The organism is Halobacteriovorax sp. HLS (genome assembly GCF_004006665.1).
Classification (GTDB): domain Bacteria; phylum Bdellovibrionota; class Bacteriovoracia; order Bacteriovoracales; family Bacteriovoracaceae; genus Halobacteriovorax.
Genome location: NZ_QOCL01000001.1, coordinates 519,045 through 575,579 on the forward strand (window position 1 = coordinate 519,045; position 56,535 = coordinate 575,579).

The 56,535-nt window shown below is 34.7% G+C and carries 64 protein-coding genes (2 of these 64 running past the window's edge); 25 read left to right on the forward strand and 39 right to left on the reverse strand.

Translation table 11 applies throughout. The features are described from left to right. The 4 genes from DPQ89_RS02570 to DPQ89_RS02585 form a co-directional block, all read right to left on the reverse strand. Positions 1-276 carry the beginning of a winged helix-turn-helix domain-containing protein gene (locus tag DPQ89_RS02570; protein ID WP_127714865.1) on the reverse strand. 423 nt of this gene lie to the left of the window's left edge, so the window shows 276 of its 699 coding nt (coding positions 1-276); it begins with the start codon at positions 274-276; its stop codon lies beyond the left edge, outside the window. 68 nt (positions 277-344) lie between these two features. Next, a complete protein-coding gene (locus DPQ89_RS02575) occupies positions 345-746 on the reverse strand; it encodes a hypothetical protein (RefSeq protein ID WP_127714867.1) in 402 nt (133 codons plus the stop codon). 9 nt (positions 747-755) lie between these two features. Next, positions 756-2,513: a hypothetical protein gene (locus DPQ89_RS02580; protein WP_127714869.1), complete on the reverse strand. Its 1,758-nt coding sequence runs from the start codon at positions 2,511-2,513 to the stop codon at positions 756-758. Positions 2,514-2,645: 132 nt separating this feature from the next. Continuing rightward, the gene (locus tag DPQ89_RS02585) at positions 2,646-3,581 is read right to left on the reverse strand and encodes a hypothetical protein (RefSeq protein WP_127714871.1); all 936 of its coding nucleotides are present in this window, start codon (positions 3,579-3,581) and stop codon (positions 2,646-2,648) included. A gap of 34 nt (positions 3,582-3,615) precedes the next feature. Between DPQ89_RS02585 and DPQ89_RS02590 the strand changes: the two genes are divergently transcribed. Then, positions 3,616-4,122, forward strand: coding sequence for a hypothetical protein (locus DPQ89_RS02590; RefSeq protein ID WP_127714873.1), 507 nt, complete (start codon positions 3,616-3,618; stop codon positions 4,120-4,122). Here the strand turns inward: DPQ89_RS02590 and DPQ89_RS02595 are convergent. From DPQ89_RS02595 to DPQ89_RS02615, 5 genes are read right to left on the reverse strand one after another with little or no spacing between them, the layout of a single operon-like run. Continuing rightward, the gene (locus tag DPQ89_RS02595; RefSeq protein ID WP_127714875.1) at positions 4,111-5,085 is read right to left on the reverse strand and encodes a hypothetical protein; all 975 of its coding nucleotides are present in this window, start codon (positions 5,083-5,085) and stop codon (positions 4,111-4,113) included. The two genes, DPQ89_RS02590 and DPQ89_RS02595, sit on opposite strands and share 12 nt — an antisense overlap. Continuing rightward, positions 5,078-5,587, reverse strand: a complete 510-nt coding sequence (locus DPQ89_RS02600) for a hypothetical protein (RefSeq protein WP_127714877.1) — start codon at positions 5,585-5,587, stop codon at positions 5,078-5,080. The genes DPQ89_RS02595 and DPQ89_RS02600 overlap by 8 nt, the downstream gene beginning before the upstream one ends. Positions 5,588-5,604: 17 nt before the next feature. Continuing rightward, on the reverse strand, positions 5,605-6,195 hold the full coding sequence (locus tag DPQ89_RS02605) for a 2OG-Fe(II) oxygenase (protein WP_127714879.1): 591 nt from the start codon (positions 6,193-6,195) through the stop codon (positions 5,605-5,607). After that, positions 6,195-6,773, reverse strand: a complete 579-nt coding sequence (locus DPQ89_RS02610) for a 2OG-Fe(II) oxygenase (protein ID WP_127714881.1) — start codon at positions 6,771-6,773, stop codon at positions 6,195-6,197. The genes DPQ89_RS02605 and DPQ89_RS02610 overlap by 1 nt, the downstream gene beginning before the upstream one ends. Next, entirely contained in the window at positions 6,773-7,363 is a 591-nt protein-coding gene (locus tag DPQ89_RS02615) for a 2OG-Fe(II) oxygenase (RefSeq protein ID WP_127714883.1), read from the reverse strand. Before DPQ89_RS02615 ends, DPQ89_RS02610 begins: the two co-directional genes overlap by 1 nt. A 111-nt stretch (positions 7,364-7,474) precedes the next feature. Here DPQ89_RS02615 and DPQ89_RS02620 point away from each other — a divergent pair, with 111 nt between their 5' ends. From DPQ89_RS02620 to DPQ89_RS02630, 3 genes are read left to right on the forward strand one after another with little or no spacing between them, the layout of a single operon-like run. Then, positions 7,475-8,548 carry a 4Fe-4S cluster-binding domain-containing protein gene (locus tag DPQ89_RS02620; protein WP_127714885.1) on the forward strand — a complete coding sequence of 358 codons (1,074 nt, stop codon included), beginning with the start codon at positions 7,475-7,477 and terminating at the stop codon, positions 8,546-8,548. Next, entirely contained in the window at positions 8,545-9,000 is a 456-nt protein-coding gene (locus DPQ89_RS02625) for a hypothetical protein (RefSeq protein ID WP_127714887.1), read from the forward strand. The genes DPQ89_RS02620 and DPQ89_RS02625 overlap by 4 nt, the downstream gene beginning before the upstream one ends. Continuing rightward, positions 8,966-9,520, forward strand: coding sequence for a hypothetical protein (locus DPQ89_RS02630; protein ID WP_127714889.1), 555 nt, complete (start codon positions 8,966-8,968; stop codon positions 9,518-9,520). The genes DPQ89_RS02625 and DPQ89_RS02630 overlap by 35 nt, the downstream gene beginning before the upstream one ends. Here the strand turns inward: DPQ89_RS02630 and DPQ89_RS02635 are convergent. Next, complete coding sequence (locus tag DPQ89_RS02635) at positions 9,512-10,438, reverse strand: radical SAM protein (RefSeq protein WP_127714891.1); 927 nt, start codon at positions 10,436-10,438, stop codon at positions 9,512-9,514. The two genes, DPQ89_RS02630 and DPQ89_RS02635, sit on opposite strands and share 9 nt — an antisense overlap. Next, positions 10,435-11,445 (reverse strand): radical SAM protein, encoded by a 1,011-nt coding sequence (locus DPQ89_RS02640; protein WP_127714893.1) that lies wholly within the window; start codon positions 11,443-11,445, stop codon positions 10,435-10,437. Before DPQ89_RS02640 ends, DPQ89_RS02635 begins: the two co-directional genes overlap by 4 nt. Positions 11,446-11,516: 71 nt before the next feature. Here DPQ89_RS02640 and DPQ89_RS02645 point away from each other — a divergent pair, with 71 nt between their 5' ends. From DPQ89_RS02645 to DPQ89_RS02670, 6 genes are read left to right on the forward strand one after another with little or no spacing between them, the layout of a single operon-like run. Next, positions 11,517-12,125 carry a hypothetical protein gene (locus tag DPQ89_RS02645; RefSeq protein WP_127714895.1) on the forward strand — a complete coding sequence of 203 codons (609 nt, stop codon included), beginning with the start codon at positions 11,517-11,519 and terminating at the stop codon, positions 12,123-12,125. Next, positions 12,125-12,880, forward strand: coding sequence for a hypothetical protein (locus DPQ89_RS02650; RefSeq protein WP_127714897.1), 756 nt, complete (start codon positions 12,125-12,127; stop codon positions 12,878-12,880). Before DPQ89_RS02645 ends, DPQ89_RS02650 begins: the two co-directional genes overlap by 1 nt. Positions 12,881-12,882: 2 nt before the next feature. Beyond that, positions 12,883-13,995: a hypothetical protein gene (locus DPQ89_RS02655; RefSeq protein ID WP_127714899.1), complete on the forward strand. Its 1,113-nt coding sequence runs from the start codon at positions 12,883-12,885 to the stop codon at positions 13,993-13,995. Then, positions 13,985-15,118 (forward strand): radical SAM protein, encoded by a 1,134-nt coding sequence (locus DPQ89_RS02660; RefSeq protein WP_127714901.1) that lies wholly within the window; start codon positions 13,985-13,987, stop codon positions 15,116-15,118. The genes DPQ89_RS02655 and DPQ89_RS02660 overlap by 11 nt, the downstream gene beginning before the upstream one ends. After that, the gene (locus DPQ89_RS02665) at positions 15,096-16,241 is read left to right on the forward strand and encodes a hypothetical protein (RefSeq protein ID WP_127714903.1); all 1,146 of its coding nucleotides are present in this window, start codon (positions 15,096-15,098) and stop codon (positions 16,239-16,241) included. Before DPQ89_RS02660 ends, DPQ89_RS02665 begins: the two co-directional genes overlap by 23 nt. Next, the gene (locus DPQ89_RS02670; RefSeq protein ID WP_127714905.1) at positions 16,186-16,722 is read left to right on the forward strand and encodes a hypothetical protein; all 537 of its coding nucleotides are present in this window, start codon (positions 16,186-16,188) and stop codon (positions 16,720-16,722) included. Before DPQ89_RS02665 ends, DPQ89_RS02670 begins: the two co-directional genes overlap by 56 nt. Here the strand turns inward: DPQ89_RS02670 and DPQ89_RS02675 are convergent. Genes DPQ89_RS02675 through DPQ89_RS02690 form a run of 4 tightly spaced genes read right to left on the reverse strand, consistent with a single transcriptional unit; the run spans position 16,719 to position 19,514 of the window. After that, a complete protein-coding gene (locus tag DPQ89_RS02675; RefSeq protein ID WP_127714907.1) occupies positions 16,719-17,081 on the reverse strand; it encodes a hypothetical protein in 363 nt (120 codons plus the stop codon). The genes DPQ89_RS02670 and DPQ89_RS02675 overlap by 4 nt on opposite strands. A 5-nt stretch (positions 17,082-17,086) precedes the next feature. Next, positions 17,087-18,280: a tail fiber domain-containing protein gene (locus tag DPQ89_RS02680; protein ID WP_127714909.1), complete on the reverse strand. Its 1,194-nt coding sequence runs from the start codon at positions 18,278-18,280 to the stop codon at positions 17,087-17,089. Positions 18,281-18,284: 4 nt separating this feature from the next. Then, complete coding sequence (locus tag DPQ89_RS02685) at positions 18,285-18,839, reverse strand: hypothetical protein (protein ID WP_127714911.1); 555 nt, start codon at positions 18,837-18,839, stop codon at positions 18,285-18,287. 54 nt (positions 18,840-18,893) lie between these two features. Beyond that, positions 18,894-19,514 carry a 2OG-Fe(II) oxygenase gene (locus DPQ89_RS02690; RefSeq protein WP_127714913.1) on the reverse strand — a complete coding sequence of 207 codons (621 nt, stop codon included), beginning with the start codon at positions 19,512-19,514 and terminating at the stop codon, positions 18,894-18,896. 165 nt (positions 19,515-19,679) lie between these two features. On the opposite strand from DPQ89_RS02690, the gene DPQ89_RS02695 reads away from it, so the two are divergent. Continuing rightward, positions 19,680-20,819 carry an acyl-CoA dehydrogenase family protein gene (locus tag DPQ89_RS02695; protein WP_127714915.1) on the forward strand — a complete coding sequence of 380 codons (1,140 nt, stop codon included), beginning with the start codon at positions 19,680-19,682 and terminating at the stop codon, positions 20,817-20,819. Between the two features lie 42 nt (positions 20,820-20,861). Here the strand turns inward: DPQ89_RS02695 and DPQ89_RS02700 are convergent, their stop codons facing one another. After that, positions 20,862-21,596: an ABC transporter substrate-binding protein gene (locus DPQ89_RS02700; RefSeq protein WP_127714917.1), complete on the reverse strand. Its 735-nt coding sequence runs from the start codon at positions 21,594-21,596 to the stop codon at positions 20,862-20,864. Between the two features lie 216 nt (positions 21,597-21,812). On the opposite strand from DPQ89_RS02700, the gene DPQ89_RS02705 reads away from it, so the two are divergent. The 6 genes from DPQ89_RS02705 to DPQ89_RS02730 all read left to right on the forward strand — a co-directional run bounded on the left by DPQ89_RS02705 (position 21,813) and on the right by DPQ89_RS02730 (position 28,828). After that, positions 21,813-22,949, forward strand: coding sequence for an acyl-CoA dehydrogenase family protein (locus tag DPQ89_RS02705; RefSeq protein WP_127714919.1), 1,137 nt, complete (start codon positions 21,813-21,815; stop codon positions 22,947-22,949). Then, positions 22,946-24,208: a glucose-6-phosphate isomerase gene (locus DPQ89_RS02710; protein WP_127714921.1), complete on the forward strand. Its 1,263-nt coding sequence runs from the start codon at positions 22,946-22,948 to the stop codon at positions 24,206-24,208. Before DPQ89_RS02705 ends, DPQ89_RS02710 begins: the two co-directional genes overlap by 4 nt. A 117-nt stretch (positions 24,209-24,325) precedes the next feature. Next, the gene (locus DPQ89_RS02715; RefSeq protein ID WP_127714923.1) at positions 24,326-25,237 is read left to right on the forward strand and encodes a GGDEF domain-containing protein; all 912 of its coding nucleotides are present in this window, start codon (positions 24,326-24,328) and stop codon (positions 25,235-25,237) included. Continuing rightward, positions 25,234-26,979: a DNA mismatch repair endonuclease MutL gene (gene mutL / locus DPQ89_RS02720; RefSeq protein ID WP_127714925.1), complete on the forward strand. Its 1,746-nt coding sequence runs from the start codon at positions 25,234-25,236 to the stop codon at positions 26,977-26,979. The genes DPQ89_RS02715 and mutL overlap by 4 nt, the downstream gene beginning before the upstream one ends. Beyond that, entirely contained in the window at positions 26,976-27,944 is a 969-nt protein-coding gene (gene miaA / locus DPQ89_RS02725) for a tRNA (adenosine(37)-N6)-dimethylallyltransferase MiaA (protein ID WP_127714927.1), read from the forward strand. The genes mutL and miaA overlap by 4 nt, the downstream gene beginning before the upstream one ends. Before the next feature lie 17 nt (positions 27,945-27,961). Then, positions 27,962-28,828: a pyruvate, water dikinase regulatory protein gene (locus DPQ89_RS02730; protein ID WP_127714929.1), complete on the forward strand. Its 867-nt coding sequence runs from the start codon at positions 27,962-27,964 to the stop codon at positions 28,826-28,828. Positions 28,829-28,853: 25 nt separating this feature from the next. Here DPQ89_RS02730 and DPQ89_RS02735 read toward each other — a convergent pair whose 3' ends face one another. The 4 genes from DPQ89_RS02735 to DPQ89_RS02750 form a co-directional block, all read right to left on the reverse strand. Next, complete coding sequence (locus tag DPQ89_RS02735) at positions 28,854-30,917, reverse strand: serine/threonine-protein kinase (RefSeq protein ID WP_127714931.1); 2,064 nt, start codon at positions 30,915-30,917, stop codon at positions 28,854-28,856. 153 nt (positions 30,918-31,070) lie between these two features. Beyond that, positions 31,071-31,589, reverse strand: a complete 519-nt coding sequence (locus tag DPQ89_RS02740; RefSeq protein WP_127714933.1) for a hypothetical protein — start codon at positions 31,587-31,589, stop codon at positions 31,071-31,073. Positions 31,590-31,596: 7 nt separating this feature from the next. Next, on the reverse strand, positions 31,597-32,514 hold the full coding sequence (locus tag DPQ89_RS02745) for an alpha/beta fold hydrolase (protein ID WP_164848227.1): 918 nt from the start codon (positions 32,512-32,514) through the stop codon (positions 31,597-31,599). After that, positions 32,471-33,235: a GYF domain-containing protein gene (locus tag DPQ89_RS02750; protein ID WP_127714937.1), complete on the reverse strand. Its 765-nt coding sequence runs from the start codon at positions 33,233-33,235 to the stop codon at positions 32,471-32,473. Before DPQ89_RS02750 ends, DPQ89_RS02745 begins: the two co-directional genes overlap by 44 nt. Positions 33,236-33,399: 164 nt before the next feature. Between DPQ89_RS02750 and DPQ89_RS02755 the strand changes: the two genes are divergently transcribed. Then, positions 33,400-34,851 carry a hypothetical protein gene (locus DPQ89_RS02755; protein ID WP_127714939.1) on the forward strand — a complete coding sequence of 484 codons (1,452 nt, stop codon included), beginning with the start codon at positions 33,400-33,402 and terminating at the stop codon, positions 34,849-34,851. A 1-nt stretch (position 34,852) separates the two neighbouring features. On the opposite strand, the gene DPQ89_RS02760 is transcribed toward DPQ89_RS02755, so the two are convergent. From DPQ89_RS02760 to DPQ89_RS02770, 3 genes are all read right to left on the reverse strand, one after another. Beyond that, positions 34,853-35,908 carry a Crp/Fnr family transcriptional regulator gene (locus DPQ89_RS02760; RefSeq protein WP_127714941.1) on the reverse strand — a complete coding sequence of 352 codons (1,056 nt, stop codon included), beginning with the start codon at positions 35,906-35,908 and terminating at the stop codon, positions 34,853-34,855. A 20-nt stretch (positions 35,909-35,928) separates the two neighbouring features. Continuing rightward, positions 35,929-37,092 carry a thiolase family protein gene (locus tag DPQ89_RS02765; RefSeq protein ID WP_127714943.1) on the reverse strand — a complete coding sequence of 388 codons (1,164 nt, stop codon included), beginning with the start codon at positions 37,090-37,092 and terminating at the stop codon, positions 35,929-35,931. 75 nt (positions 37,093-37,167) lie between these two features. Continuing rightward, complete coding sequence (locus tag DPQ89_RS02770; protein ID WP_127714945.1) at positions 37,168-37,506, reverse strand: hypothetical protein; 339 nt, start codon at positions 37,504-37,506, stop codon at positions 37,168-37,170. 66 nt (positions 37,507-37,572) lie between these two features. Between DPQ89_RS02770 and DPQ89_RS02775 the strand changes: the two genes are divergently transcribed. After that, on the forward strand, positions 37,573-38,013 hold the full coding sequence (locus tag DPQ89_RS02775; protein WP_127714947.1) for a hypothetical protein: 441 nt from the start codon (positions 37,573-37,575) through the stop codon (positions 38,011-38,013). A gap of 48 nt (positions 38,014-38,061) precedes the next feature. Here DPQ89_RS02775 and DPQ89_RS18585 read toward each other — a convergent pair whose 3' ends face one another. The 4 genes from DPQ89_RS18585 to DPQ89_RS02795 all read right to left on the reverse strand — a co-directional run bounded on the left by DPQ89_RS18585 (position 38,062) and on the right by DPQ89_RS02795 (position 41,980). Beyond that, positions 38,062-39,054: a hypothetical protein gene (locus DPQ89_RS18585; RefSeq protein WP_206611128.1), complete on the reverse strand. Its 993-nt coding sequence runs from the start codon at positions 39,052-39,054 to the stop codon at positions 38,062-38,064. Positions 39,055-39,191: 137 nt separating this feature from the next. Continuing rightward, the gene (locus tag DPQ89_RS02785) at positions 39,192-40,331 is read right to left on the reverse strand and encodes an acyl-CoA dehydrogenase (RefSeq protein WP_127714949.1); all 1,140 of its coding nucleotides are present in this window, start codon (positions 40,329-40,331) and stop codon (positions 39,192-39,194) included. Between the two features lie 13 nt (positions 40,332-40,344). Further along, positions 40,345-41,139, reverse strand: a complete 795-nt coding sequence (locus DPQ89_RS02790) for an enoyl-CoA hydratase/isomerase family protein (RefSeq protein WP_127714951.1) — start codon at positions 41,137-41,139, stop codon at positions 40,345-40,347. Beyond that, on the reverse strand, positions 41,129-41,980 hold the full coding sequence (locus DPQ89_RS02795) for a 3-hydroxybutyryl-CoA dehydrogenase (RefSeq protein ID WP_127714954.1): 852 nt from the start codon (positions 41,978-41,980) through the stop codon (positions 41,129-41,131). The genes DPQ89_RS02790 and DPQ89_RS02795 overlap by 11 nt, the downstream gene beginning before the upstream one ends. Positions 41,981-42,230: 250 nt before the next feature. Here DPQ89_RS02795 and rpsT point away from each other — a divergent pair, with 250 nt between their 5' ends. Then, positions 42,231-42,491, forward strand: coding sequence for a 30S ribosomal protein S20 (gene rpsT, locus DPQ89_RS02800; RefSeq protein ID WP_127714956.1), 261 nt, complete (start codon positions 42,231-42,233; stop codon positions 42,489-42,491). Between the two features lie 68 nt (positions 42,492-42,559). Here the strand turns inward: rpsT and DPQ89_RS02805 are convergent, their stop codons facing one another. Together DPQ89_RS02805 and DPQ89_RS02810 are read right to left on the reverse strand one after the other, a co-directional pair. Continuing rightward, complete coding sequence (locus tag DPQ89_RS02805) at positions 42,560-43,516, reverse strand: hypothetical protein (protein WP_127714958.1); 957 nt, start codon at positions 43,514-43,516, stop codon at positions 42,560-42,562. After that, positions 43,506-44,165, reverse strand: coding sequence for an LPS assembly lipoprotein LptE (locus DPQ89_RS02810; protein WP_127714960.1), 660 nt, complete (start codon positions 44,163-44,165; stop codon positions 43,506-43,508). Before DPQ89_RS02810 ends, DPQ89_RS02805 begins: the two co-directional genes overlap by 11 nt. A gap of 66 nt (positions 44,166-44,231) precedes the next feature. Here DPQ89_RS02810 and DPQ89_RS02815 point away from each other — a divergent pair, with 66 nt between their 5' ends. Further along, positions 44,232-44,792 carry a DUF721 domain-containing protein gene (locus DPQ89_RS02815; RefSeq protein WP_164848228.1) on the forward strand — a complete coding sequence of 187 codons (561 nt, stop codon included), beginning with the start codon at positions 44,232-44,234 and terminating at the stop codon, positions 44,790-44,792. On the opposite strand, the gene DPQ89_RS02820 is transcribed toward DPQ89_RS02815, so the two are convergent. The 7 genes from DPQ89_RS02820 to DPQ89_RS02850 are packed head-to-tail and all read right to left on the reverse strand — an operon-like array spanning position 44,763 to position 51,039. Continuing rightward, positions 44,763-45,323, reverse strand: a complete 561-nt coding sequence (locus tag DPQ89_RS02820) for a methyltransferase (protein WP_127714964.1) — start codon at positions 45,321-45,323, stop codon at positions 44,763-44,765. The two genes, DPQ89_RS02815 and DPQ89_RS02820, sit on opposite strands and share 30 nt — an antisense overlap. After that, entirely contained in the window at positions 45,295-45,882 is a 588-nt protein-coding gene (locus tag DPQ89_RS02825) for an L-threonylcarbamoyladenylate synthase (protein ID WP_164848229.1), read from the reverse strand. Before DPQ89_RS02825 ends, DPQ89_RS02820 begins: the two co-directional genes overlap by 29 nt. Continuing rightward, positions 45,879-47,075 (reverse strand): hypothetical protein, encoded by a 1,197-nt coding sequence (locus tag DPQ89_RS02830; RefSeq protein WP_127714968.1) that lies wholly within the window; start codon positions 47,073-47,075, stop codon positions 45,879-45,881. The genes DPQ89_RS02825 and DPQ89_RS02830 overlap by 4 nt, the downstream gene beginning before the upstream one ends. Positions 47,076-47,116: 41 nt before the next feature. Then, positions 47,117-48,097, reverse strand: a complete 981-nt coding sequence (locus DPQ89_RS02835) for a hypothetical protein (RefSeq protein WP_127714970.1) — start codon at positions 48,095-48,097, stop codon at positions 47,117-47,119. Positions 48,098-48,103: 6 nt separating this feature from the next. Further along, positions 48,104-49,474, reverse strand: a complete 1,371-nt coding sequence (locus DPQ89_RS02840) for an MlaD family protein (protein WP_127714972.1) — start codon at positions 49,472-49,474, stop codon at positions 48,104-48,106. Between the two features lie 12 nt (positions 49,475-49,486). Next, complete coding sequence (locus DPQ89_RS02845; protein ID WP_127714974.1) at positions 49,487-50,239, reverse strand: ABC transporter ATP-binding protein; 753 nt, start codon at positions 50,237-50,239, stop codon at positions 49,487-49,489. Beyond that, positions 50,239-51,039 (reverse strand): ABC transporter permease, encoded by an 801-nt coding sequence (locus DPQ89_RS02850; protein ID WP_127714976.1) that lies wholly within the window; start codon positions 51,037-51,039, stop codon positions 50,239-50,241. Before DPQ89_RS02850 ends, DPQ89_RS02845 begins: the two co-directional genes overlap by 1 nt. A gap of 169 nt (positions 51,040-51,208) precedes the next feature. On the opposite strand from DPQ89_RS02850, the gene DPQ89_RS02855 reads away from it, so the two are divergent. After that, on the forward strand, positions 51,209-52,009 hold the full coding sequence (locus DPQ89_RS02855; RefSeq protein WP_164848230.1) for an FHA domain-containing protein: 801 nt from the start codon (positions 51,209-51,211) through the stop codon (positions 52,007-52,009). On the opposite strand, the gene alr is transcribed toward DPQ89_RS02855, so the two are convergent. The 3 genes from alr to DPQ89_RS02870 form a co-directional block, all read right to left on the reverse strand. Then, positions 52,006-53,133, reverse strand: a complete 1,128-nt coding sequence (alr, locus tag DPQ89_RS02860) for an alanine racemase (protein WP_127714980.1) — start codon at positions 53,131-53,133, stop codon at positions 52,006-52,008. The genes DPQ89_RS02855 and alr overlap by 4 nt on opposite strands. A 3-nt stretch (positions 53,134-53,136) precedes the next feature. Continuing rightward, complete coding sequence (locus DPQ89_RS02865; RefSeq protein WP_127714982.1) at positions 53,137-54,597, reverse strand: hypothetical protein; 1,461 nt, start codon at positions 54,595-54,597, stop codon at positions 53,137-53,139. A gap of 86 nt (positions 54,598-54,683) precedes the next feature. Beyond that, positions 54,684-55,172 (reverse strand): shikimate kinase, encoded by a 489-nt coding sequence (locus DPQ89_RS02870; RefSeq protein ID WP_127714984.1) that lies wholly within the window; start codon positions 55,170-55,172, stop codon positions 54,684-54,686. 95 nt (positions 55,173-55,267) lie between these two features. On the opposite strand from DPQ89_RS02870, the gene DPQ89_RS02875 reads away from it, so the two are divergent. The 3 genes from DPQ89_RS02875 to DPQ89_RS02885 form a co-directional block, all read left to right on the forward strand. Next, on the forward strand, positions 55,268-55,834 hold the full coding sequence (locus DPQ89_RS02875) for a DUF177 domain-containing protein (RefSeq protein WP_127714986.1): 567 nt from the start codon (positions 55,268-55,270) through the stop codon (positions 55,832-55,834). Between the two features lie 108 nt (positions 55,835-55,942). Further along, a complete protein-coding gene (rpmF, locus tag DPQ89_RS02880; protein WP_127714988.1) occupies positions 55,943-56,152 on the forward strand; it encodes a 50S ribosomal protein L32 in 210 nt (69 codons plus the stop codon). A 107-nt stretch (positions 56,153-56,259) separates the two neighbouring features. Continuing rightward, positions 56,260-56,535, forward strand: partial view of a beta-ketoacyl-ACP synthase III gene (locus DPQ89_RS02885; RefSeq protein WP_127714990.1) — the 5' portion only. 726 nt of this gene lie beyond the right edge of the window; 276 of the gene's 1,002 nt are visible here — the first part of the coding sequence; it begins with the start codon at positions 56,260-56,262; the stop codon falls past the right edge of the window.

Here is a 56,535-nt window from a genome sequence, read left to right on the forward strand (position 1 = left end):
TCTAACTTTAGAACACTCACGATTAGAGAGTGTACATAATCCAACTTGAGATCTATTAAGCTCTATTTCTAGGTCTTTTAATAATTCAAAATACTCTTTATTAGCAAGGTTTGAGTTATCTATGATAACTAAGGCAAGCTTCTTTGTTTTTTTTATAGATTTTAAAAGCTGAACAGTACTATCAAAAAATACTATTTGGAATTGTTCTTCAAGGGAGCTTAAAAACTTTCTTCCGCTTCCTGTATTCTGATTATAATAAAATACTTTAGTTTTCATATTAAAAATTCTACCAAGAATCTAAAAAAACTAAAGACTAGCTTAAAGAAAATTTCTGAAAAGAATTACTAAAGCTTCAAAACCCTCTCAAAGAAAGACTTTTTTTGAGTCACTGCTAAATTCTCGAGTATATTACCCCGGCAATTTAATCCCTCAAGTAATTCAGTCAAGTTTGAAGAGTCCTCAATTAATCCATTAAACTCTTCAAGTGAATGAAGTGATATATATGGAAGCTTTAACTCATCACAAATAGCAAAACCAAACTTACTCAAATCTTCTAAGCTCTCAAATGGACCAAACTCATCCTCATTCTCTCTAGTTAGAAAAAAGTCTGCGTATATTTTATCTAAGAAATCCTTTTTCAAAGGTCCAGAGGATGAAATAACATTTATCAAATAGAAGCCTGCAGCAGATCTATCTTTGCTATTAAACTCGGTTCTATGTTTATAAATGGCTATTAACTTATCCATAATCAAATCCTATGAGAAAACACCAAAATCAATAGAGACGGAACCATCTGGTAACAAGTCTCCATTAATTTCATGCTGAATTGTTGTAATATTTGCATTTACTTCATCTATAATTTTTAAAAGAGCAAAGTTCTTTTCAAATTTTAGTTTAAACTTCTTTTTATAGCTTGTTGGATTATAAATACTAATTCTTCTAATCTCTTCATAGTTAAGCTCGCTGGCACCAGAAGCACGAGTTCTCCAAAAGTACTCAACAATATCATCACTTTCAACATCAATATGTTGAATTTCGAATGTGCTTACTAACTTAGACCAGAATTTAACCCTATCCTGTAAAGATCTCTTTAAGAGCTTTTCACCATTAAAGATAACGAGCTTTCCTTCGCCCAGTTGAGTATAAGTAACCTCTGTAAGAAAGTTCACTTTCTCCACTTCCAAGTTATTCTCTAACAGAAAAGACTCTAGTCTACGAGATAACGGATCACTTAGCCCCGTATTATCAAGTATGACCTTTCCCCCATTCATAAATATTTTTAAGATGGTTCGAAAGTCACTGTCGTCTAACTCCTCTCCCCTAACAAAGTAATAATTAAGTTCACTTGATTCCAAGTAACTCCACTTAAAAGAAGTTAAGCTCTTATATGCAAAACAATTATAGTACTCTTCATCAAGCTGCTTTATTAAGCCCAAGTCATCCCAATAGTTCTTATCATCCATAGATGAAAAAATATTAAAAATATTTAAGATTCCAAATTGAACACTACCGGATGAATAAACCTCTCCCTCATTCAACTTTTCTTGAATACAAGTTTCTCCCATCTCTTGAAGCTGTCTCCCTAAAACTCCTTTCTTTTTCCTTTGAGGAAGTAGAATTGAAGATGGAGTAAAGCCTCTTCTCATTATCTCAGAAAGATCATGAGAGTAGTCACTAGTATGATCATTTGCACTCATTCTATTTAATAAATCTCTTGAAGAGCCTCCTAGAAAAGAGAAGTCTAATACTCCTTCCCAGTTCGATGAAACTCCAGAGCTTAATGATTGCTCATATAATGAAGAAATTGTCTGCTGAAACTCTTCTTTAACCAACTTCTCTTCTTCTATTGATTCAATTCCAGAGAATTCTTCAGTATTATTTGTAGAACGTGCTTGAAGAAATCTGCTAAAGGCCTGTTCAAATGTCTGAGAGTGATCATCAAGGTAGCTTATGAATTCTTTCCCTTCTAATCTTCCGCATCTATAACCATAGACATCACTAGTGATTCCTTGTTCTGAAATATATCTTCCTAGTACTGTACAAAATTTAGAGTAAGCTTGGAAAACACGAGAATCATAAAAAGAAAAAAGTTTATGAATATTATCTTCACTATCGATAAGCCCATAGGCCATCCCTTCACTATTTAGGGAAATAGATCTGGCCAATAAGTGTGGAACTCCACCATTTGCAAGAAAAGGAACAGGAGTCAAAGGAACTAAGAATATAATCTCTTTTCCAATTTCTTGAGATATTGAAAATAATTTCTTTAAGTCTGTTTCAGGTTTAGTATCGGCGAAGTCGTATGAGTCACCTGTATCAGAATGAAATGACCAGTTTATTGGAATTAAAATTTTTCCGCTTGCGCTAAATTCTTCTAATTTAGTTTTCCATAGGGAAGATGAAGTTTTCCAATATAAAAACCAATTCTCTCCTGGAAATACTGCGTCAGCATCCCTTACTACGGGCGTCGTTAGACTCACTGAATACCTCTTCTCTGATCTAAATTCTTCCATGAAATTTCCTTAAGCCCTTAAAATTGTATCAATTTGTTTGAAATGATGTAAAGCATCTTTTGAATCAAAATGCTCGAGGAATGCTAATTAAAGGCCATTGTTAGACTTTCTTAGATATCTTTAAATAAACGACTACCATTTAAAGTGAAACTTCTCGGTAATTGACTTAAAACTTTTGTTAGCAGTGCAAACATATAAGCTTCCATCTGAGTTAAACTCGCTAACTTGATGAAAAAATCGAGGATTAAATGAATTAACCAATACAAAACTCATTGTTTCAACCTCATGTTCTGCTAGAACAACATTACTTGAATCTATAGACATGAGATTTTCATAATTAGAGCTCTTAATCGCCTCTTTTGTTATTTCTTCCCATTCAAAATGCCCCATCTTGAGAGTTCTACTCTTTGAGCATTTTTCTGTATTATACGAAATCATATTTACAAAACTCTTATAATCGACTCCATTATGTGCATCCATACTGAGTCCTCTTCTCCACTCCAAAATATTTAAATCAAAAATATCCAACGACTTTAATATATCGCTAAAAGAAATTGTTTGATTAAAAGCATCTAAGATCCCATCGTAGAATATTTTTTCAAGTATTTGAGAAGGAGTAAATATTGCTTTTTTCCATATTTCATCATTAAACTTAATTGTACCAAATGGTTCATTAGACACGATATGTTCAGCTTCTGTGTACTTGAGAGAGCTCATCATCTTTAAACTGGCCAAGAGCGCCTCATTCTTTACAGGAACTATGGCAAACCCATTACGAGATAAATTTAGGCCAATATCACAGTTTTGAATTAATGAGGAATTAATCTGTAATCCTTCAATCGATATAAATCTGCAATCTTCGCTTGGGTAATTATCATAGAATATATTCTCACTAAGAATATAAGAGTCCTTTGTCTCTACAACTTTTATAAATCCATTTTCACTAAATATAGGGGCAGCACCGTAGAACTTTAATAAATAATCATAAAGGTCTGTATCTTCAAAACGAATATTTTTTGAAATCTCTACCTGTGCATTATCAAAAAAAGTTTTTAGTATTTTTTCCATAGATTTTAGATTAACTCTGACCCATACTTAACATATGAATAATATTCTTGAACAATTAGATAGAGAAGGCTTCATATTTAAACAATATGACCCCTCTATTATCGACTTTCACGACTTAAGCTCTTCTATATCACGACTGAAGTCTTATATTGAGGAGATCATTTCCATTAGCGGTGAAAGCTTATTTTATGATATCGACACAATAGAATATAAGCAACAGATAAAACCCCATTATCATGTAATCCCAGGAACCTTTCAAGTTGTTGCTTGGATTCCAGAAGATAATTTCGAAGGTAGAAAATTTATTTTCGGGACTCAAAAGAGTTTAAATACAACAACTCCGAAACTTGGATACTTCTGTATCATGAAGCCTAATGATCCTCACTTTATACACGGTGTAACGTCTCTTCAATCGAAGACTTCAATTAGATCTATAGGATTTTCGAGTCTCATAAAAAAGGTTGAAGGTAATCAAGATATTTTTGCTCAAAATCCCCCTACTCTCTTCAAAGATATTCCAATTGAAAGTCTAATCAATTGAAGGCCAACTAGGACTCCAAAGATAATTTGTAAGAAGTACTATTTCATTTTTCTTACGCAATTTTTCAACTTTATGAACAAACATAGGGTTAAGAGTATTCATTAGTATTACCATTGAGTCAGCAATTTGAATCTTGTCTATACTAGAAACTCTATCATCAGAAACACTTTCAAAAGGATTTGGAATACTGGGTTGCTCAGCTGGAGACATATCCAGTGCCTCCTTACTAAAATCTAAAAAATCTTCTCGTTTACCAACAAGTAGTTCCCTCCCCTCAATAGGTTTTTCTTTAGCAAAGTAAATGAAGAACATGTAATGAAGTCTTGAAAAATAGTCCATATGAAAACTGTAGGGACCGTGTGTACTTTCTAAGTCGTCCTTATCATAAATATATTTAACAATATCTGAAGTTTGTAGTTGATGAGCATTAATATGAAAATTCCCTTGAGGGATCTGAGAAACACATTGCCTGGTAATCTCTTTCATATAGTCAGGACCTCTATGTAACTCGGGCCTATCGTAATCAGCTAACGTTGCAAAGTAAGCATGATAAATAGATTTAGACATATTAAGTTCTTTATTAATACCATGAGGTATAAAAGCTTCATTAAGGGCTTGCAAAGAGAGAGTATCATCGACTTGAATATTATTCAAAACACAGTAACCTTTCTCTGCAACTGACTTCCATTCAATAGAGGGCGTAACAGGCTTCAACTCCATCTCTAAGAACATTTTAGGGATAACAACTCCAACCCTATCAATTCCATCTACAGGGTAATACGTTTCATCATAAAAGTAACCATTGCTATCAACACCAATAAAGAGATGAGAGCTGTTTTCAGTATAAACTAAAGGACCAAAAATATTTCCATAGAACTCATAAAGCCCTGTTTCTTTGAAAGTATTAAAATTGTTAAACTTACCTTTTCGATATCTAAAATAGTTATTTATTTCTTTAATCATTTCTAAAATCTTCCTTTCTTCCAAGGCCACCTGTGATAGAAATAATTTGATGATCACTAATAAGCTTATCTACCCCGTGAAATACATCAGGGTCCGTAGTATCAAGAAAGCAAACAAGTCCATTAGTTGGACGAACCTTCTGTCTTCCTAAGTGACGTTGGATTAAAAAGTCTCTTCCAACAAAATCCTCACTCTTGCTCAACCAAAGAATTACTTCAAATGGACAAAACTGAGAAACTTCATTATGCATCTCAATCCACTCCCCCTGAATCATTTTATTAATATCAAAATGAAAGTCGTTTAAAGTTTGAATTAAATATTCATCCTCTGTACATGTCTTAAAAAAGTCGATCAACTCAAGTCTTAAGCTGTCTTCTACATCTCTTATCCTATAGCGTAACTCACCATCACAAACACCAAAGTCTTTAAATTCGAGAGACCAAATTTTATCTTCTAAGGCGCTAGGTAGCTTCTTTTGAACAAAGCAGAATTTATCAAGCAATATACTATTATAAGAAATCAAAATTTCATCACTCCATCTGTCTCAATATCCCACTCATCTACATCTTTATCCAACAATGATTCTTTAAACATAAAATTCATTCTCAAAAAATATCTATCACCCCCTGAAATTCCTACGACTTGGTGTGGAAAATGATAACTGGCGGGAAAAATCACAACTTTTCCAATCTCTGGAGCAATTACTACTTTTTGAATAGGAAAACAAAGCTGTCCACCTTCGAACTCTTTATCGTTTAAATATAACAAGCAAACAAAAGGTCTTTGCTTTATCGCTTCTTCACCTACAATTACCTGTGTATCAAAGTGAAGGTCGTCATATGCTCCAGTGGGCTGCTTAATGATACCAATCCCTAAAAGAGATACATCACTTATAGTAAGCAAGCTTCCAAAGTTGTTAAAATATTCTTCAACTAGAGGCTTTAGCTTGAGCTCAAGATCAACGCAGAGTTTTTCAAGTTCGCACTGTCCTACTTTATCTCTCCAAAACACAAGATCAGAATAGTTTTCAGAATACATATTCCTAATCTTAATTATATCTAAGCATTCTGTAGCAGAGAAAATATTAGGAAATTGCATTATATAATCCACTATATCTCCAATTCATCTACTTGATATGCATCGAAATCAATTTTCATTGTGATACGGCAAACATGCTTGCTACCTTTTATAACTGGCATAGAGGTATGTGGATAAGAAAAATTACAAGGAAAAATAACGGCCTTCCCAAGCTCAGGAGAAACCTTAACATTCTGCACGGGAAAAAGTAATTCTCCTCCTTCTTCTACAGCTGTTAAATAAACAAGAATAACAAAAGGCTTAATAATAATATCTCGATTCTTTACTTTTACCAGTTCCCAATCATAGTGTAGCTCTGTAAACTCTCCAAACTCATCATTCAAAAAACCAATATGAGAAATAGATATAGATTCTAAAGGTAATTGTCCCAGGAATCTATCTGAGTATTCTTTTAATGATGGTTTAATTCTTTGTTCTAGTAATTCAAACTCTTCGGCCCAATCTAAATTGGAAGAGAGTTCGTCAGAGTAAACTAAATAATCAGTTAATCTATTATTAACTGTTGAATATTTTCTTCTCTTGTCTAGAATTCTTTGACATTGTTCACGAGAGAGAAAATCTTTCCATTCAACGACAGCGCTATAACTCATTAGAAATAATCCTTAGACGTCTTAGTACTATTAATTATACTGTCCTTCTTGAAATAATAGGCCATTCTTAATACATATCTATTGGCCCCAATCGCTGGATTTGTTAAATGCGGAAACATGAACGATGTAGGAAAGATTAACCCTAACCCTACTTTTGGCTTTATAGATGTCTTCTGAATAGGAAAAATAAGTTCACCACTTTCAAAGTTATCATTAAGATAAATTAAAATAGCGAAGTTTCGAATATACTCCTTATCATTCATGTAAGAGATTTCGGCATCGTAATGATACGGAATATTAAAATTCTCTTGATGCTCCATTATGGAAATATGCTTTAAATAATAAGACTCACAGTTTAGTAATGTTGAATATGATAAATAACTCTCAACTATTGGCCTACACTTTTCGTTTAAATCTAGAAATAAGTCACTCCAATGCCTCTCCTGTGGAATACTCCATTCTTTAACTATTCCATGAAGATTTGCATCTGATCGCTTTGTATCAATATGACTTTCTTTGAGATAATTCTCTATAATAGATTCACAATTCTTTGGAGATAAAATATTTTCATATTCTTGAATAAAACTCATGCCAAAATCTTACACCTATTGGTTTACTATCGAAATTAAAAACCACTCAACACAGCGCAACATCGTTTTACAAAGGACTCGCCTTATTAGTAGGATTAAGTAAGGCGAAAAATGATTACAAGAGATAATTTACAATTCTACGTACGTACAGCTGAAAACTGTAACTTGAACTGCAAACACTGCTTCACATCGGGACGCAATGGCGATCCTTCAGTATTTAATGCTGAAAATACATCTAATTATATTCAAAAAATTGTAAAAACCTTCAATGTATTGAACTTTAGAGTTGTCTTACATGGAGGAGAACCAATGTTAGCTCCAATTAGTGAGCTAAATTGTTTTATTGACCAGCTTCAATCCATCCCACAATTAAACAGTATTGGAATCCAAACAAATCTGGCCTACGAACTAAGCGAAGAAAAACTCACTTTTTTCAATAATCATTTTAAGCAATATGGAATAGGTACCTCTTGGGATGCAGATCTGCGCTTTGGACTAGTTGACTTCAAGAGCAAGACTAAGGTTTTAAAACTTTGGGAAAATAATGTTAGAACCTTAATAGAAAATGGACATAACTTAACATTATCTATCTGCCTATCTAAATATCTAATCGATCATTTTGAGCCAAGACAACTCATTGAATACGCTATTGACCTAGGTTTTCAAAATATTTTATTTGAAAGAATTACGGAAGATGGAAGCGCTATTACAAATAATTCTATCCGACCTTTGAATCTGCATCTTGATCGATGGCTCCATAAAATGTTTATTCAGACCTTAGAGAATCAATATGAAAAAAGAATCAACAACTTATTTCTTGGAGAGCTTGCGACATCCTATATTTCTAAAACTCATACTGCTAACAGATGTCGAAACTGTGAATTAAGCCTAATAACAATTGGTGCAGCTGGAGACTTATCCGGATGTCCAAACTCTGCAAAGGAAGTCACATGGGGATATATTAATGAACCTATTTCCACCCCCCTCTCTTCATCAAACAGGTTAAATGCAATCTGTAAGGAAAAAATACGAAACCCAATTTGCGAACAATGTGATATTAGAGAAATTTGCAACAGTGATTGCTACAAACTTCCATGGCAAGATAAGATTTGTGCAGCTCCAAAACTTATTATGAAAGAAATGAAAAGAAATAATAACATAAACGATTACCAGAGATTGCTATGAAAGAATGGCATATTAGACATAAAATATTTCATCAAATCTTTAAAGATATGGACTTAGGAGACGATCTCTCTAAAGAAATAATAATAGAAGAACATGATGAAGACAGTATTGTAAAAAGGGCGTTACAATACCCTCAAATACAAACAAAAGAATTATACTACCCAGGGAAATCGTTCTGTGTGGCCATAATATACGCTAAACTTCTAGAAAAACACTTTAAAGAAGACTTCTATGATTCTTTAAATGATGAGCGGCTTCTATATGAAAATGACCCATATTTCATACCTTATAATAAGGCCAAATCCACCTACGATAGAATTCTTTCAGAGTTTGATTGGGATCTATTCGAGAACCTAAACAAAGCTTCCGAGAATTTCAATAAAACCTGTGAATACTTTGATAAGGAATTTCTCTTACATGAAGACACTAGAATGTTCGCCCCTACTAAGTAGTGATGATATTGAAAAAATTTTTAAAAGTAGTCATCTCTTTTCATTAAATAGCTTTTACACTATTGACCCTACAACTAGAACCTATGATGCAAATATAAAGTTTGAATCCTATATTGAGTACTCTACCTTTATTAGAAAGTCTTTTCTTGCAGGAGAAACTATTATAGTAAAAAATCTAGAGAACTTTACACCAAAAATTAGAATGAGATGTTCTGAACTATCCTCCAATGTAGATGTTCACATGTACCTTGTGCCACCAGAAGGAAGAAGTTCTTTCCAATACCATATCGACGATCGAGATGTAGAAATAGAAATGATCTATGGAGAAAAGGATTTTTTTATAAAAGAAAATGAACGAGAAAAAGTGGTTACTTTAAAGAAAAGTGACAGACTTACTATTCCAAAAGGAACTTTCCATAAAGCAGTACCAAAAGGGCCTTCATGCTTACTCAGCTTTGGAATATTGGAACCAATTAACTACGACATACCAGGAGGAATCACCCAAGAGGATCTATTTTAAATTTTTATACCAATCTAGAAGATGAAAAAAGCCATTACATGACAGGTCTAAACTCTCAACCTTCCTATAATGCTCTGTTAAACAATTCCCCAAATATTCGCACTTAGAACAAATTTCGTTCCTCTGAACTCTAGCATGTTCTAGTCGCTCCCATTTCTTATAATCATCTAATCTATCCAACTCTAAAAAATATTCATCTTCTTTTTCGTCAAACTCTAGAACAGCAAATTTTCCATTTGGAGTTATATAGAGATGATCATCTGAAAAAGCATTTCTTTTCTTACTAAGTGAGTTTTCAATTTCTCTTTCATTTACAAACTCAAAATTCTTAACGATATCTGATTCAATCCACTTTTTCACAAACTCCTCAAAGTCTTTAAAACTAACCTCGAAAGAGTTCGCTTGATTGGTGGAATATGGCTTAATCTCGACACTTACTACATTACCAATTGAATTAAATGTCGAAATCATTTTACTAACATCCATCTTCAACAATTTAGACGAAGCAAGCATAAGAATAGAAATTTCTTTATTAGTTGTTATTATATTTTGTAGAACTTTTTCAGAAGACTCTCTGGCTTCAAAATCAAAACTAACTGATAAAGAGACATGTTCTTTTAAAAAGAATGGATGTACTTGATAGAGATTTGTTACTATATTTATACTGGGGTCGAAAGCTTCATACAAAATTTCATCCAACTCTTCTAAATATTCATTAGATAAAAGAGATATTTCACCGCCATAGAGATCAACATGATCTACACTATGGTTTGAATCCTTCAGTTCCTTAATTAACTGCCGCAGCTTAGTTAAAGGAAGAGTCAATGGATCAGATAATTGACTCTTAGTAAGATAACAAAAGTCACAACGAAAGTTACATTGATAAAGCGGATTAATGGACAGATTTAAAAAACTCACATCAACCCCATTTCTATTACTCTTTCACGAAACCTCATCATACTTTTACAACTATGATCTACTAAGTTCGCTTTTTTTGTATCTTTAACAGTCTTAAAGCATCCATTGCAAATATTAAAGTTCACGCAAGATAAGCACTCTTCTTTCATATATTGTAATTCAATATCACCTTGCAATGGTCTAAAGAACTCTCCAGCCATTTCTCTTTCAAAATCTATCCCATATTCAAGATCATCACCAAAGGCTCCACAAGAACTATACTCATAACCATTTTTCATCGGTTGCAAATTTCGTATCCCCTCATCGCAATTTCGATTAGAAGGACAGTTTGTGTGTTCAGAAGTTTTCAGCTTCTTTAACATTTGCTTGGTATTAGATTCAAATAGATGCAAGTCTTCTGCATAAATATCGAGATAAGAGTTATACATATCGCCTATAGTAAAAATCTCTTTAGAGCGTCCCGAAGCATGAAGGTAATTCAACTTGCATTCAACACCCAAACTCTTAGCAAGTCTCACAAGGTCAAGAACTCTCCACGAATTCTCTTTTGTAATGACCGAAACAAAAGAAGGAGTATATCCAAAGTCTTCCTTAAATGAAGTCAATATTTTTAAGAAGGTATCAACATCTAATTGTCTATCTTTTGTTATATATCTTTCGCTAAAATCAAATGATGTTCCAACCTCTACCTCTTCACAATGAAACAACTCCCTCCACTTACTTGGTCGTTGATAATAGTCCCACAAATTGGTACAAAGATGTAGAACAGTACTTAGTCCCCTTGATCTAATTTCTGCTATTATTTTAAAGTAAAAGCTGGGGTCGACAACCAATGGATCTCCACCATTAACAATTATACTATTTGTTTGGGGGAACCTATCTAAGAACTCTATAACCTTAGAAACATCCAGGTCATCATTTACAGAGTTAGAGTTAGCAATCTCTGTCGAGGAGCAAAAGCTACACGAAAAATTACACCTTTGAGTAGGTTTAATAATGAGATCCATCAAACGTCATCCATTGACATAGGTTTAGAGTTTACATAAAATTACATAAATACTACATCTATAGGCGGATTATGACGAATTTTCTTGGCGAATTAAGAAATAAAACGATTCTATCTCAAGATATCGTTTACAAACTACAGCAACCTCTACGTAATGCAATGACCGATTCATCTGAAGTTCTTTGGACCGCGACAGACTTTGGATCATTATGTACAAACGTTCCGTCAGACTACACACTTGCTAACGCTACAGGAAATGACGTTTTTTCAAAATCATCACTGCCTGGCCCAAGTTCATCGTCACTTTCAGGAACAACAGCTTCTGCTGTTATAAGCCTAGTTAGAACATATATGAACTATTACGCCAAAGTTCAAAAAATTAAGATTAGAAATACCGGAGTTGGAAATGCACAATCTCCTATGACGCTGATCGCATATTTACAAACAGATAGAGGCTCAACTACATCAAATGTTCTCAACGCAGTAGATACAGCGGCCAGTGCTAATAATATTGCAACTGGTCAAGTTATTACAGCAGAGAACCTAAACAATTTTATTAACTCTTGTTCAAATATATGGCGTGATTATTGTATTAATAATGTTAAACATACTTACTCTGTAAATTATTGTCACTCTAATCATTGTAGTCACTCGAATCATGGATCGAGAGGAAGAAGATAATGGAAAATTTAAAAACTATACCAATGTCTACGGAAGAGATCCAAGAGATATTTCTTAATAGTGATCTTCATTATAATATCGATTTAAAGAATTCCACTTTAAAAGGTGAAGCATTTGTTACATATATTGCTAATATGCAAATCAATTGCTCACTTGCAGATATCGACCAAACACCTAAAGAAGAGAAGTTTGAAGTTTTAAAGTACTTCCTTAATTTTAGACAAACAATAAAGTGTGACACCCTTTTGCATACAACGGCCCTACTTCTATTAAAAGCACTTAGGGCCCCTGTGGATCAATCAAGATCTTGGCTATCTGAAGAAGAGTCTGAAGAGTTTTTACAAAATAACAAAGAGCTAATGCTTCAGGCTGCGTTATTTATAAATTCCGCTCCCGTTTTTGTTGCGGCCTTCAATAAAGATTTTAAAGAAGAAATCTTTACTCAAGCATGTGAAGATGGAGAAATACAAGTAATTGATGATCCTGAAATTGTAGGAATCAACCTTATCAATTTATTCAGTATTCCAGACTTTACAGAGACCTTCATAGCTCAATATGACAACGTAATGCCTCCTGAAACCAAACAACTAAGATACTATAAAGCACAGGTTGAAAGGCTACAATATGACAAGAAAACTGTCTTTGATATTTTCTTAGGTCTAAAAGAGAAATCCTTCTTAATGTCTTTTTCTCACTTACTTCTTAACAATAGTAGTGAAAAAGAGGAACTGAGCTTACTTGAAAGCTACATCTAAGAATGATTTGCTTAGCTGATAAGGTTTACTTAACTTACGCAGAAAGTTCTATAGGTCCTGACAATGCAGAAAATGTAGCCGACCAATACGTTCAAATTATTGATCGTGGCCTAGTTGATATTCAGAACCACTTTTTTCAAAAAAATAGAATTCATTATTCTAAAAATATTACACAACTCTTATCTGAACAAAGTTTTTCGGAATTCTTTGATTCACTTATATCTAAAAATGAAAAAGTGTATATTTATGCAGATGAGAAGTCCTTTTGCGAATTTTTTATAAAATGGTTTAAAGGAATATTTCCAAAAGCAAACTGTGAAACTCTTTATCATATATTTCAAAGCTATTCTGACTATCAAAGACTACTACCTAATAGACGTAAAGTTTATCTAGATATTGATAATGATAGTAGGCATATTCCCGTTCAAGAAATTTTGCCACTATACTGGAAAAAATCACTAGAAGAATTCAGAGGACTTTTTGAACTATACTCTTCTTTTGAAATACCTATGCCTATTAAATTAAGAGTGTCTAATGAAGTTCAACTTATACAATATATTTTAAATAAGGAATCATACTTAACTTCAAATATGGCACTAGCATTTGCTAGGCTTTATAAAATTGCATTTATGAAAGAGTTTCTAGGTCTTAAAAGAACCTGTATTAGAAAGCTTTACACATTAGCTAAGACTGATCATTCTTTAAGCTTTAAATTCACAAGCAGCTCATCAATATACGAACAACTAAGTCAAAATAAGAAATTAAACTTCTTACTCGATAACTCTTTTGACCAAGAAGATGAAAAATCCTTTGATAGCTTTATGAAGCTTGAACAACATATTAATCAATTAAACACTCTAATTGAAATCGATATGTTAATTTCTGACAAGACTGACAATCCTTGTATTTCTGGATACTTAGAAAATGGCAAACACCCAAAACCACTAGAGCTTATCGCTGTCGAAATTGAACAAATAAGCCCTTATGAAATTCTTAAAAGTTCAGTACAAGATAATGAATTAAATATTTTTCTCGTGCAATCTATTCTATCATTGAAGAATGCTGGTAATAATGATTCTCTACTAAATCAGCTTAACATGGAATTTGAAATTTAATATGTATCATAGAGACTTTGAACAAACTGATTCTCAAAAGAAAATGTCTTTAATTGTTAAGCCTACAGAGGCCTGTAACTTTTCTTGTGACTTTTGCAGCTCAACCGAATTGGTTGAAGACAAAAAAGAACGACTAGAGTTAAAAAGAATTTATGAGTTCTTAGAGAGATTTCCTGAAACAGATAGAATTTTTGTTGTTGGAGGAGATCCTTTAATGATGTCTCCTAAATATTATTTAGAACTCATTAATCATCTCGAAGAACATAACTATCCTGCTCTCATTTCTATGACGACAAACTTGTGGGATTTCTATAAAAAGCCTGAAAAATGGACCGCGATTTTGGCCCATCCAAGAGTTGAAGTAGGAACCTCTTTTCAATATGGAGAAGGTAGAAAGATAACAAAAGATCTAGTTTTTACAGAGTATATGTTTCGTCTAGTCGTTAAGAAATTTAAAAAGTATATTCCACATAAAGAACTATGCTTTCTAGCCGTTGTGAACAAAGAAAATGAACACCTCGCTATCGACCATGTATACTTGGCCAAAGATATGGGTATGCAATGTAGACTAGTCTATGCAAATAAATCGGGTCTTTCTGGTGAACCATATCCTCTTTCTAAGCTATATAAAATTTTTATTAAGATTTGGAAGCTAGGTCTTGTAGAATATGAGCAAACAACCTTATCTATAATTGATAAGCTCGTAGGAGTTGAAGTCGCTTGCCCACTTTCTAGAAATTGTGACCACTGGATGAGATCTCTAAATCCAGATGGGAGATACTTCACTTGTGGTCCACTTAATGATGACCTTGATCCAGAAAATGAAATTGATTTTGATAAAGAGGTTATAAAGGGCGAGAAGTTTCACCTTCCAATGCAGATGAATCCAAAAAACCAATACCTTAAACAAGAGTGTTTTGGATGCGAAATGTTCCAAGTTTGCAACGGTTGTCGTAAGCATATCAAAGATTTAAAAGATTCTAATATGGTCGAAGAACACTGTACCAATATGAAGTCCATTATTGGAGAACTTAAAGAGATGTCTAATGATGAAGACTTACTAATTATGCAAAAGGAAATAGATCACTTAAGTAGAGAAAATGAAAAAGTTACTTATCAATAAAAATGGCCCTAAGACGATAGAATCTTTTCTCCATGCTAAAAAAGACTTTTTACAACAAGAAGAAGTTTTGAATAGCATCTTAAAAGAAAAGGCACCTCAGTATACAGAAATTGAAGTTTCATTCTTTCAGCTTTGTGAACTTCACTGTAGGTTCTGTTGGCAGGATAGTTATGACCCTACTGGTATTACAACAATTGTCAGTAAGGCCCAGACAGTACTAAACTACCTTAAGGATCAAAAAGACTCACTTCGAGATACGATTCAAGTTCATCTTCTTGGTGGAGAACTCTTTGAAGATAGTAATGATTACTACTCTCAATATTTTGATTTTATAACTATCATTAAAGATTATTGTGATACGAACCTACCAGAGAAAAAACTTCTATTTGTTTTCTTAACAAATATGAATTTTCAACTTGAAACAACAAAATCAAAACTCGAAGTTTTCTTAAATTCACTAGCTGAAAATGGTACTAATTTTATACTTACTACCTCCTGGGACCCAAGCGGTCGTCCCTTAAAAGGAGAGATAAATACAAAATTTCATTCAAATATTACCTATTTTAAAAATTATCTATCCGAAATAACCTTCGTACTGACAAAGCCCACTATCAACAAACTACTTAATAATCAGTATGAATATCTACAGCTACTCGTTGATGAAGGGTTCACAATTGACTTTGACTACTATATGCCCACAACTAATGCCGAATCACTTATGCCAAGTGATTGGGATCTATTGAATGCATTTCGAATGCTCATTAAGACATTTCCAAATATTAGAAAGCTAAAGGCCTGGACACAAAATATTAATGCTCCTACAAAGTTAACATGTGCAAGCTTAAGTAAAATCACAATATTACCTGATGGTACAATTACTAATTGTAGACATCTCGATTACAGTGATGAAAACTTCTCGACTAAAATAATTAATGAGTCTAACAGCTCGATGATATTTAATTTTATTTCAAAAAAAGAATGTCTCTCCTGCTCTTACTTTGAACAGTGTCCGTTAAGCTGTTTTCTTATGTCAGACAGTAAACACTTCAGCTCTAAAAAAGAGTTAGATGAGTGCTTTTACAAAACTCTCTTTAAAGAAAAGAATGAACAGAGACCTGTATAAACAAATTCAAGAAGAAGGCTTCGTGTTTAAAACCTTTGAGTCGACTACGGAGTTTAAAAAACTTGCCCTACATTCATCTCCAGATGATGAAGTACTCTTAGGCCATATTCATAGAATACTAGAATCTTTCTTTGTTCCTATAAATAATTTACAAATAGTCTTTGAAGATTTTAAACAAAATGACTCAAATGATCTACACACCCATTTGATTGCAGCAGATTATCAGGTACTCATCTGGGTAACAGAAGACTCTGATTTTTCAGGAAGAGACTTCCTTTACGAGAAAGTACCATCACAGACAAAACGCTTTCGGCCTAGTAATGGTGATATTTGTTTTATGAAGACAAATGATTTACGGTTTCGCCACGGAGTATCTACATTAAAATCAGATTCACATATTCGTACAATAATTATAAGTGTGAATTGTAACGCCAAAAATGGAGAACATTTAACTGTCTCTCAAAGTCTTGATTCAATTTAACTAAGAGAAATCCATCCCATATCTGGACCGGTGTATTGAAGATAAATTTTTTCACCAGTTAAGTGAGAAAATAATTCCTTCATTTTGATCTGCCCCTGCTTGGAGTTGATCCTCTCATTTCCAGGATCAATAATACGATTACTAAAAAGCCTTGATAATCTTCCTGCTTCTATTTCAACTATAGATACAAACGGCACAGGCTCTACGGGAAGAACAATTGCCCCTTTTTTCTTTATATCTTTTGCCGCAACAACCTCTGTCCCTTTCCCATACGAAGACTTTGGAACAAATGTTGTAACGAACATAGCTGAAATAATCGATAAGAACCCACGTCTTTCTAGCTTTTCTTCTTCTTTCATAATCTCTACTTTATGCAAATTTTAGAGTTTGGTGAAATCTCACATATAGCCTGCTGCATCTCATCCACCCTCTTACGTAAAATTTTATTCTCTTCATGAAGCTCTTTAACAGCTTGGATAGCAACTGCCGTTAATTGAGGATATTTTACAAGAAGAACGCCACTCGTTCTATTTTTAACAACAAGACTAGGATATACCTTCTCTAAATCCTGGGCCAATACGCCAATATCTCTTCTATCATCTGCCTTCCATTTAAAACGTACTCCGCTCAACTTCTCTAAATCTTTAAGTACATTTTCTAATGGATGAATATTTCTCTTTAGTCTCTTATCAGACTGCATTGCAATGTACTTTCCATTAGCAACTGTAATATGCTCATTAAAAAGTGCTGTTCCTGTAAATGTTGAATTACCCGATACTGTCATTCGAGCATTCAATGTAATATTATCTGTCGTAGCACTATCACCTATAACCGTTGTATTAACTGTAGGAGATGCGGCTAGACTCTCCGTTCCTTTAAATAAATAACGAGCATCTAAATCAGTGATCAGGCCATCAATATATCTTTGCGATACTGCTTGTTGCTGAGCAGCTGCATCATTAGGAATTGCGGCAATGCCAGGGTATGGAACAAGGTCGCAACTCTGAGAGGCAGAATTGAATGTCCCTCCAATATTTTCACAAGAGTTCTTTGTAGCGCCCGCTGCACTATTAAAACAACCAACAAAGTTATCGGCCAAATCTGTAACGACAGAAAGAGTTACTACTTTTCTAAGGTTTTGCGCTCCCTGTGCAACATTGCTTGTTTTCTGGATACCTATAACTAAATCAAAAGTACCCACCTTCGAAGTTCCATCACTGGCCAAAGATATATTTTCAACATCTAAACCTGTAAGAATAACTTTTCTATTACCATACTGAGATCCCACAACAAAGACATCAGCTGCATTTGAATTTTGAATACTACCTACACTAGTATTTGCAGCAAGATTAATTCCTGTAAATGTATTCTCACAAGCCTTTTCATTTGTTAACGTTTGAGCTATTCCATTGGTGACCAAGGTAACTTCAGATTGAGTTTCAAATGTTTTTTGAGACTTCATCATATTATCTACAAGCCTCATTACGCCAAGAGAAACGACTCCTAGCAAGCCTGCGGCAACAACAACTTCTGCAAGAGAAAAACCTTTATTATTCATAAGCCTATTTTACCTTTACCCAATGTCTATTATTCACTTCAATTCTAACCGTTTCCGAACTAATACTTTCAGCGATTTCTTTTTTCTTATAAATGCCAACAATGCGTTCTGGGTAATCTCTCTTTTCCTCAAGAGTCATTTCTGTCAAGAATCCATTCTCATCATTTGTTAAAGGAGTTCCACACTCATATTCTTTATCTACATAAGCAAGAACCCAACCGGCAACGGCTATTGGAACCTCTTTAGGATAGCGCCCTTGACCCACTCCAAAACCAAAAGTATCTGAAGCAATTCCAATTACTGACTTTTGGCATCTCTTATCCGCGATCATTGCCCCTTCTATTGTATCGACGTAACACTTTCCGTACTCAAGATCCCCCATGAGTAATTGAAAGTCAGCAACATCATTCCAAACAGAATTCCATACTTTCTCTGCAATAAAACTTCCTGTCACGGAGTTAGAGCTAGTCGAAGATAATGCGAGATCATTACCAGTTGTCCAATTTGTGACAGATCCATTTGTAGAGTTTATAGATATACTTTTTAAAACAGTAGGCATTATTATTTCTCCAATATTACGTATAGCTTAAATTTTTATTCTCTCAACCTACTTCTATGATAGTTGAGAAGATTTTGTTTTCGATGTCACATAGCCTTGTGCTGAAGCAATTTTTTCAACATTTAGAAAATATGAGAACCTCATTAAATATCTCGTCTGATCTAATGGCGGCGTAGTTTTATGTGGAAATAATTGATTCGTAGGAAAAATTATTAGTGAACCTGTAGTAGGTTTAAAAACTTGTTTTTGAAGTGGAAAGATTATTTCACCTCCACTTTCATTTTCATTCAAATAAAGTAAAACAAGAAAATCTCTTTGATGGATATCATTTGCCCCATCATAAACAAAAGGAGCGTCAAAGTGCTCAGGAGAAAACTCACCAACCCTTTGCTCCCAAAAGACGCCATGACTAAAATTATAGTCCTCTCGATAATTAAATAATGGTTCCAAATAATTTTCTATTTCAGTTGAGATTTTTAAATCTAGCGACTCTAAATCATTTGACCAATCTTGAGAAAGATCATCTCTTTTTAAGTACAATTCTCTGATTGTCTTATCTCTATCTTGAACTTTGCGAGTATCAATATCAGATAAATGCTTATCTAAGTTATATTTTGATATCAATTGATTACATTGATCTTTAGTTAAAAAATCTTCAACAAAACGAATATACATAATAAATCCTTTTACTTAGTATAAAATGATCTAGAAATAAAACAAGCCCTGTTTTCATTCAAAAAAACGCGCCACATCAAACGTGCCAATTGTTCAGTTGTCAGACATTCTTAGAATTTGATATAAATTACGCCTCAATTCACAATCCAAACAAAAGGACCCACTATGTGGTTTTTTACTGAAGAAGAAAAACAAATTAAAGAACTGTGCGCTGACTTTGCTAAAAATGAGCTCGCGCCCGTTGCAGAAATGCATGATACGAATGAAAGTTTTAATATTGATGCCTTTAAAAAAATGGGACAGCTCGGTGTTCTAGGTATAACTGCCGATCCTAAATATGGTGGCGCAGGAATGGGTGCCGTGGCGGCGACTATAGTTATGGAAGAGTTTGGAAAGGCCTGTGCTTCATCCACTCTAAGCTACCTTGCTCATTCAATTCTTTGTGTAAATAATATTCAAAATAATGCAAGTGAAGCTCAAAAAGAAAAGTATCTACCAAAACTCATCTCAGGTGAACATATTGGATGTATGGGAATGAGTGAGCCAGAATACGGATCGGATGCAGTGGGAATTCAAACGAAAGCTGAGAAAAAAGAAGACCACTATCTAATCAACGGTACAAAGATGTGGATCACAAATGCACAGTACTCAGACATTGCTTACGTCTATACAAGAACAGGTAAAGATAGAAAGAACCTTTCCACTTTTATCATTGAAAAAGGAACAGAAGGTTTTTCAGTTGGTAAGCCAATCCATAAAATGGGTATGCGTGCCTCTCCAACAGGAGAGCTAGTATTTGAAAACTGTAAAGCTCCACTTTCTTCGATTGTTGGAAATGAAGGTGATTCTATTTATCATATGATGAAAAATCTTGAGCTAGAGAGAATTACTATTGCAGGAATCTCACTAGGGATCGCACAGGCATGTGTAGATCAATGTATTAAATATGCTGGTGAAAGAGAGCAATTCGGAAAAAGTCTTGGTAACTACCAGATGATCCAAAAGATGATTGCCGAAATGGCAACAGAGACAGAAATGATGAGAAGGTTTCTCTACACTGTTGCAAAAGAATATGACGATGGAAAGAAAGGCCCAGTGGTTGCAGCTCAAGTCAAACTTCAAATACCAAAAATGGCCACAAAAATTGCTTTAGACGCTATCCAACTACACGGTGGATATGGCTACTCTAGAGAATTCCCAGTAGAAAGAATGATGAGAGATAATAAGCTAAACGAAATTGGCGCCGGAACAAATGAAGTTATGATTATGATCATCGCTAAGAAGCTTCTAGAGCTAAATAAGTAAATACCTTATCCGAGTTCATGAAAATGGACTCGGTACATCTAACTACTGATGCTTCCATTTCTTAGGAAGATATTTAGAAAATGCCTTTCCAAACTTTCCATTATTAATATTCTTTTCAACAGACTTTTTTAATTTTTCCATCAAAGCTTTATTTTTTGAAGCCTTAGAAAAATGTAACCAATCTTCTTTAACACCAATAAAGTAAGGTGTTCCAAATTGCTCAACACTTAGTCCTTGAGCTTCAATTTCATAATATAATGTGGCCGCAGTTCCAATTACTGCATCAATTCTTCCGTTTTTCAAACGCTCAATACATTTAGAATAATTGATACAACTTCTTTTTGTAATTTTGGAGTCTGCATCAAATCTATCATTAAATTTCCCACCAAGCCTGACTCCAACCTGAAGACCTGAAAGGGACTTATAGTCAGTTATCTTAACGCTTTTTACTGGCAAAACAATAATATCCAACTCTCCCCACCGCACTAGTGGAACTAGCTTCTCATCTCGCTCTTCATTTCTATAGAAAACACCAAAGTCACTCTCTCCTACAAGTAGCGAATTCATCATTCTCTTATAAGGGAGTAGTTTCACATCTATTGGCAGATTAAGATCACTAGAGATGATCTTAATAATCTCTTGCTGAATTCCCACTATTTTCCCAGTTTTTTTATCGACGCTTCCCCAAGGAGGTATATCAAAAATAGCAGCTGTTAAATGTTCCGCAGATGCGCTGATTTGAAAGACAATTAGCGCAAAATAAATAATGTATTTCATTCAGCAATAGTAATACAAATAAAGTCGAAACAAAATCAATTTAACATTAAATTTCAAACAAATATTCTAATTATAATATAAACTTACATCCCTCCAGAATGGAACGCCATGCAACACCTCATATCGATCAGCATTTAAAGGCCCAATATTGCTAATTCCTACCTATATTTGATAGTATCGCTCAACTTATTCATTTTATTTATTTAGGAGAAGCTAGTGTTAAGTGAGCTACAACTTGAACTAAAAAACCAACTCGTCCGATTTTGTTCAGATGTTATTGAACCTCATATGGAAGAGGATGATAAAAGTGAAAACTTTAGAATGGATATCTATAATAAAATTGGAGAATTAGGTCTTGCAGGGGTTACGCTACCTGAAGAATATGGCGGGGCTGGCCTTAGTTACGAAGACTTATGTGTTGTGCTTAGTGAAATAGCTAAATCATCAGTTTCTTATGCAGTAACTCTTTCCGTTTCAACTATGTCTCAATCAATATTAAACGATTTTGGGACAGAAGAACAAAAAAAGAAGTATTTACCAAGCTTAACTAGCGGTGAAGAAATTGGAGCATTTGCATTATCAGAATCTCACTCAGGTTCGGATGCAGCGGCACTCAAAACTACTGCTAAAAAAGTTGAAGGTGGTTATATACTAAATGGTACCAAAATGTGGATCTCTTCCGGAGGAATTGCAAAGACCTATATTGTTATGGCCAGAACTGGTGAAGAAGGACATCGAGGAATTTCAGCATTCATAGTCAGAGATGGAGCACAAGGATTTTCATACGGAAAAAAAGAACAGAAAATGGGATGGAAAGTCTCACCAACAAGAGAACTCATTTTTGAGAACTGCTTTGTTTCAGACTCAGATTTATTAAAAGAAGAAGGCTTCGGTTTTAAAATTGCTCTTGCCGCTCTTGATAAAGGAAGAATAACGATTGGCTCAATTGCCGTTGGTCTAGCTCAAAGAGCACTGGATGAAGCAGTAAAGTACTCCCTCGAAAGAAAACAATTCAATCAACCTATTTTTGAATTCCAAGGCCTACAATTTATGATGGCAGAAATGGCAACTGAAATTGAGTGCTCAAGACTCTTAGTAGAAGAAGCTGCCAAAAATTATGACCGTGGACATAAGAATCAAAAAGTAGCATGCATGGCAAAACTTAAGGCCACCGATACAGCGATGAAAGTGACTACTGATGCAGTACAAATTCTTGGTGGAGTTGGCTACACTAGCGAATACCCTGTTGAGAGATTTATGAGAGACGCTAAGGTTCTACAAATTGTCGAAGGTACTAATCAAATTCAAAAAGTGGTCATTGGAAGAAGTCTTAAAAAAGAGTATACGAAATGAAAATAGAAAGAGTTAGTCCATTTGAAAAAGAAGAAAACCTTTTTGCTACAGACTTTTTAAAAAGCAAACTTGTAGCATTTAAAGAAATTATTAATGATCCAAGTTCAGGCTTCTTTCACCTACCAAAGAATGAAGAACTTCTTCAAAGTTCAATAGAGCTTCATAAAAAATTCGCACATATTACAGAGTTTGTTCATGTTGGAATTGGAGGGAGTTCTCTTGGACCAGAAATGCTTATCTCAGCATTATCTAAAAATAAGACGAACTTTACTTTTATTAATAATATTGATCCAGAAAGAATCAGTGATCAACTTGAAAAAGTTAATATTGAAAATGCTTTATTCTACTTCGTCTCCAAGTCAGGAGGTACGGCTGAGTTAACTGCAGGCATGAGTATCATTATCAACTGGTTAGAGGAAAAAGGGCTTTCCCAAGATCAATGGAGTAAGAAATTTGTTTTCTGTACTGACCCAGAAAAGAGTATTCTATTGGATCTAGGTAAACAACTTGATATCCCAACTCTTTCTATTCCTTCAAATATTGGAGGAAGATTCAGCGTTTTAACACCAGTTGGTATGTTTCCAGCTCTCTTTGCGGGCATTGATATTAAACAATTAATGCAAGGGGCATCTAAAGCATGTCAATACTGCTTAGATGAAAATGTAGAGAATAACCCTCTACTAAACACAGCTTCCTACCTCTATGACTTAAAGAATTTTGAAATTAATCAAACTGTCTTTATGCCATACTCATCTAAGCTAAGAGACTTTTGTTTTTGGTTTGTTCAATTATGGGCAGAGAGCTTAGGAAAGAAAAATGACCTTCAAGGCGAAGAGATTTTTACAGGCCTAACTCCTATTCCAGGATACGGTGCTACTGACCAACATTCTCAAATGCAATTATTTATGGAAGGACCTCTAGATAAGTGCCTTCTTTTGTTGGAAGTCGAAAATTTTAATACTGATTATAAACTAAATTCATCTATAGACTTTCCATCATTCAAGAAGTTGAACAACCACAGTTTAGTAGAACTTATGAAGGCCGAGTTATATGGTACAATAATGGCCTTGAAAGAAATGGGAAGACCTTTTATACACTTTAAGATTGATCAAAACGATGCAGCTTCTATGGGCGAGCTCATTATTTTCTTTGAGTCATTGACTGCACTAATGGGGAATTATTTAAATATCAACCCATTTGATCAACCTGGAGTTGAGCTTGGTAAGGTTTACGCTTATCAAAAACTAGAGAAAAATTGAGTATTATTATCAGGAAAGGTAATTAGTGTAACCTATTGTATTAAATAACCGATAGGGATAAAATTATAGAGTTTTTAGCACTAATCCCAAAATTTTAATGATAAGAAAGGTATTTGTATGAGTGATGATTCAACAGTTGTTTTAACAGACATTAAGGCCGCACTTGCTTCAGCAGAAACTGAAGCTGCTCAAAAACCAGCAGCTTTACTTGTTGTAGGTGGAGATTTAAATGGAACACTTTTCGATTTAAACTTGCCTGAAATATCTTGCGGTAGAAATGCCGACAACACTATTCCTCTAGAGTTTAACGGAATCTCCCGCTACCATTTTAAACTAGTTGATGCAGGCTCTGACCAATGGACAGTACAAGACACCGGATCAAAAAATGGAACATTCTTAAATAATAAGAAAATAGAGGGAGAAGTTACTTTAAATAAAGGCGATATGATCAAGCTTGGTAGTATGGCCCTTAAGTTTCTACCTAAAGGTGATCCTGAAAGATTAACATACGATAAGTTAAGTCTCGAAGCTAATACTGACGGACACACTGGTTGTTTTAATAAAACATACTTCAACAATAAGTGTGAACTAGAAGTTAAAAAGTCTAAAGTAACTGGAGACCCACTATCTCTTATTGTTTTTGATCTAGATCATTTTAAATCATTGAATGATAACTACGGTCACGACGCAGGAGACTTTGTGTTAAAGGAACTGGCAGGACTCATTCGAAATAATGGTGTTAGAGATTTAGATACCTTTGCAAGGTATGGTGGAGAAGAATTTGTAATTCTTCTACCAAAGACAAATTTAAAACAATCCTTTGAAATTGCAGAGAGACTTAGAAAACTAGTAGAAGTACATGACTTTAACTATGAAGGAAAAATACTTCCTGTAACAGCTTCCATTGGAGTTTCAGATTACAGACAAGGCGTAACAACTGGAACAGACCTCTTTAAAAGAGCAGATGAAGCCGTTTACAAATCTAAACAAGGTGGAAGAAACCAGGTTAACTTTTATCGAGCGCAATGATTCAAAGTGAAAGAATTGATAAAATAAACCTTTTGCCCGAACATTTAATTGATCAAATCAAGGCCGGAGAAGTAATAGAAAGACCGGCCTCTTTAGTTAAAGAACTGCTCGAAAACTCTCTTGATGCCGGTTCAACTCAAATAAAAATTACTCTACTTGAAAATGGTCTAGACCTCATAGCAATTGAGGACAATGGGAAAGGAATGTACTTTGAAGACCTACCCTACGCGTTTTGTAGACATGCAACATCAAAGATTTCTCGTTTTGAAGATATTTATAATCTTGGTAGCTATGGTTTTAGAGGTGAAGCTTTAGCTTCAATGGCAGCAATTTCCAGAATAACATGTGTCTCGTATCCTAGTGATGATCTTTCAAATGGAGGAAAGATCGTAATTCACGGAGCTCAAGAAAAATCACATACCCAGGCAACTGGAAAGAAGTCAGGTACTTCAATCTTCATTAAAGATCTCTTTTACAATACTCCTGCTAGACTAAAGTTTATAAAGTCTAAGACGAGTGAGAAAAACGCTCTTAAGAGAATTGTAAATGCATTCATCTTAACAAATCCCAGTGTACACTTTTCAGTAAAATGGGATGATAAAGAAAGAGAAATCTATCGCCCCGTAAGCGAGTCAAAGTCTGCTGAGCGCATTTCACAAATACTTTTTCCTAAAAATGCTTCAAACAAAGACCTTCATTTCTTTAGTGGTGAGTACGAAGATCACAAAGTTAAGGGATATACGGCCAAGGCAACGAGTAAAGGAAATGCAGGAAAGCAGCAGTACCTATTTATTAATGGGAGACTCTTTACTGATAGACAGATTCACCAGACTATCATGAGAAATATGGAGAAAGCATGGCCATTTGGTGAAAGTGGCCATTACTGTGTCATGCTTGAAGTTCCTCCTTCCCAGGTTGATGTTAATGTTCATCCCAATAAGACCCAAGTAAAGTTCTTTAAATCAAATATTGTCCTCTCTGTCGTTTCGGCAAGTATTAAAAAGTTTATTTCTGAAAACGCTGCGCAAATGCCTACTCAAGAGAGTTTAATCTCACAGGAAGATCAAAGAGATCAGAGCTTGCAGATGTTTTCAAATAGTCCATTCCAAACGTATTCAGCTCACTCAGATTCTTATTTTAAACCGAATCGATCAACAGTATTTAACGTTAATGATCTAGGAGATAGGCACAATCAAAAATCAACACAAAGTACTCAATCTTTAACACGTCTTGATTCACGCTATTTAATCTTACAAAATAATCAAGCTCACCAAACATACCTTATCGACTCATATAAGATTTTCATTCAAAAATGGATATCAGACTGGAAGAGAAATTATCCTTATGAGGAGAGCTTGACCACTCCCTTACTAATAAGTGAGCCATTCGAGTTAAATTTATCTATAAAGAAGAATCTCTCTTTTCTAAAAGACTGTGGCTTGGAAATTGATCAGCTGGATGAGTCGACTTTTGCTTTAAGAACAATTCCAACAAGTTTTGACTCATATAATGTAAGAGAAGTTCTCAGTGATTTACTCGTACTATGTGAGAAGGTTAAATTAAATGAAGATAACTTTGAGAGTTTCTTACTTGATACCACTAAACTTGTAATTTTCGATAACTTCTTCCTATCTGAAAATACGATATTCTCCATAATCGAAAATATTTCAATAATCGATATGTTAGAGCAAAAGGCAGCAGTTTCTTTAGACTCCAGTAACCTTGCGAAGTTATTTAAATGAAACAGAATAAAATATTTTTTATTTCAGGACCTACAGCAACAGGAAAAACTTCAACCAGTATAAACCTTTGCCGTCACTTAAATGAAAACAATTGCCTTAGTGAAATTGTTAATTTTGATTCCCTCGTTTTTTATAAAGAATTAAGTATTGGAACAGCAAAGCCAACTCAAGAAGAAATGGGTAATTGCAAGCATCACTTCGTTGGCATGAATTCAGCAAAAGAGCCTATAAATGCTTCTGACTTTATTAATATGGCCGATAAACTTTTAGAGAATTTAACGAATCAGGGTATTTGCCCTATTTTTGTAGGTGGATCGGCTTTCTACTTAAGGGCATTTATTAAGGGTATGTATGAAAGTCAACCTATCTCGGATAAAGTTAGGAATGATTCTCAAAAAATATTTGAACAAGAAGGTATTCAATTTTTTAGAGATTTTTTAAAAAAGAACGATATTAGCTCTTATAATAATCTTCACGAAAATGACCATTATAGAAATATTAGAGCTTACGAATTTTTCATTCAAAATAATTGTCCTATAAGTGATGAAAAGAAAAAGCACGATGAGAACTCTCCTTATGACTTTTCAATAAATAGGCTTAAGAATTATTCTTTGCACCATATATACCTTGACTTAGATAAACAGGAGCATTGGAATATTATCTTGAATCGATGCCATCAAATGGTTAAAGATGGACTTATAAATGAGGTTAGAGATTTATTAACAAATGGATTTACAGGAAATGAAAAGCCTCTACAATCAATCGGGTATAAAGAAACAATTCAATTTTTAAACAATGAGTTTAAAGATCAGAATGAATATATTGAAAGAATGGCAATTTCAACTAGGCAGCTTGCAAAGTCTCAAAGAACATTTTTTAAGAAAGTGGTTCCAAAAAAATCTTACCACCCTATCTTAGATCGTTCTAAAATAATTGAAGATGCCCAGATTTTTATTCAAAGCTAAATACTTAAAGGGAATATATGAGTAGCTTACCAAGAAAACTAAAGATCATTATCATATCAGATGGAACGGGAGAGACTGCGACAGCAATTTCTAGAGCAATTATGACTCAGTTTCCAAATAGAGAAGTATTCTTTACTCGATTTAAAAACGTTAGAACTCATGATCAAGTCGATGCGATTTTTACAGAAGCTGCAATTCATCACGATCTTATCATATATACAATCGTGACAAGTGAGTTGAGAGATTACATAGGTGTTGTCGCACGAAATAGACATGTAAGAGCACTAGATCTTATAGGACCTGCCCTAACCGCATTTTCGAATTACTTTGAACAAGAGCCGAAGTCAGAGCCAGGTCTTCTTCATGCCGTAAATGATGAATACTTTAGCAGAGTCGCAGCGATGGAGTTTACTCTAAATCACGATGATGGAAGAAATCTTGAAACCTTAAGTCTAGCAGATGTCGTTTTAGTTGGAATATCGAGAACTGGAAAAACACCTCTTTCAGTTTATCTGAGTCAGCACGGAGTGAAGGTTGTAAATGTTCCTCTAGTTAAAGGAACTGTCATTCCTGAAAATCTCTTTAGTATTGATCAAAGAAAGATATTTGCTTTAACAATTGATCCCGACGCATTACTCGAGATTAGAAAGAAAAGACTCGACACTCTTGGAGCAGGTACGCATACAGGAGACTATGCCGATCAGAGTAAAGTTATAGAAGAGTTAGAATGGGCAAATGAGGTTTTTAAAGAAAATAAACGTTGGCCAATATTTAATGTAACAGGAAAGGCAATTGAAGAAACAGCTTCTGAAATCCTTAGACTTCTTAGTATGAGAAAGAATAATATTTTTAAGCAAAACAAGAGAAATGAAGATAATGAGTAATTTTACAATTACTCATTTATTTTTTCTAAAGAATCATCTCACAGAAATCAATTACTGAATCTTCACCAAGATCAAAACTTAGTTTTCGCTCAATATTCTGACCTTCCATTTTATAGTAGATATTATGAGTAGTAGGTCTTCCACTTCCATCTGCTACTGCTTCTACAGGGAAAGGGATTCCTCTACGTCCTCTAAATGGTAGCTTCTCAACTCTTGGTTCGCCAAACAAATTAAAGCTAATTGACCCTCTTGCACAATTTCTCGACATCTTCAGGTATCCATAGGCTTGATAATTCGTATCTTCAACTTCGATATCCTCAGTTGAGCCTCCTTCAAAATTTACCTTTTTTATAAAATGCTTTTTACCACTAGTCTCGACCCGAATCCAATGAGTTTCACCTTCAGTAACTTTAATAGCATTTAAAAAATCGACCTTAACCATTTTCCCATCAACAAAAACCTTTTGCTTATGCTTATCAAAACCTTTTAATACTAAAGAGACTTCTCCCTTCTTAGTTCCTATAACTTGAGCCATCTTATTTTCACGTGAACTTGTCTCATTGGAGGATGGAACTCTATTTACTATTTCTTTTGGCTTTTCTAGCTCAATTCCAGCGATCCCCATAACTAAATCTAGGTTTTGATAACCAAGACCAATAGTAAAAGTTAATATAAGAAGAGCAGCAACTTTGCCAAACGGATTTCTCTTAGTCTTCTTTATCTTTACCTGTCTTGTTCCTGTCTTAGTACCACTTGACTTCCGTCTTACTGTTTTTGTTGCATCAACTCTTCTAGATTGAGTACTTCTACTTTCATCTGATTCTGTATTTTTGGCCCTAGCAGGATTAACTTTTAACTCTCTTGTTCCTTCCTTTAAATGAGCAAACTTTTCATCTATATTAACACCAGCTGAAGTACCTCCAGCCTTAACTTTTGTTCCTCTAACTCTACTTCTTGTTCTTGTTGCTGGAACTTCTTCTTCGAATCCAAAATCAAGAACTTGCTCTTCTTTTCTATCTTTGTCAGATTGAGACGAACTACTAGAAACTTCGCTAGAGTCGGCAGATGATTGATTTCCTCCACCATTTTGCTCATTCTTCAAGTCATCCAAATATGGTTTTAAATCAATTTTACCAAATTCAAATAGTTTTTCTCTATCCTTCTTTATCTCTTCTTTAAATAACTCTTTTGCAAAAAAGCCTAAGTCTGAAGAGTTAAAATCAGGATAGCTTGAATAGAGAAACTTAATAAGTGCTCTATTTAATTGATCAAGGTTTTCAAATCTTTTATTTCTATCTTTACTAAGCGCCCTAAGAACAATCTCATCTAACTCTTTTGGTACATTAGGATTGATACTCGATGGTGCTGGTACTTTACATTCTTGAATTTTCTTTAAAACTGCTAAGTCATTAGACGCCTTAAATAGCTTTCTAGAACATAACATTTCCCACAATGTAATCCCTACAGCGAACTCGTCATAACGAGGATCTAATTCGTGCCCCTCTAAATACTCAGGTGCAAGATAAGAAAGTTTTCCTTTAATTGTTCCGGCCTGTGTTGCTTCAGAATTTGTCTCTGTCTTAGCAATACCAAAGTCTATAACTTTAATAGCACCGTCGAATGTGAGCATAATATTGTGAGGAGAAATATCTCTGTGAATAATTTGTAGATCTTTTCCCGTTAGCTTGTCTGTCAAAGTATGTGAATAGTGAAGACCTTGGCAAACTTGAGTTATAATATAAACAGAGATTTCAACAGGAAATACAAATTTTCTCTCTTTAAGTTTATCAAGATACTCTTTTAAATTTCTTCCATCACAATATTCCATTGCAACAAACAATTGGTCTTTATGCATACCATAGTCATATGTTTGAACAATATTTGGATGAAGGAGTCCAAAAGTCGTCTTAATTTCATCCATAAACATGATTCTAAAGTTCTCATCCTTAGAAAATTGTGGCTGAACCATTTTTATTGCAACGACCTTATCAGCTTGCTCACCTAAAAACCTTGCACGACAAATCTTTGCCATACCACCATCTATTAGGTGATCTAAAATTAAATATCGTCCAAAACGTTCTCTTTCCACAACTTATTCCATGCTTGTTTAGAAATTAAGTATTCTTCTAGTTAATAGTATCGGATAATTTGAATGAATCTTGAGTGTTTTCTTTTTAAATAAAAATAGACTACCCCCATAGGCGGTAATCAATAATTACAGACATTTAAACCATCTAGTTATTTATAAGAACACTGGATCAAAGTTAGGAAACTCAATCTTAAGTGGTTTTGTAGCATTATCTCTTCTGCAAAAAACAGATACATCATATAACTGAAAAGAATTTGCTATATATTGAGGGTGCAGCTTTAGTGCCTTCTTAAAGTCATTAACAATGATTTGATCTAAACCAGTACTCTTGGCCTGGGCAATGAAATCATTTTTTGAAACTCTATCAGAGTTCTTAGAGTAGAATAAAGTTAAGAAGCTTTTCTCACACTTCTTAAGACTAACCTTTTCTGCCGTAGAAAACCAACTATAGAATTTAGATTCGGGTGTGATCTCAGCATAGAGAGCATCAAAAATGAGAGTAACCTCTAAATACCACGAAGCTCTTTTAAAAACTAAGGCCTCATCCCATCTATCTCCGCTTGTTGCGCCACCATATAGCTTAAAATCATCAGTCTGGATGAAGTTCTTTCCTGTTAAAGAACAAGAAGATAAGAACAAAAGAGATAAAAATATAGTAGCTAAATTCTTCATAAAATTCCTAAAAAGTTTCACATACCCAATTATATATATCTAAGTATACCTTGTCCCTAACTTTCTCATTAAAGAGGTCATGCCTGGAATGAGAATAGTTCTTTTCACAAGCTAGCTCCTTAGGCATTCCCTTGAGAAATAATGAGCTTTTCTCACAGTTCACAAGGAAATCATTCTTGCTTAATAACATTAAAACAGGAAAATCTAAATAGTATGAGTAATCTATTAAACTTCTACTTTTACGAATAACTTCTTCGACAAGAGAAATCGACATATAGTGATTAACAAGTGGGTCAGAGTTATAGTTCTCGTACCTTTGTTGATCCTTTGTCATTTCTTTTCCATCAATATGGTAGGGGAATCTCATTTTTCCAGCATACTTATTAATAGATTTTAAAGCACGATCTTTTAGCTGATGGAGTTCAAGATTTAGAAAAAGCAGTGGATTACTTAAAATAACACCTTTTATACGATCCTTAATCCTATCTTCATGAGCTTCAATATATGAAAGAGCAACAAGACCTCCTAGCCCTTGCCCAATGATGGTTTTCTTTAAATGGTAATTATCATCATTTTCAATTAAATTATTTAGATCTTCTACGTACTCATCTATATTTTTGATATATGAGCGACTACCTGAACTTAATCCATGTCCTTTAAAGTCCATAAAAGTAATATGAATTTTTCCTGAGAATAATTCCCAAAGTCCACTCGCAAGGGGTTCATATCGGCCATGGTGATCACAGATATCATGTAGTATAATAAAGTGTTGTTCCACTTTTGTCTGAAGCTTAGACTTCCATTCTTTTATATAAATACTCTCGTTACCAGTTGAGGATTCAACAGTATAAGAGTTTATATCTAAATGAGCTAGATTCTTACTAGCTTCGGGTAACATAGCTTTCGATGGACTTCTTTGCTTCACTGCTAAGATCAAGAAAACGTAATGAGAAGCCTTGCCCGCCTTCGAGGAGTCTTACAATTTCCCCTTTGGCAGTAAATGAATAATCAGAATTGTCAGGGTGAACATTCATAGAAACCTCATCTCCAACCTTTCCAGGAAACTGAGGAACCAAAATCTGCAACCCACCAATGGAAATATCACGACATACACCTTCAAACAGAAATTGTTCGTCATGAAAGAACATTCTAGCAACGAAAGGTTTTCTATTATTCTTTCTTCTATTTATTTCATCAATAACTGGAGGAAGAGTATTGAATACGCTTTCATAAATTGGCATATCAGCTAAGAAAATCCACTCATCCATTCTTCCTGGAACGAAGAGAAGAGTTTTCTCATTTATTCTCTTTTCATTAAATGCTTGTGATAATTCACTTAGAGAATACGGACCATATTCAACCTCTTCTGATCCTCTATCAATTCCTACCTTGATTAAGAATATCTTCTCATTCTTTGAAATTGATTCCCAATTCATTTGCGTAGGAGGAAGTTCCTCTTCATCACTTTCAGAACTTAATAAGTGAGATAATTCTTCAACCTCAAAAAATTTCTTCCAATTATCAAAACCTTTTGTCCATATGTAACTTTCGGAGTCAAGTGTCCCACTTTCAAGTAGGTTCGAGAGCTCCTGCTCATCAACTGGACCCACTCTATCCTTGCCTTCTACATAATACCAACTGGTCATTTACATCTCCATATCTATTCTTTTTCTTTCTATTTTAACCTGTTGAAATGTGGACATATACGCTAAAAATTTTCCCTAGTTACCACTAAGCTGTATGTAATCACTCAAGTTTTCCCCCTTACTCACCGATTAACTTAAAGTAAAATATTAGTTTTGAGGTTTATATGCTAAGAAAAATGAATAAGTGGACTTTGTTTCTCGTATCACTACTACTCGTTTCATGTGGTGCAGAGCAATTTGGTGTAGGAAAACAAAACTCTCAAATTTCCACAAATCCTATTCAAACTGGCAACACTTCAATTTGCTCTGACTATACTTTGATTAGACCACCAGTAGATTTACTTTTTATTTGGGACAATTCAACCTCGACGCGTTTCATCTCAAATAGCACAAAGAATGCACTAAGTAATACCATTAACTATATTTCAGATCGATTTGATTATCAGGTTCTCATGGCCCCTTTAATTGGAAGTGGTAACTCAAATACCTATTTCTTTTCAAGATCAGGATTAATGCCAAGTGGAACAACTGTCGTATCTAAAGATAATGCATCATCAGTAATATCATCATTCCCTTCTGTTTCAGGAAATTCAGAATCAGGGGCAAAGAGAGCAAGAGACCTACTAAGAACGAATATCTCAAATGGAGTCTTCAGACAGAACGCTTATACTGTCATCATCCTAATGTCTAATGAAGATGATAACTCCTTTGTTAGCGGAAATTATGGAGCGACAAACTCTCAAAAAATTTCATATGCAAACGCTATTTCTCACGATCTACTTTGTATAAAAGGAAATTACTCGGGAAGTTCCCTTAGAAACTCTCAGTCAATGTATAGCTCTAATTGCTCAGGTGCACCTACTCTAAATTCATCAATGATGAGATTTTTATCTATTGCTCCTTCATATGGTTGCCAATCATATTTTGAGGCCAACAAAGTCTATAGAACAATGTCTCAAAACATAGCTTCCAATCAAGGTTATGTACAAACAGACTATACTGACATTTGTAATGGAAACTATGCCAACATCTTTGACCAAGTTAATAGTGTGATAGCTGATCAAGTTGTTAAGCACAAATATAACTATTGGCCTGTTGCAGGGAACGAGGTTGAGCTAGATTCAAGTACTATTGTCGTTACCAGAGATAATGGTACGCAAATACCAGAAGGCGGAACTAATGGGTTCAGCTATATTGGAAAAAGAACCAATCAAAATACAAGATACTATCCATCTGCTGGTGAACCTTATACAGGGCATATGATACAGCTTAGTGGAGATGCAGAAGTAACTTTTCCAAGTTGTTTAAGTGTGACATATCAAGCCCCTAAAGATTACTATGGCTACTGCCATCTTCCTAGTAAGCCTCTAGAGAGTTCTATAGAAGTTTATATAGATGGAAACCTTTTATCTAATAGTAAATGGACTCTTGAGAAAGACGGTGGAGGAAATCCTAAGTATTCTTCTAATAAGAATATTAAAATAAACTCGCCTAGTGATTTCTCTGCAAAGACACCTGGAAATTATCAAAGTGGCTACTTTGTTAGGCTAGACTCTGACTCTGTATATAGTAATAGTCAGAGCTGTAATGTTCGATTTAACACCTCAGGAAATTAAATTAATGAGATGACTTTGTTTCGTTTACTCTTTTAACAGCATTCATCATGCGAATAGAAGGGTAAACTTTTTTAAGCTTAGAGTAATGAATAACTGAAGTCAGCTTACCATTATCAACTAAAATATCTTCACAGAATCCACAATTAACAGCGTCCCTAATATCTTCATCAGATACTCTAATATTCTTAGAGGCGAAGTCTTCTAAAATCGCAGAGATATCCGCTTGCCACTTTTCTTTATCTACTCCCGCCAATGCAAATTGATTAAGGATTGCACCTAGAAGCTTTTCGCATCTAGATGAAATGATGATCTTCTTCGAATCTTCAGTAATTCTCTGAGTATTAAAGAAGACAACCATTTGTCTAAACTGATCAATATTTGCAACTCTAATTAGCTTTGGAAAGCCATCAGGATCATTTGCAAGTTCTACAAAACTATTCTCAACACACATTCTTAAAAATTCTTCAAATTTTACTTCTGCTAAATTGAAAATATCAAACATATAAAACTTGAGCTTACTTAGATGAATCTCCATTTTAGATTCTTTTAGCTCCGCATGTGTTTTCATAACAAGATAGAACATTGAAAGAAACCTTGTTACATCTGGAGTATGAAAGAAAACATACTCTCCGACTTTACCATCTGTTCCTCTACCTACAGAGTTAGACTCAAGTTCTTTAACTTTAGCATTTGTCTTTCTTAATCTATCTGCAAGAGTGTTAATGATTGTTTTAAACCATGGGTTTAATCCCTCCATAGTTTTTCCAAAAGCATTATAAGAAATTTCGATAACCTCTGTCGTTACAAGTGCAGCAGCAGAGCAACTTCTTCTTTGGGCCTTCTCATCAAAGTAGCCCATTTCACCAATAACCTCTCCGGCCCTTAGAATTGCGAGATCGACAAATCCTCGCCCCTTAGGAATGTAGAGACGAATTTGTCCTTTTTGAATTATAAAGAGAGAGTCAGCATGATCGTTCTGATTAAACAGTTGTTCACCTGGTTTAAAAACTCTCATTCCTGATTTCTTAGCGACCTGCTTCCCTGCTGTCGTACTCATAAAACTCTCTCTTATAAACTTTATATTCTTTCAATAATTAAGCTAAGTGCTTCTCCACCACCAATACAAATAGCGGCCATTCCATACTTAGATTTTTTTCTTTCCATTGCATTCATTAATGTTACTACAATTCTTGTTCCAGAGCATCCTATTGGATGACCTAAACTTACACCACCACCAAAGATATTCACTTTAGAATGGTCAAGATTAAACTCTTTAATTGCTGCCATCGTAACTACAGCAAAGGCTTCATTAATTTCAAAAAGATCGATATCAGTAATATTTAGATTAGCTTTAGCTAGTGATTTTTTCATCGCTTCCGCAGGGGCCGTAGTAAACCAAGTTGGATCTTGAGCATGTGACCCCCAAGATACAATTTTAAACTTTGCTTGATCTTTGTACTCTTCTCCGGCCAGTACAACTGCAGCAGCTCCGTCATTAATAGTCGATGCATTTGCTGCTGTAATAGTTCCATTCTTATCAAAGGCAGGTCTGAGTGTAGGAATTTTATCGAAGTTTGCCTTCATTGGTCCTTCATCTTCAGAAACGGTAGTATCTCCCTTTCTTCCCTTAATTGTGACAGGTACTATTTCTTCTTTAAAAATTCCTTCCTTGATAGAGTTCTGTGCTCTTTTAAAAGATTCAATTGAAAATGCATCTTGCTCTTCTCTAGTAAAACCAAACTTTGTCACGCATTCTTCTGCACAGTTCCCCATTGGTCTATCAGAATAAACATCCCAAAGACCATCCCATTGCATAGAGTCTTTCATTTCAGCTGCACCAAATTTTGACACTCCAGTTCTAGAGTTCATGATTAAGTGCGGAGCTTGTGACATATTTTCCATTCCACCCGCAACAACAACTGAATTATCTTCACTCATAATAGACTGAGCGCCCATAATAATCGTCTTAAGTCCTGAGCCGCAAACCTTATTTACTGTTGTGGCCTGTGCACTTTGAGGAAGTTCTGCAAAAAGAGCGGCCTGCCTTGCTGGCGCCTGTCCAACACCTGCCTGAACAACATTTCCCATGAATACTTCTTCAACTTTAGAAGCATCAATATTTGCTTTCTGTAAGGCCCCTGAAATTGCAGCGGCTCCAAGTCTTGGTGCCGAAACGCTTGATAATGAACCTAGAAAACTTCCGCTTGGAGTTCTCGCTCCCGATAGAATATAAACTGACATATAGTCTCCTTTAAAATGATAAATTTTAAAGATATTAAAGCATATTGGGCAGAATTAGTAAGGACTTACAGCGTCTTAACAACATCTCGCAATGCGAAAATTGGTTTCAAAATTAGATTCTTTATCTGCAGGAATTACGAAGGACATTTTTCTTATAAAGTCTTGCCCATTTATCTCATAGATTGGCTCAAAATCATCAATTCTAAATTGTTTCCATTTACCTGCAATGTAAAAATAGATATCTATATAACCTAGTTTATCAAAGACCTTCGAGTCTATAGGCCTAGATAGAGAAAGTTCACCTTTGGATAATTCTTTGAATTCAAAACAACACTCATCCCAAGAATCTTCAGGTTCTAATTTCTGATGAATAATTACTTTTATTCTCTTATTTCCTATTAGTAAGCTTCGCATAGATAACTTGCTCCTTTCCTCTATATAGTGTAAATCTCCATTACTAAAGGTTCAAAGAGGTAATAAATGCTATCGAGAAAAGAACATGATTGTGAAGCAATCGCCCTGCCAGAAGAATGGACAAAGAAAGTTGAAACTCTTCTTAATGAAGTCTACCAAAGTAACTGTAAAGAGGTTGGAAAAGTCTTTGAAGTTTACGGATCAACATACCCGAGTGAATTTGTTTTCATCACTAGTCTAATAAACCCAGAAAATGATCGCATTACTCCAGTAACTTATTTTATTTCAAAAGATCTAGATCCATCGACAAAACCAGAAAAAATGCTCGACGATTTAGTTGACTCAATTGGTGCGTTTTACGATATTTATTTCTCAACCCCTGATTGGAGTGACTTTCAAGCAGAGTGGCTAGAAACTGAGTTTAAAGGACATAAGTTCTTTTACAAAATCTCTAGAGAGAATGTGGCCCTCCACCTAGCGGCCGACAAACTTTTAAAGCTTCAATAGTATCAAAAAAAAAGGCCTCACATAAGTAAGGCCTTTATTATCTTTTAATTAATCGTCATTGAGATAGCTTTTTCCGCCACCACCTTTTGTAGTTTGGAAAACAACATCTTGATCATCACCCTCTTCGTCATCATTCCCATCAAAATCAGACTCTTCAGCGTCAATTCCAAGGTCCTTAAGAACACTAAAAAATGTTTTCTCATCTACTAGATCTTCTAAGATTGATTCCAAGTATTTGGCTGGATATTTCTCTACAAGTTCCTCAATGAATAACTGAAGCTTTCCTTCTTCAAGGATTGACTCTCTTCTCTTAATATCTTTCCAATTTTTAATATAATGGAAACGACAGTAACCTGAAGTAGAAGATGGGTTATCACAATTTCTCTCTAAACATTCATCTGAACCATCTGTGAAGAATTCAATAGATTGAATTGCAGCAAAGATATCATTTAAAGAGTGTTCAGAGCTTAGAGCAACGATCTCTTCTGTAAGAGAGTCCTTAGCATCATCTAACTCATCTTGAGAAGGCTTTTTAGACTTCTTAGTTTTTTCAACTTTCTTTACTTCTTCGATAAGATCTAGTTGTCCATCATTTTCAACAACTGGACTAGCTTCTTTCTTAGAAGCCTTCTTCTTAGAAACTTTCTTCTCTTCTACTTTCTTAGCAGGAGCTTTTTTTGCAACTTTCTTGGCCGGAGCTTTCTTTGCTACTTTTTTAGCAGGAGCTTTCTTCGCCACTTTTTTAGCAGGTGCCTTCTTTGCAACTTTCTTAGCAACTTTCTTTGCTGTTTTCTTTGCTGTTTTCTTTGCAACCTTTTTCGCAACCTTTTTCGCAACTTTCTTAGCGACTTTCTTTGCCGCCTTCTTAGCTACTTTCTTTGCTGCTTTTTTTGCTGGAGCTTTCTTCGCCACTTTTTTAGTAACTTTCTTCGCTGCCTTCTTGGCCGTCTTCTTAGCAACTTTTTTCTTAGCGGCTTTCTTCGCAGGTGCTTTCTTTGTTACTTTTTTTGCAACTTTCTTTGCCGTCTTTTTCTTGGCCATACCAATGTTCTCCAATATCTTTTTAAACAAATTACTGTCCCAATTTATACAATAGAAGCCCTGCAACAAACAGGGCTAGATTTGAACGAGCTTAAACTATCTTAATTCGTATCATTATTGCCAATATTCAGCAAGCTTTACTGAATTTCTTTGAGCTCATTCGCCGCAATAACAACTCTTTGAATCTCACTAGTCCCTTCATAGATTTCTGTAATCTTAGCGTCTCTAAAAAACCTCTCAACTGGATATTCCTTAGTATATCCATTACCTCCACATACTTGGATTGCTTTAGTTGTTATCCACATTGCCGATTCTGCTGCAAATAGCTTTGCGTGTGCAGATTGAAGTGAGTATGACTCATTATTGTCTTTACGTCTTGAGGCTTCCCATATGAGAAGTCGCGAAGCAGCAATTTTAGTACTCATATCAGCCAACATAAATTGAATCGCCTGAAGAGCATGTAGAGGTTTTCCAAACTGAACTCTTTCATTAGAATATTTTAACGCGTAATTAAACGCTGCTTGAGATATCCCTAAGGCCTGAGAAGCAATCCCAATACGACCACCATCTAGAGTGTTCATGGCAATTTTAAATCCTTTCTCATATTCACCAAGTAGATTTTCCTTAGGCACTCTTACTTTATCTAGAGCAATTTGAGCTGTAGAAGACCCTTTAATACCTAGCTTATCTTCACACTTCATAACTTCAAAACCTTTCGAATCAGTTTCAACGATAAAAGCAGATATTCCCTTATAGTTATCAGTCTTAGAAGTTTTAGCAAAAACTACTGCGATATTCGCTTCTTTACCATTGGTAATAAAGTTCTTAGTTCCAGAGATCTCATAATAGTCTCCTTTATCTTCTGCATATGTTGTTAGAGATCCCGCATCTGTACCTGCATTGGGCTCAGACAAACAGAAACAACCTATATGTTCTCCACTCGCTAGCTTTGGAAGATATTTCATTTTTTGATCTTCATTTCCAAAATTTAAAATTGGATAGACACATAAAGAAGTATGCGCAGAGATTAGAACCCCAGTTGAAGCACATGCTCTAGAAATTTCTTCAACAATAATTGAGTAAGCAGTATAGTCCATACCTGCTCCACCATATTGCTCAGGAACATAAGAACCTAATAATCCATTTTCTCCAAGTTGCTTAACAATGGACTCCGGAATTTTTTCATTCTTATCAATATCAGCAGCAAGCGGAGCTACTTCTGAATCAGCAAATTTAGAAACCATATCTCTAATTTCTTGATAATCGCTTAGTAACATATAATCTCCTTAATTATTTACCTGTAAAAACTGGTTTTCTTTTTTCAACAAATGCAGTGGTTCCCTCTTTCATATCTTCAGAACCAAATATTTCACCAAATTGACGGGCCTCTATTTCAAGACCTTCAACATTGGTTAAATCATTTCCAGCATTCATTACATGTTTAGCGAGTCCAACTGCAAGTGGAGAATTAAAAGAAATCTTTTTTAAAGTCTCCATAGCACCAGAAATCATTTCTTCTTTAGTTTTAAAAACCTTAACAACAAGACCAACTTCTTTAGCTTCATCTATTAAAATATTTCGTCCTGTGTACATAACTTCTTTGGCACGTGCTCTGCCGATAAGTTTGGATAATCGTTGAGTCCCACCAAAGCCAGGAATAAGCCCTAGTTTAACTTCTGGCTGACCAAAGACCGCGCTTTCAGTCGCATAAATAAAATCACAACTCATGGCCATTTCACAACCACCACCTAGAGCAAAACCGTTAACACATGCAATTATTGGAAAAGGTAGCTCTTCCATTAAAAGGGTATTTTCTTGACCTAAAGTTGCAAAGTCATAGGCCTCATCTGAAGTCATCTCACTCATTTCAACAATATCTGCTCCAGCGATAAAAGCCTTCTCGCCAGCTCCAGTTAAAATCATTCCTCTTAACTTTAAATCATTATCTTTCAAAACAGATAGACAATCTCTAAGTTCAATATGAACAAGACTGTTAAGGGCGTTCAAGCTCTTCTCTCTATTAATCGTAAGGACGCCAAATCCGTCCTTTACTTCAAAAGTGATTGTTTCAAATTTAGTATTCATAGACACCTTTACCTACTTTTCGCCCAAATCTTCCGGCCGTGACATATTTCTTTAATAATGGACAAGCTCTATACTTTGTATCGCCCAAACCTTCGTGAAGAACTTCCATAATCGCCAAACAAGTATCAAGCCCTATAAAGTCCGCTAACTCAAGTGGTCCCATTGGCTGGTTACAACCTAGCTTCATCGCATTGTCGATACCTTTAGCGTCAGCAACACCTTCATATAGAGTATAAAAAGCTTCATTTATCATCGGCATCAAGATTCTATTAACAGCGAATCCTGCAACGTCGTCAGCGCGAACAACGGTCTTCCCCATTTTTTCAGATGCAGCTTCTACTGCGCTAATTGTAGCTTCACTTGTTTCAAGCCCCGTGATGGTCTCAACTAACTTCATAACAGGAACAGGGTTCATAAAGTGCATTCCAGCAACAGCTTCAGGTCTTTTAGTAACTGCAGCTATTTCAGTTATTGATATAGAGGAAGTATTTGAAGCTAGAATTGCTCCGGGCTTAGCAACTTCATCTAATTGCTTAAAGATTTCAAATTTAATTTTCTTATTTTCTGTGGCTGCTTCGATAATAAGATCGCAAGTATTAAGCTTCGCCATATCAGTAATACCTGTCAGGTTTGATTTAGTAGAGTCAACAAATGCTTGGTCCCACTTTCCCTTTTCTACGCCTCTACCTAATTGTTTATCAATAAATTGAAGACCAAAATCAAGCCCCTCTTTAGAAATATCGAAAACAAATACTTCATATCCACTCATTGCAGCTACTTGAGCAATACCTCTGCCCATTTGGCCAGCGCCTACAACACCAATTGTTTTAATATCGGTCATTTAGAATCCTTTGAAAAAGTATGAAAAAATCCACCCGATCATACGCTTAATAGCACCATTTCACAAACTCATAAGTGTTTGAAATTCGATATAAGTTACTGAATTCTATCAAGCAATGGACAATGCCATAGTTTTCCCTTGCCAAGAGGCCAAACATGTTTTAAAAACTATGTTCTGTGAAGATTATTAATGAAGTGCATTAAGTTGTATCACATCAAATATAGAATATTTTGATACCAAGGAGTGACTTGTGGCAAACCACAAATCTGCAAAGAAAAGAGCTAGACAATCTATCGTAAGAAACGAGAGAAACACAATCAGAAAGACTACAACAAGAACTGCTTTAAAAGCTATTCGTTCAGCTATCGAATCTAACGATAAAGCTTCTGCTACAGGGCTTTTAGCTACTACTCAAAAGTTACTAGCTAGACTTTCTAAGCACGGTGTTATCAAAGCTAATACAGCTGCAAGACAAACTTCGAGACTTGCTCAGCAAATCAACAAGCTTTAGTCTATAGACTTAAATTTAAGTTACATTTAAGGAACCTTGCTGGTTCCTTTTTTGGTTTGAGCTCTTTTTTAAAATGATGATAGGTATTCTAGCCTTAATCTATTTTTAAGAAGTGGGCTCTTAGACTTTGCTGCCAACTCAAGTTCTCCAAATATATGCATTTCTTTTTGAAGCTCACTAGCGCTCCACGCTTTGGAGTGAGACAATATTTCTTTATCATACTTACTTAGTCTACTCTTACCATCACAGTAGCTTGGATCCATTAACTTAAAGAGATGATTCTGCATAAAGAAAAAAAGAGAACGCAACTGATCGAAGTCTAATTCACTCGCCGTTAATACTTTATAAAATCTAGATTTATTCTTTGAGCCAAAAGAAGAGGCCAAACTAAAGTGATCTAACTTATTTGGTCTTATTAACTTTTGTACATATTCCAACTGAATATTGGCACCACCAGGAAAGTATAGGTTTAGTAGACTAGCGGCCTGAAAGAACTCATAACTTGTATTCTCTAAAGATTGAATGAGATAGTTTTTAACATTCATTGGAAGAGATAAATTAAAGTGAGCACAAATAAACTCAAGATGTAAGAGGTTCTCCCAAAACCTTGGGGCCTCTATTTTTATGAACTCTCCATTAATCTTCTTTGCAAATGAATCATAGACCTTAGAAGTACCTGGAAAAGAAAAAATGAGAAACTGATCGTCTAGAGAGAGAGGGTTTTCTTCTAGCCATGTCTTCGTTTTTGCTGGTAAGTTTTGGGACTCAATCACTAAGTAACTCTCATTTTGAGCAAAGAGAGACATTGTCTGAAACTTCTCCTCGAACCAATCAGGAGTTAAATCAGCCGCACTTACTTTAAAAAAGTTTCCACTATCAGTAAGTTCACTTGGCAATCTCTCCATTAAAATATGAGAAACAAATTCATCACAAAATTGTATGGCATAGAAGCCTTTTTTATTAAAATCTATAGTGTGTGGATGAGACTTTAAAAAGTCCCACGGAAACCATTTGCTAGAAGGCATTTAGGACAGTCTCCTTAAAATTAGTAGCAGCATCTGTGGCCAAAGAGTCAAGAGACTTATTAAAAACTTCTTTATTTTTAGTCGAGTTAACTGCTCCTCCTCCATCGGGGGAATCACTAGGATTAAGAACTCTTGTGTAAGAGCCTGAGAGTGTTTGTGACGTCGAGAATATCACTCTTGGATGCTTATCTAGATACTTTTTATAATCACTATCTATCAGCTTAAGGTCTTCCTGAGTAGGCCTTTTAATAAGTATCAAACTCAAAGTAAGTTCATAACTAGTTACACTAGGTGCATAGAACTCTCTACGTTTAGAAAGCTCAGGACTAAATTCTTTACCAATAAGTGTCGTTGTATCAGTTTTATAAAAATCATTTCTCCTATCACTAGAAGTAATTATACCAATCAAAGTCGCATCGGCCCTATCACTATTTCCACTGTAAATTTTAATAGGGGTTTCTTGAGAGAAAACAGTAGATATTCTTTCGGTCATTAAAGCACTGATATTTGGTACCAAAGATTTGTTCAAGAACGCAGGAATGGCAACAGTCTTAATTCCATGACTTGCAAAAGGATTTTCTTGATAATGAAAATTATATCCTGAACAAGAACTTAGAAATATGAAAACAATATAAAAGAAATATTTCATAGACTATATTTCTACCATTGTGGAAACAAAGTTGCCAATTCACTTATGATATTAGAAGGTAACTTCATGAAAAAAGAGTCCAAGTTTACAAGTTTGAAGTCAATTTTTGAGCAATTCTCAACAGGGGGCGTTAAAGAATATAGTAAAGACCCTCGCTACTCAAAGAGTAAGTATATTGCCAATGAAACATTCGACTTCTTTGCCCTAATTGAAGCATGGCCTGAAATTGTTGGACCAAGAATTGGTAAGTATACAATACCTTTGAAAAATCAAAACAATTGCCTTACTGTTTTGACCAATCATTCGGCTTTCTCACAAGAACTAGGTTTTCTAGAAGAAGAAATTAAAAATAAAATCATTACGAGATTTAATTCTCTCAAAGGAAAGATCTCTAGGATTAACTTTATTTACAACTCACACCACTTTACAACCCAAGTGGATATGGCCGCCAAGTTTGTTAAAAATAAGCCTAAGGAAAGAGAAGTTAAAGAAGAGATTATTTTTCATAAATTTTCACCACAATATAAAAAACTCAAAGCCCAGGCAGATGAACTTTTTAATGATTTAGATGACCTTGAATTAAAAGAATCTTTGACCTCAATCTTCATTCAGAATAAATCTAAATAGATTTGCCGCATTCAACTTTTCGACCAATTTAAATGAATCAAGCTTTAAGGAAATATCATCACGATGAACAATATGAATTTCCCCTTTAAAGTTTAAAACACTTTTTGAAAATTCTATTAGGGACTCTAGCTCCCCTTCACCAAAACTACGACACACTTGTCTTCGTTCATCAGGAGAAGTTCTTCCTTTCCCGTTAATAAAGTATGGAGGATTAATCAAAATTAAGTCATATTTTTCAAGTCGGTCATGATCTTTATAATCCTGAATAAAGATCTGTGACACGCATGAGATATTTTCAATATTTTTTTTTAGATGTGAATGGAAGTCTAATTGCTTTTCGATAAAGTGCATTTCTTTAACAGACTGATGTTTTTTGAAAAACTCAATACCAATTACACCACACCCCGAACAGAGATCTAAAACCTTTAAATCTTTTCTTCCTTTCATCCACTGAGAACTAAACTTCGCAAGCTCTAAGCTATCCGTATTAAATTTGTAAAAATCAGGTTGAGAGTAATTCAAGATGCTCACATATTTCTTTGGAATATAGCCCTTCACGAACAATTTCAGGTGCCTCTTCTTTTAACAGAACTATTGTTGAAGCTCTCCCTGAACAAGGGGCATCTCTATTTTCGATAAAAACTTCATCCGCAATGTGATCCTCAAAGAACTCCCTCGCATCAAAGCCATTAACAATTGGAGAATATCCTGAATAATTTAAGCTTGTAGAAGTGATAGGATCATTAATCATTTCATAAATCTCTCTAATAGCATTAGACGAAATGCATCTGACCGCCATAAAAGGACTTCCCTGACAAACCCAATCTGGAATTTCAGCTTTAACCCACTCAACAGGAACACCTAAGGTAGATTCAAGACTAAAGAATTTCTCTAACCACTCCACTGAATATTCATCTGGAAAACTAACAAACTTACATAACTCTTCAACATTTGGAAATAATACACTTAAAGGCTTATTCTCGTCACGGCCCTTAATCTTAGCTATTTTCTCGTAACACTGTTTCGAAAAAATACTTCCACCTATTCCCCAAACCGTATCAGTTGGATATACAAATAATTTATCTTTCACAGTAATAACCACCATATAAATTCATCTTTCTCTTCGCCCATATCTAATAAATTGTAAATAATAAATGTGCTTTCATGCCCTGCACTTAGCATTTCATGAAAGAACTTCCTCTTCAGATTGAAAACAGGTTTGCTCAATTGTGGATTCTGATCACTTAATTCTTTTTTAATAATATTATTTTCAATCAGAAAAAGTGTTGTGTAGGCAGCAAGAGGATTTCTTTGGTCAGCTAGGCCTAATTTTTTAATAAAGATATCCCTCGATTTCTTAGCTATTGGGAAGTTATCTTTAAATATCCAATAATCTATTGGAAGAAGATTTTCTAAATCTCCATGTTCGTTATAAGTTCTAATAAAATCATCGACTTCTTTTACCGAGGTTCGTCCAAGTAATTCACTGATCCAATATGTCGGAAATTTTAGACCGTAGCGATAAGTTTTCATATATTCTCTTAACTCGACAAGACTCCAGTCAAGAGAAGAGTTTTTAAGTTGAATATCATGCTTATTAGTTTTTAAGAACTTAAAATTAGACTCAAACATCTTCAATGTTACTTCATCTGATATTCTTTTCTGAAGTTTAGAAAAGCTAAATCTTACAATTTCATAATATAAATCGATTTGAGATGGGGTTATATAACTCTGTCTCAAATCAATAGCGTAGAAAGTTTTATTCAGTGACAGAAGCTCATTAACATACTGTGTGAAAAGTGCTTGATTGCCAATCTCTCCAAAAGAAGTGGCAAGTAATAAAGTTCTTAAAAATCTGGACTCAATCTTATGTGCTTTATCTATTAAAGAGTTATGTATTCTGTAGCTCCTTAATTCAGAGTTAGAACTCTCCAAGTTTTTAATATCTTTCAGAATCTCTTTAAAACCAGTTCTTCGATTTTTAATATTCCATATAGTTGAGATCCGATCTATTTCTTTTGAGTTAAACCCTCTCGACTTCAAAAATATAATTATATCTTTAAGGTCAGCTCCTGGCCTGTATGGATAATGAAAGATATCAAGAGATCTCTCATCAAACTCTAATTGGCACTTTGTTGAAAAGGGAGACAAGAAGTCTTTAATTATCTGATTAGACTTGGCCAAGACAAGGGCCAACCTTAGATGGAACTTATTTTTATAAACACAGGTTTCAGGAATGGTAAATGCACCACTTGATGGCCTTAATCCCTCTCCAGTTATCATGGGGTTAATAGTGAAAAACTCTGTTTCTAACTTATTAAGCTCTAAAAAGTTTTTTTTTTTCCCATTGGCTCTATTAAAGACTGCGCATAGACCTTGGGAAAGATTCTATCGATAACTGAAGCCTCGGAATTAATAACATTTGTGAAATAATAGTAGGCAGCATAAAAAATTAGTAAAACAAGAGCTATCAAAACATAAAATAAATATCGATCATTTCTTTGATTTTTTTTAGCTTTTCCTTTAACTGTTTTTTTTACTTTCTTTTTAGACTTTTTTTTTACAGGAGTTGAAACTTCTTCAGTTATTGCTGGAGGCGTCTCTTCTTCTACAGGCATTGTAAAGCTAGGATCTGTTGCATCTAAGTCCTCATCAGCAGAGTCTGAAGAAACTTCTAAATCTGGATAATCAAGATCTGAAGAATCAGGTAACTTACCTTCCTCTTCTGTGCTCGGAACTTGGTCTTCAACATGGCCCACTGAGGCCATATTCATTGGAGGTGGAGTTGGTTCAGGTATATCAACTTTAGCGGCAACAACAGGTTCAACAGAAGCTGTATTAACTTCGCCTACGTCAGGATAACCTAGATCATCTCCATCTGGAAATGCTAAATCATCACCATCAGGAAGCTGAGCTTCCATATCCATATCTGGATAATCGAGATCATTCTCCACAGGAAGTTTTTCTACTTCTTGCTGATCTATGTTGTCTTCGTTAGTTTTAGCCGGTGCTTCTTTTGGCATCGTATTAGGGTTTAAAGATCCTGTTACTTCTGATTCCATATTTAGATTTGAAGTCAAAACATTCGGAGCTTCTGTTATTGGATTAAATGTTTGAACTAAATCTCCAAAGACATACTTATCAAGCAAGTCTTTTTCTTTGATTGAAAACCAATAACCATTACCACTAGAAATCTCATCATCTGGCGCAAGTGACCCTTTTTCAACAAATTCTAAAATCTTTTGTTTACCAACAGGTCCTAGTATTTGCTTTGCTCTTGTTCTAATTAACCAATTCTTTTCCATACAAACCTAAAGGAAGAAACCGACAAGACCCTTTATGTCTTCGTCATTAAATCTTAAACCAATACTTAACATCCCCGCTCTATTTTTTGTTGCCAAATCTAGTCCTGAAACCTTCCCATAGAATACATTCCATAGCTGGACTTCAGTCGCGAGTCTTAAGTTTGGTCCTAAGTTAGTTCTATAATCATAAGCATCGAAAGATACTCTTGTTGCTCCATTAAAGAAGTCGTAATCAACTCCTACACCACCAGTAGATTCAATAATTCCACCTCTGACATGCCAATTATGTAACTTGCGACCTATCTGTAGATCAAATCTAAAAACATTTTTACGAGTTGTCTTCTCTACTTCTGTAGTTGTTACACCATTAATTGTTCTAATCGTTTCCTTTTCATTCTCTGGTCCAAAGTCAGAACTTGTTAGGCCAAGAATATAGAACCTTTCAGGAGAAGGAAAAATTCTAAGAGCTCCACCCGAAGAGCTCCCCTCTTCACTCCCTGCTCCAAGGAAGACACTTAACTCTGTTCGTATATCATCTACTCTTCCAACGATTTTATTAACACTCGAAAGAGTTTGCTTCACTTCATCAGCTATTTCCTCTTCTACAAGAAATTTACCAAGGGTTCCTTTTCCTTCTTTAACATCTGCCACCAAGGCCTTTAAGTCTGCTGTCATAGAGTCAGCATTTGCAAGAATACTTTTCAAGTCCTTCATCGCACTATTTTGTTCTTGATCATCAGTATGATAAGCAATCTGCTCTGAAAATCTCTCTAAGTTACCAATCAACGCATTAAGCTTCTCTTCGTTTCCAGCGAGAACATTTTTTAAACTCTCCGTTGCAACTCTTGCATTAGCAGCAACTACATTTAAATCATCTAACATTTTTTTAACCGGAGAAACCTGACCTTCGGGTGATATTGAAGAGCGTAAAGACTTCATCATTACCTTAACATCTTCTAAAACGTCTCCAGCATCTTTAACTAACTTTTCAACTCCCGCCCCTTCTTGAGACAGTATGAATCCATTATCAGAAAGTAGATCTTGGCTGAGTCCAATCGAGATCTCTAAATACTTATCACCCAAGAAGCCAACTGTTTTAATTTTCAGCATTGAATCTTTAACAATTTTAATGGTATTTAAAACTTCAAAAGTAATTAGTGCTTGATTTCCCTGCAGTTCAATTTTCTTAATTCTACCTGCGTTTATACCGGCTACTTTAATTGGAGTCTTAGGGAAAATACCAGAAGCATCATTAACGATAGTTCGGTATGTCACGTACTCACCAAAACCAGATTGGTTCGAAGTAATTTTTAGCGACATATAAACAACCATGCCCATTGTCGCAATGGCCATAAGACCTATTTTAAATTCATTCATATTTTAGATATCTCACAAATGTATAAACTCCTGCACAAGAGGATTTGTTGATTTTTCAAATTCTTTAACAGGTAAGTACTCAACAATATTACCACGATCTAAAAAAGCTACAAAGTCGGAAATCCTCAGGGTAGCTTTTACGTCGTGAGAAATAATAATTGACGTCATTCCTCTATCTTTATTTCTAGCAGCAGTATCAACTATTAAATCGTTGACCATTTTTGTCGTAATTGGGTCTAGTCCAGTTGTTGGTTCATCATAGAGCATAATATGTGGGCTTAAGGCCAATGCTCTTCCTAGCCCTACCCTCTTACGCATTCCGCCGGACAATTCAGATGGAAGTCTCTCGAAAGATATTTCTTTTATTCCTACTGACAAAAGTAATTCTTGGGCCTTATCTTCTATTTCTTTAGGGCTTAGCTCCGTAAACTCTTTTAAAGGAAAAGAGACATTCTCTATAGCACTCATAGAATCAAAGAGAGCTGCATATTGAAAAAGCATTCCAAAATTTTGCCTAAACTCTCTTAATTCGACAGGCTCCATTTTAGCAAGATCCTTTCCCAATACTTCTACGCTACCTTCACTTGGATGATACAAACCTAAGATATGTTTTAATAGAGTGGACTTTCCAGCACCTGAAAAACCTAAAATAGTAGTTATTTTATTTTTAGGAATATCGAAGCTCAAATTCTTTAAAACAGAATGTTCCCCAAATATTTTAGTGACATTATTAATTCTGACTGCTGGTTGTTCAAAAGTTAGCATTATAGAACCTGCACTAAGAAACTAGTTAAAAAGTAATCAATGACTAGTACTGAAATCATTCCCCACACAACTGCTAAGTTAGTTCCCTTTCCTACTCCCTCAGCACCCTTAGTTACATTAAAACCAAAGTAGGTTCCAATAACAGCGATTATAAAACCAAAGACAGTTGCCTTTAAGATTCCTTGTAATAAATCACTAATAAACATAAATTCACTTAACTTCGACATGTAAATTGTCTCATCAATGAGTAAAGCAACAGTACCAACAATCATTGAACCAACATTACCTACAAATAGAAAAACAATACTCAACATAGGAAGCGCCAAAGTCGCTGCCAAAATTCGTGGTACCGCTAAATATTGATAACTATCGATACCCATTACTTCTAAGGCATCTACCTGTTCGGTAACTTTCATCGTACCAATTTGTGCTGCCATTGCGGCACCTGCTCTACCTGCTACAATAAGACCACTTAAAACTGGTGCTAATTCCTTAGCAAGGGAGATAGCAACAACGGAGCCAACAAGTGAATCAACATTAATAAGCTTAAAACCAAAGTATGTCTGATAGGCCATAACCATTCCAGTAAAACTTCCGGCCAACGCAATTATAAATAGAGACTTATTACCAATAAAATAGAACTGCTCGATAAAGAGACGTAATCGAAAAGGTGGTTTAAAAATCCAGTAGAAAAACTTTAAAGCAAAGAGCCAAACCTGGCCCAACCCACTAACATTTTCAATTGTCACTGCACCAGTAAATTCAACAAAATTTTTAAACTTCTTTAAAATCAAAGTCATTAACCAAGTCCTACGCTCAACTATTGCGCCCTAAATATAGTAAGTTACTAAAAGTTTAAACTAATTAGAGCTGATAGGCGAATAAATCGGCTAAAAAAGCTCAATCTTTTTTATTAAAATACCGTTTAGAATATAGATAATATTAATTTAATAGAGGTTAATACAAATAGTGTTTTATTTACGTAACAAAGAAACAAATGAAATTACTGAACTCTACGATCAGCTAACAGTTGGCAGAAGGTCGAAGTGTGACTTAGTTTTCAAAGATGACCTCGTGTCTGGTTTTCACTGCAAGTTTCATGTAACTAAACGAGCTATCTTTATTGAAGACCTTAAAGCTTCGAATCCTGCATCAATTAATGGAGTTGGAATTGCTTCTCAAGATACAGTTAAGCTAAATCATCATGACGTACTAATGATAGGAAGTACTTCCTTTATCGTTGTTGATAAAAGTAAAGAAAATGATGCGAGCTATAAGACTCTTATTTTAGATAAAGTAAAAATACATGAAACATTTGAAGAGGATAGTAACTACGAAGAAAATCAACGATTCTGGCAAAATGAAAGTCAAACAAAGAAAAAGGTGCAAAAACTAAAAGCAAAAATAAAAGTTATATCTGAATCTCGAGAAATTATTGATACTCTAAAAAGTGAATATAATGAATTACAAGTAAGCCAGAAGGAAATTTTAGCATCAGTTAAGACTCCTAATAAGTACAATTTAGATGAACTGAAAGAGCATATTAATCATTATCAAGAAAAAATTAATGAACTCTCTGAAAAGAAAAATGAAATCGTTAATGTGTACAACAAAGTTGTCAGCTTTAAGGATAATCAATCTCAAATACAATCACTAGGTAAGAGAATCGAAGAATTAGAAAGTAACTTTGATGTTAACGAATTTGAAGAACTTACTAAAGAGTATGAATCTGCACTACTAGAACTAGAAAATTTAAAGAAAGTTGCTTAAATGTAAGTCTTGGCCACTCTAGAAGTTAGCTGAATCGACAACTCATAAGTTATAGATTTAGACTCATCTGCCAATGTTTGAAATCTTTTCGAGTCATGATCCCAAACAACAAATAACTCACCTTGGATAAGTTCTGGAGCATCATCTTTTTTAAAAAAGACTTGGGCCATATCCATATTCACTCTTCCTACCACAATTCCCTTCTTTCCTTTGTGGTAAAGATGGCTTCCCATAAATCTAGTGGAGAAACCGTCTCCATAACCAAGAGCAATTATCGCAACAACTCCATCTTCTGGACAAGGAGTCGCGCCGTAACCTACAGGTTGTCCTTTAGTCACTTTAAAGTGTTTAATTATGTAAGTCTCAAGTCTAGAGATGATTTCCCCATCCCAGCAGCTTAAGTGAGAGTATTTTGGAATTACAGAACTTGCTCCATACATCATAAGACCTGGACGCACGTGAGTCTCTTCTAAACCAACTCTTTGTTCAATTGCACCAGAATTAGAAATAGAACTATTTTCAATAACTATTCCTTCAGAAATAAGCCTTTCTTTAATTTTTTTAAAATTGTCTAGCTGAAACAAACACCTTTTATTCTTTTTCATTGAAAGTGAAGAAGAAGAAAAGTGAGTCATAAGATGGGAAATACTTTTTCTTAAATTTGATTTTAAGAGTTTAACTACAGAGTCAATCTCTTCATGAGATATCCCAAGTCTGTTCATTCCCGTATTAAATTTTAAAAAGAGTGGAAAGCGTTCAAACTTCTTATTTGATAGAAAGAAGTTTAAGTCATCTTTATTTGAAATCACTGGAATAATTCTACGATTTAGGTAAATCTCTGAGCATTCCTCTAGTTCTAATTGTATATCTGAAAAAACATAAACTTCAAATTCGAGTTCAGCTAACTCCTCTCTCAACTTCAAAGCTTCACCTAATGTCGCACAACCAAATTCATTAATACCAAGTTCTAAAACTGCGTAACGAACTATAGCAACAAGACCGTGCCCATAAGCGTCAGCCTTCACCATTAGTAGTACTTTATTGTCTGGACAAATTTCTTTTAACTTTTGATAGTTACTAGAAAAGATACCAAGGTCTATAACATGCCTTGAGCGAAACCTCATACTTTACAAAGTCCTCTCAGGAGCTCTTCCCCAAACTAATTCCTTAGCTTTTGATTTTAAATCTAACTTATCCAACTCATCTAAAGCAGAGAACTTAATCTCTTCAACATGTAACAAGTAAGCTTCGGCCGAAGCTGGTATCATTTTAACTTCTGGACGTAGACTTTTCGCTAGTAAAGTATCTGCATTTTCAAAGTATCTCCAATAAGAGAACCTATGTGCAATATTCTTTAAATGAGTCATGGCCTGATCTAAGTGTGCATACTCACAAAGGACTCCTAAGTTATTCACTCCCATGGAAATGAATTTTAAATCCTTAGGATATGCATTGAGTACTCTGGCAATAAAGTCTTGATAGAAAGATTTCCAATAAAACTCTCCACTCTTTCCTTCTCTGGCCATAACAATAATATCGCTTAAATTAATATCGATTAAGGCGAATTGATTTTTAATATCTCCATTTACTGCAGACTTCACTTGCTTATCAAATAATGAGAATGCTTCCCACGCTGTGATAAATCGAGCTTCTCTATTAAGAGAGAGTTTTCCACCTTCATTAAATGAAGCATAAACACCATTCAAATAATTCTCTAAAGCTGTCCAATCGAGCTTTTCTGAAAGTGTAATATCATTTAATTTTAAATAAATGATTAGGTCTGGGTTATTTCTCTTGCCTTTAATATTTAAAGACATGACTTCTCCACCTAAGAGGTCAACAGCAACTTGAGAACCCATATTCTGAGCAAACTCTTCTATTCCATTGTGACAAGTTCTTCCTAAAAATAATGAAGGAATAGTCACAAATTTCATTGAAGTACTTTCAGGAGAAAGAAGTCTCTGACCATTCGAGCTCAGTTCTAAGTATGCAAACTCAGAAATATCCTCTAACTCTGAAAAAACATTTTCACATGACTCAAAGAAATCCATGCAACGAATTTTTTCAGTTTCAAAATTATTGCATAAATCCTTAAGGTATCTATCGTAGAAGTGATCCTCTTTATAAACTTGAGATACTTCAATTAAACCTCTCACCTGATTAGAGAGCTTATTTTTTTCAATTTCAATCTTACTTATTCTTTGTTCATAGGAAAGCATCTTATTAAGTCTCTTCAGTATAGACTTAACTTGTCCTCTGTAATTTGCCCCCTTAAGAATCGTTCCCATATTAAAGAACTCATAAGTTGAATGTAAAAGAGGTGCTGTATTAGAACTGAAGAAAAATGCCATCGGGAGTTGGTCATTTTTAACAAATGGATGATTTTTTAATAGAAGAGTACCTTCGTGCATCTTTTTAACATCAACTAGAGATAATGTAGGAATTACTTCTAAAGTACCTTTCCAGAATGAATCTAAGTCTTCATAAAAATGTGCCACAACGCCAAGCTCTCTAAAAATATCAGAAAATTCTTTTGCAAGCTCAAGGTCTTCAAGAAGAAGCGCCACTGTTAAATTATTCATACTCATTGTAATCTCCCATAATACAAAAATTATGCCCTGAATTACACAATACGTCTAATTTTAGTAGGAAATAATAGAGGGTAGTTCTAGGTTTAAAATAATACTTTAAGCAAAGTCCAATCTGTTGGCCAAAGCTTATTATCGCCTACTAAGGCAACGTCGCAAACACTTTCAAAGATCTTCGCCCTCTTATTAAATAATTCCTCCAAATCACTTTTGGACTTATCTAGCTGAGGCCTATTTTGATCACCCTGGATTCTTGTATAACATGTTTCAAAATCATTCTTAAGATACAAGATTTTAACATCAAGACTTTTTAGTAAATCAATATTTTCCATTAGATCAAGACTTCCGCCACCTAGAGAAATCAATCCCCCAGAGGAAAGCTGCGTAATTGCATTTTTTAGCGCCTTGCTCTCTATTTGCCTAAAGACTTCAAAGCCTTCTGTACGAATAAGTTGGGCAATACTCCCCTTGTCCTGCTCAATATAAAGATCTAAATCAATAGATTTAATCTCTGGAAATTGCTTTAAAAAAGAGCTCTTCCCTGTTCCCATAAAACCACAAATAGCTATAATCACGTTGCACTCACTTTGAAAAAAATAAAAACTCCATGTACTTTTAACTTCTTATAAGTTAGAAGCCCTAATAGATTTATTTTACGTTTGAGGTCACGATGTTGCAAAGAGACATTAAAGATAATCTCGATGAGATTGTAAGAGTTGAAAATTTTTTAGAAGAAGAGAGAGAATACAATCTTGATAAAGACTGTACTTGGGTAAGTGATCTTCTTGAAGAGCTTGAAGAAAACCTAGATGACGACGAAAAAACTCCTGACTACAGAACAATGAAAGTTGATCTAAAAATAAAAAGAAAGGAAATTCCACAATTTGGAGAAGGCCTAATCATAAGAGGCCAATTCAGCGGAGACTTCCACGTTCCGTGCATAAAGTGCCTCACTCCAACTCCAGAATCTGTAAAAGGTAGCTTTGAGGCCGTCTATATTGCAGACAAATATGAAAAGAGTGAAGAATTTGAGGAAACATTGAGCGTTTGGGCCGATAACTCAGAACTTGAGGTATACTTCCATGACCGCGGTAAATGTAATGTTAAGAAAGTGATACATGAGTGCATCTACCTTAATATAAATCCTTACCCGCTTCACTCGCAAGAGTGTAAAGGTTTATGCGGTGTGTGCGGAAGTGACTTAAATCACGTAGACTGTGGACATGCGCAGCATTAAAATGTATCGGACATGGTAAAAAGACTTGATAAAGTAGTGAATATAACGTATCTATTCACCCTTAATAACAAGAAATAATAAGTTAAAGTTATATATCTGGAGTAGAAAATGGCAGTACCTAAGAAGAAAACCAGTGTTTCAAAGAAAGGTTTGAGAAGAGCTGGTCAGCATCATAAATTATATGCAAACAATAAAGTTGTTGTTGATAACACAACTGGAGAGCTAACTAAGAAAGGTTGTATTTCACCTTCTGGTTACTGGAAAGGTCAAAAGATTTTTGATACTAAAGCTGATAGAGAAGAAGAAACTGCTGAGTAATTTCTTGTCTAATTAGATAAATTAATTAAAAATTCCTGAGGGCATTTAAATTCAATTGAGAAATCAAAAGAATTTAAATGCCCTTTGCTATTTTGGAGGCGAGGAAAATGACGGACTATAAAGTTAAAATTAAAGGTACTGGAATGTTTGTACCTGAAAGAATAATGACCAATGATGATATCTCTAAATTTGTTGATACGAATGATGAGTGGATCTTTGAAAGAACAGGTATTAGAGAAAGAAGAATTTCTAATACTGAAGAGGGTGAATTTCCAAGTGATATGGCCTACAAAGCAACACTTATGGCCCTTGAAAATGCGAACTTAGAAGCTAACGATATTGACCTCATCCTTTTTGCCTCAGTAACCCCAGACTTTAAACTT

Excerpts from the sequence above, each read along its gene's own strand:
- DPQ89_RS02575 (WP_127714867.1), bottom strand. The coding sequence starts at position 746 with ATGGATAAGTTAATAGCCATTTATAAACATAGAACCGAGTTTAATAGC.
- DPQ89_RS02580 (WP_127714869.1), bottom strand. The coding sequence starts at position 2,513 with ATGGAAGAATTTAGATCAGAGAAGAGGTATTCAGTGAGTCTAACGACG.
- DPQ89_RS02585 (WP_127714871.1), bottom strand. The coding sequence starts at position 3,581 with ATGGAAAAAATACTAAAAACTTTTTTTGATAATGCACAGGTAGAGATT.
- DPQ89_RS02590 (WP_127714873.1), top strand. The coding sequence starts at position 3,616 with ATGAATAATATTCTTGAACAATTAGATAGAGAAGGCTTCATATTTAAA.
- DPQ89_RS02595 (WP_127714875.1), bottom strand. The coding sequence starts at position 5,085 with ATGATTAAAGAAATAAATAACTATTTTAGATATCGAAAAGGTAAGTTT.
- DPQ89_RS02610 (WP_127714881.1), bottom strand. The coding sequence starts at position 6,773 with ATGAGTTATAGCGCTGTCGTTGAATGGAAAGATTTTCTCTCTCGTGAA.
- DPQ89_RS02615 (WP_127714883.1), bottom strand. The coding sequence starts at position 7,363 with ATGAGTTTTATTCAAGAATATGAAAATATTTTATCTCCAAAGAATTGT.
- DPQ89_RS02620 (WP_127714885.1), top strand. The coding sequence starts at position 7,475 with ATGATTACAAGAGATAATTTACAATTCTACGTACGTACAGCTGAAAAC.
- DPQ89_RS02625 (WP_127714887.1), top strand. The coding sequence starts at position 8,545 with ATGAAAGAATGGCATATTAGACATAAAATATTTCATCAAATCTTTAAA.
- DPQ89_RS02630 (WP_127714889.1), top strand. The coding sequence starts at position 8,966 with ATGAAGACACTAGAATGTTCGCCCCTACTAAGTAGTGATGATATTGAA.
- DPQ89_RS02640 (WP_127714893.1), bottom strand. The coding sequence starts at position 11,445 with ATGGATCTCATTATTAAACCTACTCAAAGGTGTAATTTTTCGTGTAGC.
- DPQ89_RS02645 (WP_127714895.1), top strand. The coding sequence starts at position 11,517 with ATGACGAATTTTCTTGGCGAATTAAGAAATAAAACGATTCTATCTCAA.
- DPQ89_RS02650 (WP_127714897.1), top strand. The coding sequence starts at position 12,125 with ATGGAAAATTTAAAAACTATACCAATGTCTACGGAAGAGATCCAAGAG.
- DPQ89_RS02655 (WP_127714899.1), top strand. The coding sequence starts at position 12,883 with ATGATTTGCTTAGCTGATAAGGTTTACTTAACTTACGCAGAAAGTTCT.
- DPQ89_RS02665 (WP_127714903.1), top strand. The coding sequence starts at position 15,096 with ATGAAAAAGTTACTTATCAATAAAAATGGCCCTAAGACGATAGAATCT.
- DPQ89_RS02670 (WP_127714905.1), top strand. The coding sequence starts at position 16,186 with ATGAGTGCTTTTACAAAACTCTCTTTAAAGAAAAGAATGAACAGAGAC.
- DPQ89_RS02675 (WP_127714907.1), bottom strand. The coding sequence starts at position 17,081 with ATGAAAGAAGAAGAAAAGCTAGAAAGACGTGGGTTCTTATCGATTATT.
- DPQ89_RS02680 (WP_127714909.1), bottom strand. The coding sequence starts at position 18,280 with ATGAATAATAAAGGTTTTTCTCTTGCAGAAGTTGTTGTTGCCGCAGGC.
- DPQ89_RS02685 (WP_127714911.1), bottom strand. The coding sequence starts at position 18,839 with ATGCCTACTGTTTTAAAAAGTATATCTATAAACTCTACAAATGGATCT.
- DPQ89_RS02690 (WP_127714913.1), bottom strand. The coding sequence starts at position 19,514 with ATGTATATTCGTTTTGTTGAAGATTTTTTAACTAAAGATCAATGTAAT.
- DPQ89_RS02695 (WP_127714915.1), top strand. The coding sequence starts at position 19,680 with ATGTGGTTTTTTACTGAAGAAGAAAAACAAATTAAAGAACTGTGCGCT.
- DPQ89_RS02700 (WP_127714917.1), bottom strand. The coding sequence starts at position 21,596 with ATGAAATACATTATTTATTTTGCGCTAATTGTCTTTCAAATCAGCGCA.
- DPQ89_RS02710 (WP_127714921.1), top strand. The coding sequence starts at position 22,946 with ATGAAAATAGAAAGAGTTAGTCCATTTGAAAAAGAAGAAAACCTTTTT.
- DPQ89_RS02715 (WP_127714923.1), top strand. The coding sequence starts at position 24,326 with ATGAGTGATGATTCAACAGTTGTTTTAACAGACATTAAGGCCGCACTT.
- mutL (WP_127714925.1), top strand. The coding sequence starts at position 25,234 with ATGATTCAAAGTGAAAGAATTGATAAAATAAACCTTTTGCCCGAACAT.
- miaA (WP_127714927.1), top strand. The coding sequence starts at position 26,976 with ATGAAACAGAATAAAATATTTTTTATTTCAGGACCTACAGCAACAGGA.
- DPQ89_RS02730 (WP_127714929.1), top strand. The coding sequence starts at position 27,962 with ATGAGTAGCTTACCAAGAAAACTAAAGATCATTATCATATCAGATGGA.
- DPQ89_RS02740 (WP_127714933.1), bottom strand. The coding sequence starts at position 31,589 with ATGAAGAATTTAGCTACTATATTTTTATCTCTTTTGTTCTTATCTTCT.
- DPQ89_RS02750 (WP_127714937.1), bottom strand. The coding sequence starts at position 33,235 with ATGACCAGTTGGTATTATGTAGAAGGCAAGGATAGAGTGGGTCCAGTT.
- DPQ89_RS02755 (WP_127714939.1), top strand. The coding sequence starts at position 33,400 with ATGCTAAGAAAAATGAATAAGTGGACTTTGTTTCTCGTATCACTACTA.
- DPQ89_RS02760 (WP_127714941.1), bottom strand. The coding sequence starts at position 35,908 with ATGAGTACGACAGCAGGGAAGCAGGTCGCTAAGAAATCAGGAATGAGA.
- DPQ89_RS02765 (WP_127714943.1), bottom strand. The coding sequence starts at position 37,092 with ATGTCAGTTTATATTCTATCGGGAGCGAGAACTCCAAGCGGAAGTTTT.
- DPQ89_RS02770 (WP_127714945.1), bottom strand. The coding sequence starts at position 37,506 with ATGCGAAGCTTACTAATAGGAAATAAGAGAATAAAAGTAATTATTCAT.
- DPQ89_RS02775 (WP_127714947.1), top strand. The coding sequence starts at position 37,573 with ATGCTATCGAGAAAAGAACATGATTGTGAAGCAATCGCCCTGCCAGAA.
- DPQ89_RS18585 (WP_206611128.1), bottom strand. The coding sequence starts at position 39,054 with ATGGCCAAGAAAAAGACGGCAAAGAAAGTTGCAAAAAAAGTAACAAAG.
- DPQ89_RS02785 (WP_127714949.1), bottom strand. The coding sequence starts at position 40,331 with ATGTTACTAAGCGATTATCAAGAAATTAGAGATATGGTTTCTAAATTT.
- DPQ89_RS02790 (WP_127714951.1), bottom strand. The coding sequence starts at position 41,139 with ATGAATACTAAATTTGAAACAATCACTTTTGAAGTAAAGGACGGATTT.
- DPQ89_RS02795 (WP_127714954.1), bottom strand. The coding sequence starts at position 41,980 with ATGACCGATATTAAAACAATTGGTGTTGTAGGCGCTGGCCAAATGGGC.
- DPQ89_RS02805 (WP_127714958.1), bottom strand. The coding sequence starts at position 43,516 with ATGCCTTCTAGCAAATGGTTTCCGTGGGACTTTTTAAAGTCTCATCCA.
- DPQ89_RS02810 (WP_127714960.1), bottom strand. The coding sequence starts at position 44,165 with ATGAAATATTTCTTTTATATTGTTTTCATATTTCTAAGTTCTTGTTCA.
- DPQ89_RS02815 (WP_164848228.1), top strand. The coding sequence starts at position 44,232 with ATGAAAAAAGAGTCCAAGTTTACAAGTTTGAAGTCAATTTTTGAGCAA.
- DPQ89_RS02830 (WP_127714968.1), bottom strand. The coding sequence starts at position 47,075 with ATGATAACTGGAGAGGGATTAAGGCCATCAAGTGGTGCATTTACCATT.
- DPQ89_RS02835 (WP_127714970.1), bottom strand. The coding sequence starts at position 48,097 with ATGGAAAAGAATTGGTTAATTAGAACAAGAGCAAAGCAAATACTAGGA.
- DPQ89_RS02840 (WP_127714972.1), bottom strand. The coding sequence starts at position 49,474 with ATGAATGAATTTAAAATAGGTCTTATGGCCATTGCGACAATGGGCATG.
- DPQ89_RS02845 (WP_127714974.1), bottom strand. The coding sequence starts at position 50,239 with ATGCTAACTTTTGAACAACCAGCAGTCAGAATTAATAATGTCACTAAA.
- DPQ89_RS02850 (WP_127714976.1), bottom strand. The coding sequence starts at position 51,039 with ATGACTTTGATTTTAAAGAAGTTTAAAAATTTTGTTGAATTTACTGGT.
- alr (WP_127714980.1), bottom strand. The coding sequence starts at position 53,133 with ATGAGGTTTCGCTCAAGGCATGTTATAGACCTTGGTATCTTTTCTAGT.
- DPQ89_RS02865 (WP_127714982.1), bottom strand. The coding sequence starts at position 54,597 with ATGAGTATGAATAATTTAACAGTGGCGCTTCTTCTTGAAGACCTTGAG.
- DPQ89_RS02875 (WP_127714986.1), top strand. The coding sequence starts at position 55,268 with ATGTTGCAAAGAGACATTAAAGATAATCTCGATGAGATTGTAAGAGTT.
- rpmF (WP_127714988.1), top strand. The coding sequence starts at position 55,943 with ATGGCAGTACCTAAGAAGAAAACCAGTGTTTCAAAGAAAGGTTTGAGA.